Below are 57,671 nucleotides of genomic sequence, written 5' to 3'. Positions count from 1 at the left end.
CGCTGGCCGGCGGCAACGTGTGCGCGGTCGCCCAGCGCCGGGGCGTCGCGGCCTTCGTGGTCGACGGGGTCATCCGGGACCTCGGTGAGGTGCGCGAGGCCGGTTTCCCGGTCTTCGCGCGTGGCGTCATCCCGATTCCCGGCACCAAGAAGAAGCTCGGCTCGCTCGGTGAACCGGCCCGCGTCGGCGGTGTGCTGGTGCACCCCGGTGACATCGTGGTCGCCGACGAGGAGGGCGTCGTCGTCACCCCCGCCGCCCGCCAGGCGGAAATCCTCACCGCCGCCCAGGCCGAACTGGCCAAAGAGGCCGGCGAGACCCTCGACATGTGGGAGGAGGACCACCGCGCGCGGATCGACAAGGCGCTGAACGACGCGGGCTTCACCGGCTGACACCTGGCGCGGTGGCGCACCCCGGGACGGTTTCCCCGCTGGAACGGCTGCCGGAGGTCTCGGCCGGCGGCATCGCGTACCTGCTGTTCACGTCGGGCAGCACCGGCACCCCGAAGGGCGTCCCGGTCACCCACGGCAACGTACGGGCGTTCCTCGACGCCGACCAGGAGCGCTACCGGCTCACCCCGGACGACCGGCTCACCCAGACCTTCGACCAGACCTTCGACCTGTCGGTCTTCGCCCTGTCGGTCTTCGCCCTGTCGGTCTTCGACCTCTTCATGGCCTGGGAGAACGGCGCGCGCCTCTGCTCGGTGGAGCCCATCGAGCTGCTGCCCCCCAGCAAGTACCTGGAGCGCAACGGGATCAACGGTGTGGTTCTCGGTGCCCTCCGTGGCCGCCGTCCTGCGCAAGCGCGGTGGGCTCGGGCCGGGCAGCATGCCCACACTGCGCTGGAGCCTGTTCTGCGGCGAGGCGCTGCCCCGTCTCACCCGCCGGCCTCCCGGCGGAGGTGGTGGCGGAAAACGAAGCGTATGTGACGTCGGTACTGGACGTCCTGGGCGTCGAGTTCGGCCCCACGCACACCGAGACCGTCCTGACCGACGACGGCCCACGGCTCATGGAGACACCCGTCCGGATGGGCGTGCGTGAGGCTGCGCCGTACGGCGGACGGGCCGCCCCCCCCCCGCGGCCCGTCACCCCTGCTCACCAGCGATCGAGGAGCAGCGCCGCCAGCCGCAGATAGGCCCGGTACGTCTCCGGGGCCAGCCAGGACAGCTCCACCACGCTGCCGGTGGCCAGATGGCCGTCGCGCGGCACCATGACCACGTCACGGCAGCGGGAGCTGAGCCCGCGTACGGTCGCCGGGTTCAGCGTCCAGCCGGCTTCCGGGCGGCTGTGGTTGAGCACCACCACGGCGTCCGCCGCCAGGTGCGGCAGGCCCAGGGTGAGCAGCCGGTCCATGGAGCGCTCCGCGTGGGTCAGCCCGGCGGGGTCGGCGCGGGTCACGATCACGACCCGGTGGGTGCTGTCCAGCACGGCCTGCGGGAACCGGTCGGTGTCGGCGAGGGTGACGGTGCAGTACGGCTCGGCGAGCGCGGTCACCGTCGCGTAGTCGCGGTCGGTGAACTGGCCGGGCGGGCCCGTACGGTGCTGGACGGCGTCGTTGGCCAGCACCAGCAGCCCCGAACGGTGCTCGGAGACGAACAGCCGGAAGTCCTCGAAGTCACGCACCTGGCCGGCGGCGCGCGCCAGATCCGTCAGCCGGGCGTCGGTGTCGCGGTAGACGCGCCGCGCGATACGGATGTGGCTGCCGGCGTGCCGGTCCGCGTCGACGGCCAGCACCGGCTCGCGGCGCTGTTCGGCCAGCAGCGCGCCGAGCACGGCCGTCGTCGTGGTGCAGCCCACCCGGTCCTTGAGGGCGAGCAGGGCGATGCGCAGGGGGCGGGTCAGCGGGGCGCGGACCGTGGCGAGCAGCCGGTCGCGTTCGGCGTCGGCGTCGCTGCGGTCGGGCTCGGTCAGTTCCGCGCTCAGCGTGGGGGACGGGCCGGGCCGACCGTCGTCCGGCTCGGCCCGGGTGACCGACTCCGGCAGGTAGCCGGCGAACACCTCGGCCACCTCGGGAGCCGTCGGCCGGGCCTCCGGCTCGTCGTCGATGCAGCGCAGCAGGATGTCCCGGAGCCCGCCGTCCAGTTGCAGGAACTCCTCCTGGGTGAGCAGGACGTCGCGCCGGTACCAGCGCCAGGACCGGCCCGTCGCCGCGTCGACGAGGATCGTGCCGAGCGCGTACACGTCACCGGCGGCGATCCGCGACTCCCCCCAGGACGTGACCTCCGGCGCGCGGTGCGGGGAGCGGGTGGGCATGGCCAGCGGCGAGGCGCTGGACTCGCCGTCGATACGGGCCGAGGTCCACTCCAGGATCCGTACGGTCTCCTCGGTGACCAGCACCGTGCCGGGGGTCAGCGCGCCGTGCACGATGTTGTTGCGGTGACAGCGGCTCACCGCGCGCGCCAGGTGCCACCCGAGCCACGCGAACAGCGGCGAGCCGTGCAGGGGCCCCGCCGCGTGCAGCAGCGCGCGCAGCGTCGGCGCGGGCAGCTGCGTACTGAGCCGGTCGAGCCGCAGCGCGATCCACGGCACCGGGCCCTCCAGGTCACTGGCGACGACCTCCGGGGCGTACACCCCGCCCATGCGGTGCAGCGCCCGCCACTCGACGCCCAGCAGCTCCCTGGCCATCGGCCACTTGACGGACGCCGACACACGCAGCAGCACCTGCGCGCCCGCCTCGTCCTCCCCGATGTACACGTTGGGCACACCACCGGACTCGCCGCGCAGCCGCAAGGTGTACGGACCGAGGGCGTGCAGGTCCTGCAGCCGCAGCGGCAGCCAGGACGGCGCAGCCCCCGAGGTGTCCGGCAGCCGGGTCTCCTCGTACGTCTCCGGCGGCAGCGTCCGGACCGGCGCCATCGGGCGCGCCCCGAGGTGCGTCAGCAGCCGGTCCTCCAGCCACGCGAACGGCCGGGTGCCCGGCAGGAGTTCGCCCGTACCGGACGGGTGCGCCAGCCACGCCGGGAAGTCCGGCGACCGGCCCACCAGGCGCGCCAGCCGCTCGGTCACCGCGCGCGTGGTGCGCAGCAGCTCGATCGGGGAGGCGGTGTCCAGCAGGATCTCCTGGGCGCCGGCGGTGAACTCGAAGCTCAGGTGCTGCGGCTGGGTGCCGTCGGCGGGCCCGGAACGGCGCATGAGCCCGCCGAGGAACACCTCCGCCAGGTGCGACGTCTCGGCGGGCCAGGGCACCGCCTCCAGCACGAGCCGCATCACCGGCACCGTGATCGGCGACACCGCGGCCAGGTGGGCGGCGAGCCGGTACGCCGGTGCGGAGGCGGCGTCCCGGAAGCGCAGCACGGCGTCCGCCGCGTCCGGGGTCCGGGTGCCCGCCACCGGTCGTACGCCGGGCGCGGCGGGCGGGGCCAGCAGCGGCAGCTCCGCGCTCGCCCCGGGCGAGGCCACCAGCCGGGCCCAGGCGGCGACGGCCGCCCGGCGCGGCTCCAGCACGGGCACCGGCACGCCGCGGAAGTCGTCGGCGAAGCCCGCCGGCAGCAGTGCGTCGGTCACGTCCCAGGTGTCGTTGGCCGCGCCCCGCCGCCGCGTGGTCACCCGCCACGGCTCGGCCCGCAGCCCCGAACCGCCCCACATGTGGGCGGGCAGTGCGTGCACGACGCCGGTGGGGCCGCGCCGCGCCCACCGGTCCAGGGTGGTGTGCAGGGTGCCGTCGCGCCAGCAGGAGCCGACGCCGTCGCTGACGACCAGGATGAGGCTGCGGCCGGACGGGTCGGCGACCGAGGCGGGCGACAGCAGCGCCGGGTCGGGGTCGAAGGGGCGCGCCCGCAGCCGGGGGCCGTCCGGCGAGCGGCTGTCCAGCCCGTGCACCCGTACGTCCCGGAAGGCGCCCAACTGCTCGAACAGGGTGCGCAGTTCGGCGGCCAGGCGGCGCCACAGCAGCATGGAGACGCCGTCGTCGATCAGCAGCGTCAGGTCCAGCCACCGCTCGCGGGCGGGCCGCGTCACCACGTCCGGCAGCCCGGTCTCGGCCATCGCCGCCACGGTCGCCGCGTCGTCCAGCTCCTGGCGGTCGCGGCGCGGCCGCCGCTGCTTGAGCGGGCGCAGGGCGCGGCTGAGCCGCAGTTCCTCGTGCCCCAGCGCCTTGGTCTCCGGTATGCGGACGGGCAGCGCCCCCGCGTCCTGGTGCCCGGAGTGCGCGGCGGGGCCGGAGAGTTCGGGGGCGCCGCCCGCCGAGGCGGCGGCGTGCAGCGCGCCGGCGAGCTGGGAGGGCGACCCCCGGCGCGCGGCCGGCCCGGGGCCGGACGGGGCGGGGGCGCGGCCCGAGGCGCCCGTGGCCGTACCGTCCGGGTGGCGGCCGGGCTCCCCGGGCGGGCCCGGGCCGCCGCCGGAGGCCGGGCCGGCCGGCTGCCCCAGCAGGGCGGCCAGCGGCGCGGATCCGTCGCGGGGCAGCCGTCCGGCCAGCCACAGGACGTCCAGCAGCTCCAGGGTGGAGAGCTCGTAGCCGGTGACCGCACCGACCTGCTCGAACCCGGAGCCGTCGCCCGGCACCGTCACACCGTTCCGCCGAGCCGGTGCAGCACCGCCCGCAGCAGCCCCTGGGCGTCCAGGTCCACCCCGCCCTTGCGCAGGAAGACCGCGTTGAGCAGCTGGTCCGTCGCCAGCTCGCCGTGTGCCCGCTCGTTGAGGAAGGTGTGCAGGAGGTCGTCCATCCCGGGCAGGGCCTCCTCGCCGAGGTGCGCGGCGACGATCCTGCGCAGCTGCTCCTCGTCCGGTTCGGGCAGCGCGAGCCGCACGCAGCGGCGCAGGAACGCCGGCGGGAAGTCCCGCTCGCCGTTGCTCGTGATCACCACCACCGGGAACTCCCGGCAGCGCACCAGGCCGCGGGTCACCCGCACCCGCCCGCTGTCCGTGCCGTGCAGCAGCACCTCCACCTCGCTGCGGTCCTCCGGCAGCCGGGACAGCTCCGGAATCTCGAACTCGCCCTCCTCGAACACCATCAGCAGGTCGTTGGGCAGGTCCACGTCACCCTTGTCCAGCTCGTCGACGAGCAGCACCCGCGGCACCTCGCGCGGCACCAGCGCGGTGCCCAGCGGCCCCAGCCGGATGTACGTGCCGATGTCCGGCTCCGGACCGGAGTGCTCCTGGCGCAGATGGGTCTCCCGCAGCCGGCCGATGGCGTCGTAGTCGTACAGCGCCTCCTTGAGCACCGAACGGCTGTTGACCGCCCACTGGAGCACCGGCCCCAGACTCAGCTCGTGCGCGATGGCGTGCGCCAGCGACGACTTGCCGGTGCCCGGATGGCCGGTCACCAGCAGCGGGCGCCGCAGATGCAGGGCGGCGCTCACCACGTCCGCCTGGGCCCGGCCGATCAGGTACGGGCGCTCCCGCCGCCGGCCGCCGGCCGCGCCGCCGTCCGCCGCGAACTGCCGCCACGGCGGCGCCGGGGGCAGCACCGCCTGCCGGGGGACACGGTCGCCCCGGAAGAGCCGCCACGCGTCGTTCTCCGTCATCGCCGATCCGCTCCCGCCGTCCGCCGTCGCTGCCCGCCGCGGCCCGCGCCCGCGCGCCCCGGCCCCGTACGCCCCGCTCCGTACGCCCCGCCCCTCACCCCAGCGGCCCCTCACCCGGCCCGGCCGGCCCGCCCGGATCGGCCAGCTGCAACTCGTCCGGCAGCGGCAGCCCGGCGTCCTCCCAGACGAGCGCCGGCCGCGCCGCCTGCGCCGGATCCATGTGGGCCCGGACCCGGAAATGCCGTATCCGCTCCGGCAGTTCCTCCAACGGACCGGACGGGCGCGAAGGTTCCAGGCGCGCCGCCTGCCGGTGGTCGACCGCCTCCCGGTCCCACAGCACGATCGGCACCCCCATGAACAAGCACACGTTCAGCAACTGCGCCCGGTGCTTGGGCGGCCCGTGCACCACGACGCTGCCCTGGTCCCGGTGCGTCGTCTTCAGCATCCCCATCAGCTCCCGGTCGCTGGTGACCTCCTCGCCCGCGATCAGCGGGCCGGTGCGCCGCCGCGCGTCCCAGCGCCGGCTCAGGTCGTGCCGCGCGGTACGGGAGTGCCGGCGCACCTGGGGACAGCGCAGCACGACGAGGAAGTCCTCGCCCAGCGGCGCCGGGTACAGCTCGCCGGGCTCCGCGCCGTCCCACTCGTCCACCGGCAGCTGCAGCCCGTCCGGGCCGACGGCCACCGCGACCATCGGCACGCCCCGCCCGGGGCCCTCCGCGCCGCTGGCCACGGTGCGCACCAGCCGGGCGATCTGCGCGCCGTCCAGCGGCCGGTCGTCGCCGGGCCCGGCCCGCGCGGCCGTCCCGTCGTCCCGCAGCCGCCACAGCGAGCAGCGGTAGCGGTCCGGCGGGTCGTCCGTGTGCCGGGTCAGCTCGACCAGGACACAGGTGCCCGCCGACGCGGTCCGCGCGGCCCAGCGCGCCGCGTCCGCCCGCCGCTCGTCCAGCGCGGAGGCGTGCACGCCCAGCCGCTGGGCGACCCGCACGCTCCACTCCCGCAGCACCTCGCCCACCAGCCCGCCGACCTCCGCCGCCACGTACTCCACCACCCGTACCAGCGCGGGCAGCCGGGGCGTCTCGTTCGGTACGGGCGTGCAGTCACCGGGCCAGGTCTCCAGCGCGTGCAGCGCGGCGGGCACGGCCGGGACGGACAGCCGCGCGCCGTGCAGCGGCGCGGGCAGCGCCATGTACTGCAGGGCCTCGGCGGCGGCCCGGGGGAGCAGCCCCGGGTCACGGGCCGTCAGGTCCGTCAGCTTCGCGAGCAGTTTGCGGTGCTCGCCCACCGACAGCAGACCGGCCGCTTCGACCAGCCGCCCCAGCCCCAGCAGCCGGTCCAGCTCGGCGCGGTCCCCGCTGTCGGTGACGGTGCGCGCGAGCGACTCGGTCAGGGTCGGCAGCGCCCGCCGCACCGTGTACAGGACGGTGGCCAGCTCCTCGACGGTCGGCGCCGAACCGTCCGAAGGGGTCCGCAGGCCCAGCTCGGCACCGAGGACCGTGGCGTGCGCGGCGCGGTCCGCCGGCGCCCCGAGCAGCGCCTGCACCGGGCCGGCCAGCATGTCGCGCAGCCCGCTGTCCTCGGGGTGCACCGCCGCACCGTGCCCGCCGTCCGGGGGCAGCAGCCCGCCCGCGCCGGCCCGTACCAGCTCGGCCTCGATCGCCTGCCGGGTGATGCCCCAGCTGCGCCGCACCGTGTGCTGGGCGGCGAACGCCCCGCCCGGCGCCGTGATCCGGCCCATCACCAGACCGACCGCGGCGGCGTCGTGCAGTGACCACAGCGGCCCGCCGCTGTAGCCCTCCTCGACGGCGGCGCCGGACAGCTGTCCGTCGAGGTAGCCCACCGAGCCGTCGCAGGCGCTCACCCGCACGTCCGCGTAGGTGAACGGCTGCCCGCCGCCGTACCAGGCCCGTACCTCCTGGCCGGTGGCCATGTCCGTCCAGGGCAGCGGGCGCACCGGGTCGGGCGGCGGCTCGTCCAGCTCCAGTACGGCCAGGTCACCGGCCCACTCCAGGGCTCCTTCAGGCGCCGGCCCGGGGCGGTCCGCCGCCCGCGGCGCCACCCACGCGACCAGCCGCGCGGAGACCGCCGCGACGTGCGGCACGGCGGGGAAAGCCACGTCCAGGCGGACCGGGCCCGGGTCACGGTGGGTCAGCGGCCGCAGCCCGAGCGCGGTGTTGACCACGTGGGCGCAGGTCAGCAGGTGCCGGGCGGCGAGGTGGACGCCCGCGCCCGCCGTACGGCCCGGCCCGCCGCCCACCACTTTGACCAGCGCCCCGCGGGCGTCCGCCGGCGGCTCGTCGGCGGGCACCGTGAACCAGCCCACGGCTCAGTCCCGTACCGGGAACTGCCAGCTCGCCGAGACGGTCATGCTCGCCTGCCCGGCGCTGCCCACGATGCCCAGCTTCAGGTCCTGGCCGATCTGCACGCCGAAGGTGACGGCCAGCTCCTGCGGCGGGTCGGGCGCCGTGCGCACCGCGTCGCGCACCTGCTGGAGGACCGGCCCCAGCGGACTGAGGACGGCCCGCAGCGCGTCGGACGCCAGGGCGGTGACCCGGGCACCGCTGCCCACCGGTGTGACGCCGCCGATCCCGCCGGGCAAGTCCGCGCCCCCGTGCCCGCCGGCCGGCTCACCGGCGGCCGCCAGCTCCACCCGGACCGTGGCGTCGTCGAACGGGAATTCCACATAGTCGTAATGCGGCACAGACACATTGTGCCGATCAACTCACCCTGGCGACAGGCCTGTTCACCGATCGGTACGGGTCCGGTACCGAAGCGGCGCCCGCTGGCGGAGGGGGCGCGGCGCGGGCCGTGGCCGGCGCGCCCTTCCGCTTCCCGGCCCGCGCTCCGGCCCTGGCCTGCGCCCAGGCCGGCCCCTGCCCTATGCCCAGGCCGGCCCCCGCCCTACGCCCCGGCCGGCCCCTGCCCCGGCGGGCCGGTGTCGTCACCCGTCCGCTTGGCGTCCGCCGCCCGCCGCAGCCGCGGATGCCGGACCGGGCCCTGCTCGGTGATCGTCTCGCCGACGATGGCGCGGACCGCGCTGCGCAGCCCGTGCATCGCCTGGTGCCGCGCCGGCCCGGCGCCCGGGTCGCCGCGCAGCTCCTTCAGCAGCGCCCAGCACAGCGCCAGCATCACGAACACGAACGGCAGCGCGACCAGGATCGTCGCCGTCTGGAGCGCGCCGAGCCCGCCGGCCACCAGCAGCACCGCGGCGACCGCGGCCATCAGGATGCCCCAGGTGACCACCAGCCACGTCCGCGGGTGCAGCGCGCCCCGGCTGGTCAGCGAGCCCATGACCAGCGACGCGGAATCGGCGCTGGTGATGAAGTACGTCATCACCAGGATCATCGCCACCCAGGAGGTGACCGTCCCGGCCGGCAGCGCGTCCAGCATCCCGAACAGCGACGCCTCCGCGTCCTGCGCGTTCTTCGTCAGGTCGGCCAGGCCGCCGGCGTCCAGCCGGATCGCGCTGCCGCCCATCACGCAGAACCAGACCATCGTCGCGCCGCTGGGCACCAGCAGGACGCCGATCAGGAACTCACGGACGGTGCGCCCGTGCGAGATGCGGGCGATGAACGTGCCGACGAACGGGGCCCAGGACAGCCACCACGCCCAGTAGAAGATCGTCCAGGCGCCGAGCCAGCCCGCGTCGGTGAACGCGCCGGTCCGGGAGGCCATCGGCAGCAGGTCGTGGAGGTAGCCGCCGACGCTCGCCGGGATGCTGTCCAGGACGTACACCGTCGGGCCGAGCACGAAGACGAACAGCATCAGCAGCGCGGCCAGCACGATGTTCAGGGTGGACAGCCACTTGACGCCCTTGTGCAGGCCGGAGAAGGCCGACGCCACGAAGGCGGCGGACAGGGCGGCGATGATGACCAACTGCACGGCCGTGCTGTCGGACGCGCCGGTGGTGAGGTTCAGGCCCCGGCTGACCTGGAGGGCGCCGAGGCCCAGGCTGGTGGCGGTGCCGAAGACGGTCGCGAAGACGGCCAGCAGGTCGATCAGGTGGCCCAGCCGCCCGCCGGCCCGCCGCTCGCCGACCAGCGGGACGAAGACGGAGCTGAGCCGGTTGCTGCGGCCCTTGCGGAAGCCCGCGTAGGCCAGGGCCAGGCCGACGATGCCGTAGATCGCCCAGGGGGTCAGCGTCCAGTGGAAGAACGCGTACTCCAGCGCGGTACGGGCGGCGGCGCCGGTGCGCGGGGTGACGCCGCCGGCGGGCGGCGGGGAGACGTAGTGCTGGAGCGGTTCCCCCACGCCGTAGAACATCAGGCCGATGCCCATTCCGGCGCTGAACATCATCGCGATCCACGCGAGATTGCCGAATTCCGGTTCCGCGTCGTCCTTGCCGAGCCGGATATGGCCGAAACGGCTGAAGGCGATGAGGACGCACAGGGCGAGAAAGACATCGGCGGCCACCACGAACAGCCAGCCGAAATTCCCCAGTACCCAATTCAGCGCGGCATCGGTGACCGATTCGAAATTCTTTTTGCCCAGCGCCGCCCAGGCCACCACCGCGAGTACCGCGGCGACGCCGATACCGACCAGGGTCAGGTCGGGCGGCGGATCGTGCTCCGCGCTCGGCGGTCCGGAATGCGGCGTCGGTTCCTCGGACGTCTGCACGCTCATGGCGTCCCACTATGGCCGGGAAAACAATGAATCGCCGGGTTGGCGCGCCGTCCGGCGTGGCCGCTCCCTGTTCGCCGGGGCCCGCGCCGGATAGGGTCGCAGCGGCGCGACTGCCAGTTCGAAAGCAAGGGGAAACAGTGGCGGACGCAGCAAGGACACCGGCGGCAGACCAGGACCGGGCACCACGGGTGCTGGTCGCCGCGGACAAATTCAAGGGTTCGCTCACGGCCGCCGAGGTCGCCCGGCACGTCACGGCCGGGCTGCGCCGGGCCGTCCCCGGCCTGGCGGTGGAGTCCGTCCCGGTCGCGGACGGCGGCGACGGCACGGTCGCGGCCGCCCTGGCGGCCGGCTTCGCCCGGCACGAGGTCCGGGTCACCGGCCCGGTCGGCGACCCGGTGACGGCCACCTTCGCACTCCACGAGGACGACACGGCCGTGGTGGAGATGGCCGAGGCGTCCGGCCTCCAGCACCTCCCGAAGGGCCGCTCCGCGCCGCTCACGGCCACCACGTACGGCACCGGCGAGCTGCTGCGCGCGGCCCTGGACGCGGGCGCCACCAGCATCGTCTTCGGCGTCGGCGGCAGCGCCACGACCGACGGCGGCGCGGGCATGCTCGCCGCCCTCGGCGCCCGCTTCCTGGACGCCGCGGGCACGCCCCTCGCCCCGGGCGGCGGTCCGCTGCGCGACCTGGTCACCGCCGACCTCGCGGGCCTGGACCCGCGGCTCGCCCGTACGCGGGTCATCCTCGCCGGCGATGTCGACAACCCGCTGACCGGCCCCAAGGGCGCACCCGCCGTGTACGGGCCGCAGAAGGGCGCGAGCCCGCAGGACGTCGAGGCGCTGGACGCGGCCCTGGCCCACTACGCCAAGGTCCTGGAGACCGCGGTGGGGCCGCGCGCCGCCGAGTACGCCGCCGCCCCGGGCGCGGGCGCGGCGGGCGGCATCGGCTACGGCGCCCTGGTCGGCCTGGGAGCCGCCTTCCGGCCCGGCATCGACGTCATGCTGGAGGTGCTGGGCTTCGGCCCGGCACTGGCCCGCGCCACCTTCGTCGTCACCGGCGAGGGCTCGCTGGACGAGCAGACCCTGCACGGCAAGGCCCCGGCCGGCGTCGCGGCGGCAGCCCGCGCCGCGGGCCTGGAGGTGGCGGCGGTCTGCGGCCGGCTGGCCCTGCCGCCGGCGGCCCTGGGCCGGGCCGGCATCCGCCGCGCCTACCCGCTGACCGACCTGGAGCCGGACCCGGCCCGCTGCATGGCCGAGGCGGGCCCGCTCCTGGAGCGGGCCGCGGAGGCCCTGGGGCGGGACTTCCTGCGGTGACAGCGCGCCGCTGAACCACGGGGCGCAGAGGCGCGCCCCGTGCGCTCCCTGCGCCGTTGTGCTTCCGGATACGACAGAAGGCCCCCGCCGCGCTCATGCGCCCGGCGGGGGCCTTCCTGGTCCGTGGACCGTGAACCGCTACGGAATCTGCTGCACCTGCGCGCTGCGCGCCTCGCGGCGGTTGTCGCGGAAGGCGTTGACCCGGCGGGCCGTCGCGAAGACCGGGATCATCGCGCCCAGCACGATCTGGAGGGAGCAGCCGGTCTGCAGGAGGGTCTGGCCGCCGGGGGCGTCCAGCGCCCAGGCCGCCAGCATGCCCATGCTCAGCACGATCCAGCTGAGCATCGCCACCGCGAGCCGTCCCCGCGGCTTCGGGTACTCGACCCGGCTCACCATCAGCCAGGCCACCCCGACGATCGCCAGCAGCGTCGGTACGAAGGGCAGCTCCAGCAGCACGATCGCGACGACGGTCAGCGCGCCGAACGGGCTCGGCATCCCCTGGAAGATGCCGTCACGCAGCGTCACACAGGAGAACCGGGCCAGGCGCAGGATCACCGCCAGCAGCACCACCACCGCCGCGACCACCGAGACCCGCTGGTGCGAGTCCGGGGTGACCATGCCCCAGGTGACCACGAAGTACGCCGGCGCCAGCCCGAAGCTGATCAGGTCGGAGAGGTTGTCGAGCTCGGCCCCCATCGCCGAGGCGCGCAGCTTGCGCGCGACGAGCCCGTCGAACAGGTCGAAGATGGAGGCCAGCAGCATCAGGATCACCGCCATGGCGGCGCTGTGCCGCGCCATCCCGCCGTCCTCGTTGCCCGTCAGGTGCGGGATCAGGACGCCGGTGGTGGTGAAGTACACGGCCATGAAGCCGCAGATCGCGTTGCCGAGAGTGAGCGTGTCCGCTATCGACAGCCGCGTCGACAGCGGCATGTCGTCGGCCACGTCCTCCTCGTCGACCTCCGCGACCCAGCCGGGCTGTGTGTCGGGATCAATCACGGTCAAGGCGTGTCACCCCCGCGGTGGTGGCCTGGCCGACCTCGACCGCGGCCTCGACACCCGCCGGGAGGTAGACGTCGACGCGCGACCCGAAGCGGATCAGGCCGATGCGCTCGCCCTGCTCCACCTTCGAGCCCTGGGGCACGTAGGGGACGATCCGGCGGGCCACGGCACCGGCGATCTGCACCATCTCGATGTCGCCGAGCTCGGTGTCGAAGTGCCAGACGACCCGCTCGTTGTTCTCGCTCTCCTTGTTGAACGCCGGAACGTACCCACCAGGGATGTGCTCCACGGACGTCACCGTGCCGGCCAGCGGCGCGCGGTTGACGTGGACGTTCAGCGGGCTCATGAAGATCGCGACGCGGGTGCGCCCGTCCTTCCACGGCATGATGCTCTGCACCACACCGTCGGCCGGGGAGATGACCCGGCCCTGAGCGATCTCCCGCTCAGGGTCGCGGAAGAACCACAGCATGCCCGCCGCCAGGGCGGTGGCGGGCACGGCAGCGGCGGCCCAGCGTCCCGAGCGACGGGAACGGGCCAGACTGACCGCTGCCGTCGCGACGGTCGGCAGAAGCCACGGCGACGCTCCGCGCGCGAGGCGGACACGACCGCGTTGTGCAGAGGATTGGCTGTGGGGCATGGATGACCTTCGTAGCGGAGGATGCCGCATATGCAATGGGGGACGGCGGCTTTCCCGGGATGGTATCGGTTGCGAGCGGCAACTGGCCAAGAGCCAGAGCCAATCCATGGCCGAACAACGATGACGGGGTGTGATCTTCGTCCTGAAGAAAACACCCCAAATCGGGCGTTCACCCCTGGATTCGGTACTCCTCCAGTAGCCGTCGGCCGATGATCATTTTCTGGATCTCGGCGGTACCCTCACCGATGAGGAGCATCGGTGCCTCCCGGTAGAGGCGCTCGATCTCGTACTCCTTGGAGAAGCCGTAGCCGCCGTGGATGCGGAACGCGTCCTCCACCACCTCCTTGCAGTACTCGGAGGCCAGGTACTTGGCCATGCCCGCTTCAAGGTCGTTTCGCTGGCCGGAGTCCTTTTTGCGAGCGGCGTTGACCATCATCGCATGGGCCGCTTCCACCTTTGTCGCCATTTCGGCAAGTTTGAACTGGATCGCCTGGTGCTGGGCGATCGGCTTGCCGAACGTGTGCCGCTGCTGCGCGTACGAAACACCCAGCTCGAAGGCGCGCTGCGCCACCCCGCAGCCCCGCGCCGCCACATTCACCCGGCCGACCTCGACGCCGTCCATCATGTGATAGAAGCCACGTCCGGTCTCGCCGCCGAGGACCCGGTCGGCGGGGACGCGCAGCCCGTCCATGATCAGCTCGGTGGTGTCGACCCCCTTGTAACCCATCTTGTCGATCTTGCCGGGAATGGTCAGCCCCGGCCGGACCTCACCGAAACCGGCCTCCTTCTCGACGAGGAAGGTGGTCATCGACTTGTGCGGCGCGGTGCCCTCCGGATGGCCCTCGTCCGTACGGCACAGGACGGCGACCAGAGTTGACGAACCGCCGTTGGTCAGCCACATCTTCTGACCGGTCAGTACATAATCTCCGCCGTCCCGAACGCCCTTCGACGTGATGGCCGAGACGTCCGAGCCGAGCGCCGGCTCCGACATCGAGAAGGCGCCCCGGATGTCACCGGCCGCCATCCTCGGCAGGAAATACTCCTTCTGCTCCTGCGTGCCGTGCTGCTTGAGCATGTACGCCACGATGAAGTGCGTGTTGATGATGCCCGACACGCTCATCCAGCCGCGGGCGATCTCCTCCACCGTCAGCGCGTACGTCAGCAGTGACTCGCCGAGGCCGCCGTACTCCTCGGGAATCATCAGCCCGAAGACGCCGAGTTCCTTCAGCCCCTCGACTATCTGCGTCGGGTACTCGTCGCGGTGCTCCAGCTCGGTGGCGACCGGCAGAATCTCTTTGTCGACGAAGTCCCGGACCGTCGAGAGGATTTCCCGCTGGATGTCCGTCAGGCCCTCGGTCTGTGCGAGGCGTCCGCTCATCTCACTTCTCCTTCCGGGCCGGTTCCCGCAGCTCGGGGCGGCCCGGCTGCTCCCCGCCGCGCTCCTTGACGTACGTGGCGGTGGGCACCATCACCTTGCGCCGGAAGACACACACCAGCGTGCCGTCCTGCTTGTAGCCCTTGGTCTCCACGTACACGATCCCGCGGTCGCTCTTGGACTTCGACGGCGTCTTGTCGAGCACCGTCGTCTCGCCGTACAGCGTGTCCCCGTGAAAAGTCGGCGCGACATGCTTCAGCGACTCGATTTCCAGATTCGCGATCGCCTTGCCCGACACGTCCGGGACCGACATCCCCAGCAGCAGCGAGTAGATGTAGTTCCCGACGACGACATTCTTCCCGAAGTCGGTGGTCCGCTCCGCATAGTTGCTGTCCATGTGCAGCGGGTGGTGATTCATCGTGAGCAGACAGAAGAGGTGGTCGTCGTATTCCGTGACCGTCTTTCCCGGCCAGTGCTTGTAGACGTCCCCGACGGTGAATTCCTCATAGGTACGGCCGAACTGCATCGCGCTCACGCCTCCGGGGCTTCGAACTTCGAGGTACGGGTCATGCCGGCGGCGCGGCCCTTTCCGCTGACGACGAGCGCCATCTTGCGGCTGGCCTCGTCGATCATCTCGTCCCCGAGCATCGCGGAACCCTTCTTGCCGCCCGCCTCCGAGGTGTGCCACTCGTACGCGTCGAGGATCAGCTCGGCACGGTCGTAGTCCTCCTGCGACGGCGAGAACACCTCGTTGGCCGCCTCGACCTGACCGGGGTGCAGCACCCACTTGCCGTCGAAGCCCAGCGCGGCGGCGCGCCCGGCGACCTCCTTGTAGCCGTCCACGTTCTTGATCTGGAGGTAGGGGCCGTCGATCGCCTGGAGGTCGTTGGCGCGGGCCGCCATCAGGATCCGCATCAGGATGTAGTGGTACGCGTCCGCGCCGTACCCGGGCGGCTGCTCGCCCACGACCAGCGTCTTCATGTTGATGGAGGCCATGAAGTCGGCCGGGCCGAAGATGATGGTCTCCAGGCGCGGCGAGGCGGTCGCGATGGCGTCCACGTTCACCAGGCCCTTGGCGTTCTCGATCTGCGCCTCGATGCCGATCCGGCCCACCTCGAAGCCCATGGTCTTCTCGATCTGGGTGAGCAGCAGGTCCAGCGCCACGATCTGCTGGGCGTCCTGCACCTTGGGCAGCATGATGCAGTCCAGGTTGGGCCCGGCGCCCTCGACGACGGTGATGACGTCCCGGTAGGTCCAGTGCGTGGTCCAGTCGTTGACCCGCACGACGCGGGTCTTGCCGGACCAGTCGCCGTTGTTCAGCGCGTCCACGATGGTGTGCCGGGCGCCTTCCTTGGCCAGCGGCGCGCAGGCGTCCTCCAGGTCCAGGAAGACCTGGTCGGCGGGGAGGCCCTGGGCCTTCTCCAGGAAGCGCGGGTTGCTGCCGGGGACGGCGAGGCAGGAACGGCGGGGACGAAGGCGGTTGACAGTCACGCGGGGACCTCCAGGGGGTCGAGCTTGTTCGCGGTACGGATCTCGTCGACGATACGGCCGATGATCTCCGTGATACCGAAGTCCTTCGGGGTGAACACGGCCGCCACTCCGGCTTCCCGGAGGGCCGCCGCGTCGGCGTTGGGGATGATGCCGCCGACGATGACGGGAATGTCGTGGCCGCCGCTCTCGCGCAGCCGCCGCAGCACGTCCGGCACCAGCTCGGCGTGCGAGCCGGACAGGATCGACAGGCCCACGCAGTGCACGTCCTCGGCGACGGCCGCCGTGACGATCTGCTCGGGCGTCAGCCGGATGCCCTGGTAGACGACCTCGAAGCCGGCGTCCCTGGCCCGTACGGCGATCTGCTCCGCGCCGTTGCTGTGCCCGTCCAGCCCCGGCTTGCCGACCAGCAGCCGCAGCCGGCCGGTGCCCAGGTCGGCGGCGGTCCGCTCGACCTTCGCGCGGACCGCGGCGAGCGGCGTGCCCGCCTCCGCGGTGACGGCGAGCGGCGCGCCCGAGACGCCCGTCGGCGCCCGGAACTCGCCGAACACGTCCCGCAGGGCCCAGGCCCACTCGCCGGTCGTCACGCCCGCGCGGGCGCATTCGAGGGTCGCCGCGAACAGGTTCGTGTCGCCCGCCGCGGCCTTCTTCAGCGCCGACAGGGACTCCTGCGCGCGCGCCTCGTCGCGGTTGTCCCGCCACTGGTGCAGCGCCCGCACCACGCCCGCCTCGTTGTCCGGGTCGACGGTCATGATGGCCGTGTCCAGGTCGGCGGTCAGGGGGTTCGGCTCCGTCGACTCGTAACAGTTGACGCCGACGATCTTCTCCTCGCCCGCCTCGATCCGGGCCCGCCGCTCGGCGTGCGAGGAGACCAGCTGCGACTTCAGATAGCCGGACTCGACGGCGGCCATCGCGCCGCCCATCTCCTCGATCCGCGCCATCTCCGCCAGGCAGTCCTCGACCAGCGCCGCGACCTTGGCCTCGATGACGTGCGACCCGGCGAAGATGTCGTCGTACTCCAGCAGGTCCGACTCGTGGGCCAGCACCTGCTGGATGCGCAGCGACCACTGCTGGTCCCACGGCCGGGGCAGGCCCAGCGCCTCGTTCCACGCCGGGAGCTGTACGGCGCGGGCGCGGGCGTCCTTGGAGAGGGTGACGGCCAGCATCTCCAGGACGATCCGCTGGACGTTGTTCTCCGGCTGCGCCTCGGTCAGCCCGAGGGAGTTGACCTGCACGCCGTAGCGGAAGCGGCGCTGCTTGGGGTTCTCCACCCCGTACCGCTCGCGGGTGACCTGTTCCCAGATGCGGCCGAAGGCGCGCATCTTGCACATCTCCTCGATGAACCGGACCCCGGCGTTGACGAAGAACGAGATCCGCGCGACCACGTCACCGAACTTCTCCGGCGGCACCTGCCCCGAGTCCCGCACCGCGTCCAGCACGGCGATCGCGGTGCTCATCGCGTACGCGATCTCCTGCACCGGTGTGGCGCCCGCCTCCTGCAGGTGGTAGCTGCAGATGTTGATCGGGTTCCACTTCGGGAGGTGCGCCACCGTGTACGTGATCATGTCGGTGGTCAGCCGCAGGCTCGGGCCCGGCGGGAAGACGTGCGTCCCGCGCGAGAGGTACTCCTTGACGATGTCGTTCTGCGTCGTACCCGACAGCTTCGTGATGTCGGCGCCCTGCTCCTCGGCGACCACCTCGTACAGCGCCAGCAGCCACATCGCGGTGGCGTTGATGGTCATCGAGGTGTTCATCTGCTCCAGCGGGATGTCCTGGAACAGCCGGCGCATGTCGCCGAGGTGCGAGACGGGAACCCCGACCCGGCCGACCTCGCCGCGGGCGAGGACGTGGTCCGGGTCGTAACCGGTCTGCGTCGGCAGGTCGAAGGCGACCGACAGGCCCGTCTGGCCCTTGGCGAGGTTGCGCCGGTAGAGCTCGTTGGACGCCTCCGCGGTGGAGTGCCCGGCGTAGGTCCGCATCAGCCACGGACGATCCTTGTGACGTTCGGTCATGTTGGTCCGTACTCTCGGGGTCCGTCCGTCCGGATCAGACGTTCCGGAACCGGTTGATGGCGTCGATGTGCCGGGCGCGCTTCTCGTGGTCGCGCACGCCCATGCCCTCCTCGGGTGCCAGCGCGAGCACGCCGACCTTGCCCTGGTGGAGGTTGCGGTGCACGTCGTACGCGGCCTGGCCGGTCTCCTCCAGGGTGTACGTCTTGGACAGCGTCGGGTGGATCTTGCCCTTGGCGATCAGGCGGTTGGCCTCCCACGCCTCGCGGTAGTTGGCGAAGTGCGAGCCCACGATGCGCTTGAGCGACATCCACAGGTAGCGGTTGTCGTACTCGTGGGTGTAGCCGGAGGTGGAGGCGCAGGTGACGATCGTGCCGCCCTTGCGCGTGACGTAGACGGAGGCGCCGAACGTCTCGCGGCCCGGGTGCTCGAAGACGATGTCCACGTCCTCGCCGCCGGTCAGCTCACGGATCCGCTTGCCGAACCGCTTCCACTCGCGGGGGTCCTGCTGGTGCTCGTCCTTCCAGAACCTGTACCCCTCGGCGTTGCGGTCGATGATCGCCTCGGCGCCCATCTTCCGGCAGATCTCCGCCTTCTGGTCGCTGGAGACCACACAGATCGGGTTGGCGCCGCCGGCCAGCGCGAACTGTGTGGCGTACGAGCCGAGTCCGCCGCTGGCGCCCCAGATCAGGACGTTGTCGCCCTGCTTCATCCCGGCGCCGTTACGGGACACCAGCTGCCGGTACGCGGTGGAGTTGACCAGCCCGGGAGCCGCCGCCTCCTCCCAGCTCAGGTGGTCCGGCTTGGGCATCAGCTGGTTGGACTTGACCAGCGCGATCTCGGCGAGGCCGCCGAAGTTGGTCTCGAAGCCCCAGATGCGCTGCTCGGGGTCGAGCATCGTGTCGTTGTGCCCGTCGGCGGACTCCAGCTCGACGGACAGGCAGTGGGCGACGACCTCGTCGCCGGGCTTCCAGGAGTTCACGCCGGGCCCGGTGCGCAGCACGACGCCCGCGAGGTCGGAGCCGATGACGTGGTACGGCAGGTCGTGGCGCTTGGTGAGCGGCGACAGCTTGCCGTACCGCTCCAGGAAGCCGAACGTGGACATCGGCTCGAAGATCGAGGTCCACACGCTGTTGTAGTTGACCGAGGAGGCCATGACGGCCACCAGGGCCTCGCCCGGGCCCAGTTCGGGCACCGGCACCTCTTCGACGTGCAGGGACTTGCGGGGGTCCTTCTCCTTGGTGGGCAGGCCGTCGAACATGTCGGCCTCGTCCTTGTGCACGGTCACCGCGCGGTAGGAGTCGGGCAGGGGCAGAGCGGCGAAGTCTTCGCGGGTGCTCTCTGGCGCGAGGATCGCGTCAAGTATCTGGTTCACGGTGTGCCTCCGGCGAAGCCTGTCGAGGGAAACGGCTTGAGGGAACGTCGGGGGTGGTGCAGAGGCGATGCCGTCGGTTCGGCTGAGGGTGTTCCGGCAGCGCTGGTGAGCGCGGTGAGGGTGCCTGTGACGCAGGCGTCCGGGCGGGCAGGCGCGAAGGGCCTGCTGGGACAGCCGGCGCGCGGTGATGTGCCGCTTGCCGGCCGCCCGGACAACATCAACGTATGACACCGCGTGCCAGTCGACAAGACACTGAGTGCCAACAATTTCTCTCAGATGTCATCCGGGTGACACGCATGAGCGGCCCGGCGGCCGGGCGAAATGGTGAAATGTCTCCCTATAGGGGGCGAGAAACAGTGCGGCCCCGACGCCGGACGTGGTGTACACCACCCCGGCACCAGGGCGTACGTCCCTCAGGACCGCTGCTTGAGCGCCTTCTCGATCGTGCGCATGACCTCGTCCAGCGGCGCGTCCGTACGCGCCACCGTGACCAGCACCTCACCCTGCTTCGCCGCCCGAGCCGGAGGCTCCTGGTGGCTGTCCCCGCCCAGGCCGCGGCCCGCCCCGATGCCCGTACCGAAGGTGGCGCGGACGATTCCGAAAGCGTGGTCGAGCTGCGCCTCCACGTCGCCCTCGGCGCCCGCCCGCAGCCAGCGGCGCAGTACGTGGTTGTGCGCGGTGACGACCGCGGACGCGGCGACCTCGGCCAGCAGCGGGTCGTCGTCGCCCTCGTGGTGCGCGCCCTCGTCGAAGTGGCCGAGGAGATAGCGGGTGAAGAGCCGTTCGTAGCGGGCCACCGAGGCGATCTCGGCCTCGCGGAGGGTGGGCACCTCCCGGGTCAGCCGGTAGCGCGCCACGGAGACCGCGGGGGACGCCGCGTACATCCGCATGACCTCCTTGATGCCGCGGCAGACCGTGTCGAGCGGGTGCTCGTGCGCGGGCGCCGCGTCCAGGACGGCCTCGGCCCGTACGAGGGTGTCGTCGTGGTCCGGGAAGATCGCCTCTTCCTTGGAGCGGAAGTGGCGGAAGAACGTACGGCGGGCGACGCCGGCCGCGGCCGCGATCTCGTCGACCGTCGTCGCCTCGTAGCCCTTGGCGGCGAACAGTTCCATCGCGGCGGCCGCCAGTTCGCGGCGCATCTTCAGGCGTTGGGCGGCGGCCCTTCGGGTGCCGGGAGTGGTGGCTTCTGATCCGTCGGACGACTGCGTACGGGCGGGCTGGGACATGTGGGGACGGTACTGCATATTCCCGCTGCCTGCGGCATCAGCCGTCGCACGGGCCCCGGTGCGCGGGCGCGGGCCGCCGGAGGGTTCCAGCAGCCCGCCCCATCCGCCGCCCGCCGGCCGGGCCGTCCGCCGCGCTTCAGCGCCGGGCGTACTCACGGAAGCCGCGGCCGGTCTTGCGGCCCAGGCAGCCCGCCGCGACGAGGTGCTCCAGCAGCGGCGCCGGCGCCAGGCCCGGGTCGCGGAACTCGGCGTGCAGCACCTTCTCGATGGCCAGCGACACGTCCAGGCCCACCACGTCCAGCAGTTCGAACGGGCCCATCGGGTAGCCGCCGCCCAGCTTCATCGCGGCGTCGATGTCGTCCGGGGTCGCGTAGTGCTCCTGGACCATCTTGACCGCGTTGTTCAGGTACGGGAACAGCAGCGCGTTGACGATGAAACCGGCCCGGTCGCCGCAGTCCACCGGGTGCTTGCGCACCTGGGCGCAGACCGCGCGCACGGTCGCGTGCACGTCGTCCGCGGTCAGCACCGTCCGCACGACCTCCACCAGCTTCATGGCCGGCGCCGGGTTGAAGAAGTGCATCCCGATCACGTCCTGCGGGCGCGCGGTGGCCCGCGCACAGGCCACCACGGGCAGCGAGGAGGTCGTGGTGGCCAGCACCGCGCCCGGCTTGCACACCTTGTCCAGCGTCGCGAACAGCTGCTGCTTGATCCCCAGGTCCTCGGCGACCGCCTCCACCGCCAGGTCCACGTCGGCGAACGCGTCCAGCGACCCGGCCGGGGTGACCGCCGCGAGGGCGGTGTCGCGGGCCTCGGCGGTCAGCCGCCCCTTGGCGACCGAGCGGTCCAGGGACCTGGTGATCCGCGCCTTGGCCGCCTCGGCCTTCTCCAGGCTGCGGGCCGCCAGCACCACCTGGAAACCGGCCTTGGCGAAGACCTCGGCGATCCCGCTCGCCATGGTCCCGGAACCGGCCACGCCGACGCTGCGCACCGTGCGCCCGGCGGCCAGGTCGTGGGTCTCGGTGGGCGTCCGGCCGTCCGGCACGACCACCGCGCTGTCCGGCGCCTCGTACGTGTAGAAGCCGCGGCCCGCCTTGCGGCCGGTCAGACCCGCCTCGGCGAGCTGGCCCAGGATCGGCGCCGGCGCGTGCAGCCGGTCGCGGGAGGCCGCGTACATGGCCTCCAGGACCGTACGGGCGGTGTCCACACCGATCAGGTCCAGCAGCGCCAGCGGTCCCATGGGCAGGCCGCAGCCCAGCTTCATCGCGGCGTCGATGTCCTCGCGGGTCGCGTACTTCGACTCGTACATCGCGGCGGCCTGGTTCAGGTAGCCGAACAGCAGCCCGTCGGCGACGAAGCCCGGCCGGTCGCCGACCGCGATCGGGTCCTTGCCCAGCTCACGGGCGAGCGCGGTGACCGCCGTGACGGCGTCCGGCGCGGTCAGCACGGAGGAGACCACCTCGACCAGCTTCATGGCGGGCGCCGGGTGGAAGAAGTGCAGGCCCAGGACGCGTTCGGGGCGCGCGGAGTCGGCGGCGAGCCGGGTCACGGACAGCGCGTTGGTGCCGGTGGCCAGGATCGCGTCGGGCCGCACGACGGCGTCCAGCGCGGCGAAGACCTGCCGCTTGAGCTCGTAGTCCTCCGGCACCACCTCGATGACGAGGTCCGCCTCGGCGGCGGCCTGGAGGTCGCGGAAGGTACGGAAGCGGGCCAGCACGTCCTGGCGCTCGCGCTCGGTGACGCGCTCCCGGCGCACGGCCCGCGCGGTGGACGCCTCCAGCACCGCGACGGCCCGGCGGGCGGCGGCGTCGTCGATGTCGATGCCGATCACCTCGCGGCCCGCGCGGGTGAGGAGCTCGGCGATGCCGGTGCCCATCGTGCCGAGGCCGACGACGGCCACGGTGGCAAGGGTCTGGGGTGCCCCGGCAGGCGAAGAGCCGGTGGAGGAGGTGGAGACCTTGGGGACAGTGGAGACATCGGTTGAGAGGTCAGGGGTGGACTTACGGTCCATCGCGAGACTCCAGAGAGTGGATCCCGTGCGACAGGGGTTCCCGTGGAGCGGGGCCCGCGTGCGCAGGCGGGAAGTGACGACTGAGGAGGGGCCGGGCACATGCGCGAACGGCACGTACGGGGCGGTGGTGCTGCGGCGGGCCCTGTCCCGGGGCCGCGCCGTGAGCGTCGTGCTGGACGCCGAACCGACTGCACGCTGTGGCGGCTGCGTCACCAGGCCGCCGGGGCAGGGGTGCTGCCCGTGCTCAGCAGATTAACTCGCCGGTAACCAGCAGCGCCAGGGGTGGCGCGGGGATTTAGGCTGTGGCCCGGGCCACGTCGGACGTACCGTGAGAAATCCGCGGGAGGGGAGTGGCAAATGGAAGACGAATTCCACGAGTTGACGGACCGGGTGCGGGCCGAACTCCGCTCCCCGCAGGACCTCGTCGCCTACGAACGGCTCCTCGGACTGGCCCGCAAGAACACCCCGGCCGGACGCGAGGAACTGGCCCAGGTGCTCACCGCCGTCGAGCGCCCCCTGTGGGCGCGCGAGATCGCCGCCTTCATCCTGGGCACCGCGGGCGACCGCCGCGCCTTCGAAACCCTCGTCCTGCTGCTCAACTACCGCGACCCGGTGCGCTGCGCCACCGCCGCCCACGCCCTCGGCCGCCTCGGCGATCCGCGCACCGCCCGCGCCGCCGCCGCCCTCGCCACCAACCCGCTGCGCACCGCCTACGCCCTGCACCCCGTCCGCCTGCTCGCCGAACTCCGCGCCCCCGAATCCGTACCGGCCCTGATCGCCACCCTGGAACGCCTGCTCACCCCGCACAACCCGTACTGGCGCGTGGCCCTGGCCTGCGTAGAGGGCCTAGGCGCCCTGGGCGACCCCCGCGCAGTCCCCGCCCTCACCACAGCCCGCACCCACCCCCGCCTGGCCGCCGCCGCAGCGGCCTCGTTGGCACGCCTGGGGGTTCAGGAGGAGCCGGGGGAGCGGGCGGGGCCGTGAACGAGGGCCCGGCGGTAGCGCACCTCGGGTACGGTGGCGCCCGCGACCTCGTACGCCGCTTCGGCGCCGTCGGCCCGGAAGCCGGCCCTCTCATAGAAGCGCCGGGCGCGCGCGTTGTCCTTGAGCACCCACAGGCACAGGGCGCGGAAACCGTTGTGCCGGGCGCGTGCCAGGCAGGCGTCCGTCAAGGCGCGTCCGATGCCCGTGCCGATGTGTTCGGGAGAGAGGTAGAGGGCGTACAGCTCGCCGTCGGATGACGGGGGTGACGTTGTGCCGTCGGTGGCGCGGACGGGTCCGAAAGCGGCCCAGCCGACGAGGCCGCAGTCCCGTTCCGCCACGAGGTTGACCACCTCGGGCGGTGCCGCGGCGAAGGCCGCGCGGCCCCTGGCGGCGTCCTCGGCGGGGCTCAGGCCGTCCAGGTACGCCTGCGGCATCAGGCCCGCGTAGGCGGTCTGCCAGCCGCGTATCCGGATCGCCGCCACCGCGTCGATGTCGTCCCGCGTCATGTTCCGTACCGACAAGTGCTCCGCCATGCGCGCGACGCTATGCGTTCGGACCTGCCGCCGGCGACCACGTTTCGAGCTGCGGGTGGGGGCCGGCGGGCGGGCCCTCAGAGCAGCGCCAGCTGGGTGGGGCCGGGGTCGGGAGCGGGCGCCGGTGCGGAGACGCGGCGGGACTCACCCGGCCTGGAGGGGCCGATGCCGTATGCGGTGGCCAGCTCGTGGACCTGGCGCGTGATCCGGCGCTGGTACCACTTGGGGGCGTACGCGCCGTCGGCGTACATCCGCTCGTAGCGCCGGACCAGGTGCGGGTGGCGCTGTGCCAGCCAGGCCATGAACCACTCCCGGGCACCCGGCCGCAGGTGCAGGACGAGCGGGGTGACGGAGGTGGCGCCGGCGGCGGCGACGGCGCGTACGGTCGCGCGCAGTTGGGCGGGGGAGTCGCCGAGGAAGGGGATCACGGGGGCCATCAGTACGCCGGCCGGGATGCCGTGCCGCGCCAGGGTGCGGACCACGTCCAGGCGGCGTTCGGGCGCGGGGGTGCCGGGCTCGACGGTGCGCCACAGCTCGCGGTCGACGAAGCCGACCGAGACGGAGACCCCGACGTCCGTGACCGCGGCGGCCTGCCGCAGCAGGTCCAGGTCGCGCAGGATCAGGGTGCCCTTGGTGAGGAGGGAGAACGGGTTGGCGCGGTCGCGCAGGGCCGCGATGATGCCGGGCATGAGCTGGTAGCGGCCCTCGGCCCGTTGATAACAGTCGACGTTCGTGCCCATGGCTATGTGCTCGCCGCGCCAGCGCGGCGCGGCCAGCTCGCGCCGCAGCAGGCCGGGTGCGTTGACCTTCACCACGATCTGGGAGTCGAAGCCCAGCCCGGTGTCGAGGTCGAGGTAGCCGTGGGTCTTGCGGGCGAAGCAGTACACACAGGCGTGCGAGCAGCCGCGGTACGGGTTCACCGTCCGTTCGAACGGCATCCGGGAGGCCCCGGGCACCTGGTTGATGATCGACCGGGCGTGTACCTCGTGGAAGGTGATCCCGCGGAATTCGGGGGTGTCGACCGTACGGCTGACGACCTCCGTGCCGAAGAGCGCGGCGGCCTGCTCGCCCAGATTCTCCCAGCGCATGGCGCTTCCTCCTGAGTCCCTCGGCCCCCCGGGTGATCTTCCTGCGGCTGTGCCCCCGGCTCCCCGCCGGTGCTGTCCGAGGGGCCTGCTGCTGCCCGCCGGTCCACGTTCGCTTGCGATAATAGAACATGCGTTCGCACAGTGCTTGTCAAACCGTCCCGGCGCGTCGCCGGGCCGGGCACCGTGGGTCCGGCTGGGGCATGCGCGGGGCCGGGCCGCGCCTAAGGTGGTGCCCCTGCGGCACGGCGCGGCGCCGGTACGGCCCGCGGGGCCGCGGGTACAGCAGACGAGCACCGGAGGAAGAGACACATGGGCCAGGTCGAGGCCACCACGCAGCGCGAGATCGCGGCGGACCCGGAGGACGTGTTCGACGCGCTCGCGGACTACAGCGGTACGCGTCAGAAGCTGCTGCCCGAGCACTTCAGCGAGTACGAGGTGCGCGAGGGCGGCGACGGCAAGGGCACCCTCGTCCACTGGAAGCTCCAGGCCACCAGCAAGCGGGTGCGCGACTGCCTGCTGGAGGTCGACGAGCCGACCGACGGCCAGCTGGTGGAGAAGGACCGCAACTCCTCCATGGTGACGACCTGGGTGGTCACCCCGGCCGGCGAGGGCCGCGCCAACGTCGTCGTCACCACGACCTGGCAGGGCGCGAGCGGCATCGGCGGCTTCTTCGAGCGCACCTTCGCCCCCAAGGGGCTGGGCCGCATCTACGACGAGGTGCTCGCCAACCTCGCCAAGGAGACGGAGAAGAAGTAGCGGCCGGTGGACCGGGCGGCGCCGCGCCTCCTGAAGGGGGCGCGGCACGCTCACCGGTTCGGGTGGTTTCCGTCGGCCCGCCGTCCGTGCCGGAACGTACCGCCACCTCCGGGAAACGCCTGATGGGCGCCCGACGGGCGTCCCCGGCACCGCAGTTGGCGCCCGCATCGCCCGGTCCGCCGCTCCCCGCCGCGCTTGAACGCCGTGGTCCCCGATGCGAGAAAGGGGCGGCGGCGCAGGCGTGATGAGGGGAGCACTACGTGGGCGGTACCACCCTGACCGAACAGGAGCGGTGGACGGCGGCACCGGACACCGGTCCGGCCTGGACGGACGACGGCGGGCCCCCGGCCCCCCGTGCGGCCCCGGCCCTCCTCTCCGGCCTGCTGGCCGCCCTGCTGCCCGGGGCGCTCGGCGCGACGGTCACCGTCACCGCGCTGCCGCGCATCGCGGCGGACCTGCGCGGCCCGGACACGGTGTCCTGGGTGGTGACCGCGTACCTGTTCGCCGCCGCGGCCGGACTGCCCCTGTACGGCAAGCTCGGTGACGCCTTCGGCCGCAAGGCCGCCCTGCTCCTCGCCGCCCTCCTGTTCACCACGGGCTCGGTCCTGGCCGGCCGCTCGCACTCCATGGGTGAGCTGACCGCCTTCCGCGCCCTCCAGGGCGCCGGGGCCGGGGGCCTGCTGATCGGCGTGCAGGCGGTCTTCGCGGACCTGGTGCCGCCGCGCCTGCGCGTCCGGATCATGGCGATGGCGGGCGCCGCCTGCGGACTCGCCTGCGCGGCCGGGCCGTTGCTCGGCGGCTTCCTCACCGGCCACGCCTCCTGGCGCTGGTGCTTCTTCTCCGCCGTGCCGTTCGGCGTCCTGGCGCTGGTCGTGGCCGCGTGCGTGCCGCGGCTGCCCAGGCCCGCCGTACGGCCCCGACTCGACCTGGCGGGCGCGGTGTTGCTCGCCGCCTGCGCCGGCTGCCTGACGCTGCTCGTCAGTTGGGGCGGTACGGAGTACGCCTGGACCTCGCGGGCCGTCGTCGGACTCGGGCTGGGCGCGCTCGGCACCGCCCTGATGTTCGTCGCCGTCGAGTACTTCGCCACCGACCCGCTGCTGCCGCTGCGGCTCTTCCGGGACACGGTGTTCGCCGTCCCCGGGCTGGTCGGCGCGGCCCTGGGCGCGGCCCTCTTCGGCGCCGCCGGATACCTGCCGACCTTCCTGCCGGTGGCGGACGGCGCGTCACCGGCCCGGTCGGGCCTGCTGATGCTGCCGGCGACGGCCGGCCTCGCGCTCGGCGCGGTGCTCTGCGGCCACCTCGGCCGCCGGACCGGCCGCCACCGCCTCTTCCCGGCCCTGGGCTGCGTGCTGTCGGGCGGGGCGGTCTGGCTGCTGTGCCGGGCGCCGCAGGACCCTGGGCGGCCCGTGCACACCCTCGCGACGGGCGTGCTGGGCCTGGGCGTCGGCTGCGTACTGCCGGTGCTCGTCCTGGCCGTACGCGACCGGGTACGGCGCGCCGGGCTCGCCACCGGCGCCGGCACCCACACCACGCTCCGGCAGCTCGGCGGCTGTACCGGCGCCGCCCTCTTCCTCACCTTCCTGGCCGACCGGCTCGCCGGGCACCTGGTACCCGGCCCGTCCGGACCCGCCCGGCACGCCACCGAGCCGGAGTCACTCGTTCCGGGGCTGCTGAGTGCGCTGCCCGCCGCCCTGCGGGACAACCCGGCCGCGGCGTCCGCGGAGTCCGTGCCGCGGGTCCTGCTCTACCTGCTGCCGGTGCTCCTCCTGAGCCTGCTGCTCGCCGTCTTCCTGAAAGAGAAACCGCTGGTGTCCCACACCTCGTCCCACGCCTCGCACTTCTCGTCCGCCCCGATCGTCCCGCCCACCGGGTCGCAGGGCGCGGCCGCCGTCCCACAGGCCCGTACCGAGGCGACCGTGCCCGCCCCGCCGGAGCCCCCGGAACCCCACCACCCGGAACCGCACCACCCCGCACCGAACCGTCCGGAACCGGACCACCCCGCACCGGACCGCCCGGAACCGCACCGCACCCCATGGCCCCCGGCCACCGACGACGCGTTCGTCGCCGCCGTCCCGATGGGCGGCACGGTCCGGCACCGCGACGGCAGCGCCGTGCCCAGCGCCGCCCTCACCCTCATCGGCACCGACGGCCGGCAGGTGGCGCGCGGCGCGACCGCGGCGGACGGCCGGTACGCGCTGAGCGCGCCGGGCCCCGGCGCGTACGTGCTGATCGCCGCCGCGGGCGGGCACCGGCCGCAGGCGGTCGCGGTCACGGTCGGCGAGCGGCCGGTCGGCCTGGACCTGCTGCTCGGCGGCGCCGGACGGCTGTCCGGCGCGGTCACCACCGCCGACGGCACGCCCGTACGCGACGCGGCGGTCACCCTCACGGACGTACGCGGCGAGGTCGTCGCCACCGGCCGCAGCGGCCGCGAAGGCGGTTACGTCCTGACGGACCTGGTGGCCGGCGAGTACACCCTCGCCGCGAGCTCCCCCGCGCACCGCCCCGCCGCCCTTCCCGTCACCGTCGGCTCGGGCCGTGAGACCCGGCAGGACATCGAGCTGGCGGGCGGCGCGGTGCTGCGCGGCACCGTACGGTCCGGTGGCGGGCGCCCCGTCGAGGACGCCCGGGTCACGCTGCTGGACGCGGCCGGCAACGTGGTGGACTCCGCGACCACCGGCCCGGACGGGCTGTTCCGCTTCGTCGACCTGTCGGCGGGCGAGTACACCGTCGTCGCGGCGGGCTACCCGCCGGTGGCGACGGTCCTCCAGGTCACGGGCGGCGGCCGTACCGAGCGCGACCTCCAGCTCGGGTACGGGGACTGACCGCCCGCCCGCCCGGCCGGTGCCGGCGGGTTGCGCGCCGGCACCGGCCTGCCCGGCCCGGGTACGCGGGCCGGATCACCGGACGCCCCGGATCAGGTGCGGCGCCACAGCGCCGGGACGGCCGGCGGCTCCCAGCCGGCGCGCGCCGTGTGCGGCTGCAGGCACGCGTAGGTGGCGCCGTCGTAGGTGACCTGGTCACCCGCGCGGTAATCGGTCCCGGCGGCCCAGCTGCCGCCGGGCGGCTCGGTCGGCTTGCCGGTGGGCGTCGGCGTGGACCCGCCGCGCACCCGCAGGACGAAGTCGAACGACGCCTCCTTGGCCGGACCGTTCTGCCGTACGTTCATCAGCAGCGCGGGGTTGAAGAGCGAGTCGGTGTTGTTGCGCGGCTCGCCCGGGAAGTAGAGCTGGGTGGTGAGGATCGGCTGGTTCGGGGCCTGCACCTTCACGTGCAGGTGCCGGGTGCGGCCCGGATAGAGGCCCGGCACGATCGTGGTGAGCTTGAACGCGCCGCGCTGGTCGGTGAACTGGTGCCCGCGGAAACGGAACCCCACGTTGTCGTACTCGCCGTTGGCGTCCGCCTGCCACCAGTCCAGCAGGACGTGGGACAGCGGCTGGCAGGTCAGCCCGAAGACGAAGCCGCTCACGGTGAGCCGGGTGCCCTGCGTACCGGGCTGGATCAGCGAGTCGCGCAGCGGCGAGTTCGGCTTGAAGTAGGGGCCTTCGATCTGGGACGGCGTCGGGTCGTCACCGTCGTCGCAGTACGGGGTCGGGGTGAGCGGGCCCGTCGAGGGCTCGGTGTCACGGGCCAGGGCGACACCGCCGAGCAGCATCGGCAACGGCACGGCCGCGACGGCGGCCTTGAGCACGTTCTTGCGGCTGATCCGTCTGCGCCCGCCGCCGTCCTGTGCGGGCTCGGTGCTGGCTGTGCGTTCGTCTTCCATCGCGCGCTCCTGTGAGCAGGGGGGAAGGGCGGGGCGGCCCCGGGCACGGGGTCGGCAGGAGCCGGGGCGGTCCTCGCCTCAGGGGCCGGCTGACGGCGACAGACGCTATGCGGGCCGGTGCCGCGCTGCGATGGACTCGGCACCGGGGTCATGGTGAATTCCTCCGGTGCCGCCCGTGGCGCGGCGGAAGTCACCGGGACTCAGCCCCGTCTCCCGGCGGAAGAAGCGGCAGAAGTACGCCGGGTCGCCGAATCCCACCCGGCGGGACACCTGGGCCACCGTCAGGCCGGAACCCGACAGCAGCCGCTTGGCCTCCACCGTCTGCGCGTGCCGGATCAGCCGGCCCGGGGTACGGCCGGTGCTGCGCTTGACGAGTTCGGTCAGATGCCCTACGGAGACGCCCAGTTCGTCGGCGTAGGACCGCACGGTCCGGCCCAGGGAGCCCGGTTGCGCCAGCAGCCGGGTGAACTCACGGGAGACCACGGCGGCCCGCCCGGACACGAAGTCCGTGCGCCGGGCGCTCGCGCCGCCGGGACCGGGTGCTCCGTCCGCGCCCGGCGCGGACCGCGGCGCCGACATCCGCAGCGCGCGGGTGATCAGGATGTGCAGCTGTGCCTGGAGCACCGACGTGAACGACGGGGCCCGCTCGCCGTACTCCCGCAGCATCTCGCCGACCAGGCCGGACAGCCGCGCCGCGTCCTCGGCCCCGGGCCGCATCCACGGGCGCTCGCCCAGCTCCGCCAGCGCGTCCCGGTCGCCGGGATGGGCCAGCAGGAAGTCGTCGGTGAACAGGATCACCCAGCCGCGCAGCCCGCGCACCCGGTCCCAGTAGTGCACCTGGCCCGGCGTGATGACGCACAGGTGGGGCGGGCACAGCGGCCGCCGGTCCTCGTCGAGGACGTGGGCGCCGGTGCCGCCCGTCACGTACACGATCTCGTGGAAGGAGTGCCGGTGCGGGAAGCCGGCCCGGGACAGCGGGCCGATGGTGTCGAAGGAGCCGATGGCGAAGGGCAGCAGGTGGGGGGCGGGCACGTCGAGGCGGTGCAGGGGTACGGGGCCGTCGGCCCGGTCGTTGCCGCCGCGCGGGGCGAAGACGTCCGGTGCCGGGCCCGCCCGTCGCCCGGCCCGGGGGGCGGCGGAACGGCGGGCTCCCGCGGTCACCTGTTCGGTCCGTCTGGGCACCTCCTCACCATACGGGCGCCCGCAAGACCACGACCGGTACGGCGGGTTCCGCCGCACGGCGGCCGGCCCCGTAGGCCGCCCGCCGCCGGGCGCCAGTGACGGCAGCGGCGCCCGGGACGACCGGTCGTCTTGCGCCATGGTCGTTCGCGCGGGGCGCACCACCTATTCGGTGAATGCGGCCCACGCTGTCACCCCACGGTCGTACCGTGGTAGCGGTGGTGCAAGATCGGTGTACGAAGGAGCAACCGCCCATGGAGCGTGGCCCGTCGCGCGGCGACGACAGGGTGGGCGCGGCGCCTCAGGTGCCGGCGCCGCGGGACACCGTGCCCGGGCGGATTCCGCTCGCCGTGGTGGTGGTCGACGCCGCCGGACTGGTCTCCCACTGGAGTACGGGCGCCCGCAAGCTCTTCGGACCCTCCCGCGAGGACGCGGTCGGCACGCCCGCCGTCGACCTGATGCCGGTCTCCGGCGCGCTCGGCGAGGAGGAGTGGTCCGCGCGCGGCTGGGAGGACGCGGCGGACGGCCCGGGCAACGGGCCCGACCTGGAGGCGTCGTTGGGCGGCCGGGCCGCCTACCCCACCGCAGGCCGCGCCCGGATGGCGGACGTGGAGCGCGGCACGGTCGACCTGCTGTGGTGGGCGTATCCGCTGGTGGGCCCGGGTGCCGAGCGGCTGCTCGTCCTCGCGGCGGACGCGGCCCGGCTGCACGGCCACGACGGCCCGGACGACGCGGAGAACGAGCGCTTCGCCCCCGGCTTCGCACTGCACACGGACTTCGAGGGCTCCGAGGTGCTGGCCGCCCAACTGCCGCAGATACTCCCGAGCATGAGCCCCCAGGAGAGCGCCCGGATCGTCTCCCAGGTGCTGGAACTGGGCTACCCGGTGCTGGAGATCAGCCAGCAGGAGCGCTTCCCGGTCACCCCGGACTGGGGCGTGCCGCGCCGGGTGGAGCGGCGGACCCGGCTGCTGCGGGCCGCGAGCGGCGCCCAGGACGCGCAGACCGCCGCCGAGGCCGCGGCGGAGCTGGAGTCCGACCTCGAATACGCCGCCGTACGCGAGCGGTTGGAGTTCCTGAACGAGGTCAGTGGCCGGATCGGCTCGTCCCTGGACCTCTCCCACACGATCCAGGAGGTCAGCGAGGCCGTCGTACCGCGCTTCACCGACGTGGCCGGCACCTACCTGCGCGAGCAGGTCGTCGCGGGCGAGGGCTTCCCCGACGGCCCGCCGGACGCCACGACCATGTGGCACCGCGTCGCCGTCGAGCACAACGACGAGCCCGGCCGGTGGGACGACGTCGTCCCGGTCGGCGAGTCGATGCCCTTTCCGGTGCACACGCCGTTCTTCCAGTGCATGACGACCGGCGAGCCGGTGCTGATCCCGCGCATCAGCGAGGAGCTGGGCAACGCGATCGCCGCCCAGTTCGAGAAGCGCGACATCAGCCCGCTGATCAACCGACGGTCCCTGCTGGTGGTCCCGCTCAAGGCCCGCAACGTGGTGCTGGGCTTCATGATCCTGCTGCGCCACCCGGAGCGGATGGAGTTCAACGACATGGACCGGGTGACGGGCGCCGAACTCGCCGCCCGCGCCGGCCTCGTCCTGGACAACGCCCGCATGTACACCTATCAGGAGAACGTCGCCGAGACGCTCCAGGACAGCATGCTGCCGCACATCGCACCGCGGATGGCCGGCTGCGACACGGCCACCCGCTACCTGCCGGGCACCCGCCTCGGCCGGGTCGGCGGCGACTGGTTCGACACCATCAAACTGCCCGGGTCACGCACCGCCTTCGTGGTGGGCGACGTGATGGGCCACGGCCTGAACTCCGCCGCGATGATGGGCCAGCTGCGTACGGCGGTGCAGACCATGGCCGGCATCGACATGCACCCCGCCCAGCTGCTGCGCAGCCTCGACGACCTCGCCCAGCGGCTCGGCGACAACTACCTCGCCACCTGCCTGTACGCGGTCTACGACCCGATCGGCCAGCAGCTGGTGATCGCCAACGCCGGGCACATCCCGCCCGTCCTGGTGCGGGCCGTGGACGGCCGCAGCGAGCTGCTGGACCTGCCGACGGGCGCGCCCATCGGCGTCGGCGGGGTGCCGTTCGAGGCGGTCACGGTCCCCGTCGCGGGGGGCGACCGGCTGGTGCTGTGCACCGACGGGCTGGTCGAGGTGCGGGGCGAGGACATAGGAGTGGGCCTGGCGGCGCTCGCCGAGTCCGCCGCCCACCCGGCCGCGTCCATGGACGACGCCTGTGACGCCATCATCCGCGCGCTGAACGTGACCGGTGGCCGCAAGGACGACGTGGCGCTGCTGATGGCCCGGCTCAACGGCATCGCCCCCGAGGACGTCGCCGAGTGGCGGCTGGCCATCGACGCGCGCGAGGCGGGCCGGGCCCGCCGGCTGGTCCGCGCCCAGTTGGCGAGCTGGGCCCTGGAGACGGCCTCCGAGACCGCCGAGCTGCTGGTCAGCGAGGTCGTCACCAACGCCGTACGCCATGCGCACACCCAGCACGTGGTGCTGCGGCTGGTGCGGACGGACGCCCTGCTGTGCGAGGTGTCGGACGACGACCACGCCCTGCCGCAGCTGCTCAGCGCGGCGGACGACGACGAGTTCGGGCGCGGGCTGCGGGTGGTCAGCAGACTCGCCCGGGAATGGGGTACGAGCCGGACGGCGACCGGCAAAACGGTGTGGTTCGAACAGAATCTGCCCCGTGACGGGGGCGCCTGGCCGCGCGACGGGCGTACGCCGGTCCGCGACAGCGCGTGAAAGAACGGTCGGCGGGCTTGCGGGGGCCTCACCTCCAGCAGTAGCAATTGGCCATGAGCGCTTCGAGCCAGTATCTGCGGGCATGGGAAGGCTTCTGGCGGGACGCGCCGGCCAGTGAGGGCGAGGTCTTCTGGGACTCCGACCCGTCCCTGACGGCCGAGCTGCACCTGCCGCTCTTCGCGGACCACTTCGACGCCGCGCTGCCGGTCGTCGACCTGGGCTGCGGCAACGGCACCCAGACCCGCTTCCTGGCGGGGCGCTACCCGCGCGCGGTCGGCGTCGACCTGTCGGAGGCGGCCGTCGCCCACGCCCGCGCGGACGATCCGTCGGGGGTGGCCGAATACCGCTGCCTGGACGCCGCCGACCCGGCGGCGGTCCGCGCCCTGCACGGCGAGCTGGGCGACGCCAACGTGTATCTGCGCGGGGTCCTGCACCAGTGCGCCCCCGAGGACCGGCCCCGGATCGTGGAGAACGTCGCGACGCTGCTGGGCCGGCACGGCCGGATCTTCGCCGTCGAACCGGCCGAGGCGTCCAAGGACGTGTTCGCCTCGCTCGCCCGGAGCCCCGAGGGCCCGCCCGGCAAACTGCGGGCCGTCCTCGCACACGGCATCGCACCCGGCGAGATGGCCGACTCGGTCGTCCCCGAACTCCTGGCCGCCTACCGGCTACAGGTGATCGCCACCGGCCGGCTGCCCCTCATGACGACCGAGTACCGCGCGGACGGCTCCCGCATCGAAATCCCCACGAACTGGCTGGTCGCGGGGGCGGCGGGCTGACCGCGGAGCAGCGGTCAGGCCTCGGGGGCGCAGGGCGGCGGGGGCTCAGGGCTTCGGGGGCCTCAGGGCTCCGGAACTCGGGGGCCCTACGGGGCGAATCGAACGCGCGCGTTCCCCCAACGGGGGGATACCCGGAGGCGGCGGCTGGGAACCCCACCCCACCGCACCCCACCCCCGCATCGGCCTCCGGTACCGCCATGCTTCCCCCGTACGGCGGAGACGTCCCGGCCTGTAGTGCGATGCGGTGTGTGCGCCGCGGGCGGCACGGTGGTGTACGGCCGGGCCCGCACGGGGGTGGGGCCCGGCCCGGCCGTACGGACGCAACTGCGCCGAGGCCGGGGGAGCGGTGGCCGGTCCTGGTTATGGTGGGAAGCCTGCCCGGTGGCGCGCGCGACGGCGCGGTCCGCCGGGCCGGTGCCGGAGCGGTCCGCCTGCTAGCTGTGACGGGACGGGTGCATGGTGAAGATCCTCATTTCCGCGGACATGGAGGGCGCCACCGGGGTGACGTGGCCGGACGACGTGCTGCCGGGCCACGCCCAGTGGCAGCGGTTCCGGCCGGTGTTCACCGGTGACGTCAACGCGGCGATCGCCGGGTTCTTCGCCGGCGGCGTGGACGAGGTGCTGGTCAACGAGGCCCACTGGTCCATGCGCAACCTGCTGCTGGAGCAGCTCGACGAGCGCGCTCAGCTGCTCACCGGCAAGCACAAGGCGCTGAGCATGGTGGAGGGCGTCCAGTACGGCGACGTGGACGGCGTCGCCTTCGTGGGCTACCACGCGGGCGCCGGCACGGAAGGCGTGCTGGCCCACACGTACCTCGCCAACTCCCTGACCGGCGTGTGGGTGAACGGCACGCGGGCCAGCGAGGGGTATCTCAACTCCCTGGTGGTGGCCGAATACGGTGTGCCCGTGGTGCTGGTGACCGGCGACGACCGGACCTGTGAGGACGCCGTCGGGTACGCGCCCGACGCGCGGGCCGTGGCCGTCAAGGACTACGTCTCGCGGTACGCGGCCGTGTGCCGGCCACCGGCCCGTACAGCGGCCGACATCGAAGCCGCCGCGCGCGAGGCGGCGGCCCTCGCGGTGCGCACCGAGCCGGTGCGCGGCGGCCCGTTCACCGTCGAGATCGAGTACGACGCCGAGCACCTGGTGGGCCAGGCGACCTGCGTCCCCGGCGTCGAACGCACCGGCGAGCGCCGCACCGCGTACACCAGCGAGACCATGTACGAAGCGATCCGCTGCTTCAAGACGGTCACCACCGTCGTGTCGTCGGCGGTGGAGGAGCAATATGGCTGACAGCGCCGACGACCCGGCGGAGCGTCCCGGCGACGCGGTGGACGCACGGGCCCTCGACGAGGTGGTGCGGTTCACGTCCGACCTGATCCGCATCGACACCACCAACCGCGGCGGCGGTGACTGCCGGGAGCGCCCGGCCGCCGAGTACGTCGCGGAACGGCTCGCCGAGGCCGGTCTGGAGCCGGTGCTGCTGGAGCGCACCCCGGGCCGTACGAACGTGGTCGCGCGCGTCGAGGGCGCGGACCCCGGCGCGGCGGCCCTGCTGGTGCACGGGCATCTGGACGTGGTGCCCGCCGAGCCCGCCGACTGGAGCCGGCACCCGTTTTCCGGCGAGGTCGAGGACGGCGTCGTGTGGGGCCGGGGCGCCGTGGACATGAAGAACATGGACGCGATGGTGCTCGCGGCCGTCCGGCAGTGGGCCCGTACCGGCGTCCGGCCGCGGCGCGACCTCGTGCTGGCCTTCACGGCCGACGAGGAGGCCAGCGCCATCGACGGCTCCGGCTTCCTCGCCGACCACCACCCGGACCTGTTCGAGGGCTGCACGGAAGGCATCAGCGAGTCCGGCGCCTTCACCTTCCACGCCGGCGGCGGGATGCGGCTGTACCCGGTCGCGGCGGGGGAGCGGGGCACCGCCTGGCTGAAACTGACCGCCGAGGGCAAGGCCGGACACGGCTCCAAGGTCAACCGCGCCAACGCGGTCAGCCGGCTCGCGGCGGCCGTGGCCCGCATCGGCGAGCACCGCTGGCCGGTGCGCCTGACCGACACGGTGCGCGCGGCGCTCACCGAACTGGCCGCCCTGCACGGCATCGAGGCCCGCCTGGACGCCCCCGACTTCGACGTGGACACGCTGCTCAGCAAGCTCGGCCCGTCGGCCGCGCTGGTCGAGCCGACGGTACGCAACAGTGCCAACCCGACGATGCTGGAGGCCGGCTACAAGGTCAACGTCATCCCGGGCAACGCCGTCGGCTACGTGGACGGGCGGGTGGTGCCCGGCGGCGAGGCGGAGTTCCGCACCACCATGGACCGGCTGACCGGCCCCGAGGTGTCCTGGGCGTACGACCACGGCGAGGTGGCCCTCCAGGCGCCGGTGGACTCGCCGACGTACGCCGCGATGCGGGCCGCGATCGAGCGCTTCGACCCGGCCGGGTACGTCGTGCCGTACTGCATGTCGGGCGGTACGGACGCCAAGCAGTTCTCCCGGCTGGGCATCGCCGGATACGGCTTCTCACCGCTCAAGCTGCCCGAAGGCTTCGACTACCAGGCGCTGTTCCACGGGGTGGACGAGCGCGTCCCGGTGGAGGCGCTGCACTTCGGCGTGCGGGTCCTGGACCACTTCCTGAGGACGGCGACGGGGCGGCCGCAGCCCGGCTGAGCGCCCAGGAGGAACGTTGGAGCCGGCGGCCCGCCGACGGGGCGCCGCGCCGCCGGGCCCTTCCCGCCCGGACCCGCCGTAATCGGCCAGGACCGGACCATCGGGCGAAACCGTACGGGTTGATGCCCGGCCCCGCGTACGACAGGCTTGGCGGCTCCAACGTCTGAGGAGGAACGCCGCCATGGTCACCACGGCCCCCTACGGAGCCTGGCCGTCCCCGATCGACGCCCGGCTGGTCGCCGAGCACGACGGCCGCCCCGAGTACGTCGGCGTGGTGGGGGACGAGGTGTGGTGGACCGAAGCCCGCCCGGCGGAGGGCGGCCGGCGCGCGCTCGTGCGCAGGCGGACCGACGGCACGGAACAGGTCCTGCTGCCGGCGCCCTGGAACGTCCGCAGCCGCGTCATGGAGTACGGCGGCCGGCCGTGGGACGGCGCGGTGGCCGCGGACGGCCGCCCGGTGGTGGTGTTCTGCGACTTCGCCGACCAGCGGCTGTACGCGTACGAGCCGGACGGCGACGCCGCGCCCCGCCCGCTCACCCCCGTCTCGGCCGTCGGCGGCGGGCTGCGCTGGGTCGATCCCGTCCTGCGCCTGGACCGGGGCGAGGTGTGGTGCGTCCTGGAGGAGTTCACCGGCCCACGGCCCACCGACCTGCGCCGGGTGATCGCCGCGGTGCCGCTGGACGGCTCGGCGGCCCAGGACCGTACGGCCGTGCGCGAACTGAGCGACGACCGGCACCGCTTCGTCACCGGCCCGCGGATCTCGCCGGACGGGCGCCGCGCCGCGTGGATCGCCTGGGACCACCCGCGGATGCCGTGGGACGGCACGGCCGTCCTGCTCGCCGACCTCACCGACGACGGCGGCTTCACCGGCGTACGGACTCTCGTCGGCGGCCCCGAGGAGTCCGTACCGCAGATCGAGTGGGACGCGGACGGCACGCTGCTGTACGTCTCCGACGCCGACGGCTGGTGGGAACTGCGCCGTGCCGACCCGGACGCGGCCGGCACCCCGGGCACCCGCCTGTGCCGCCCCCGGCAGGAGGAGTTCGGCGGACCGCTGTGGCAGCTCGGGGCGCGCTGGTTCCTGCCGCTGGACGGCGGCACGATCGCGGTGGTGCACGGCCGCGGCGCCATGACGCTCGGCATCCTCGACCCGGTCAGCGGCGAACTGGTGGACGCGGCCGGGCCGTGGACGGAGTGGGCCGCCACGCTGGCCGTGCACGGCAGCCGGGTGGTCGGCGTCGCCGCCAGCCCGCGCAGCGCGTACGAGGTCGTGGAACTGGACATCTGCACGGGCCGGGCCCGGGTGATCGCGGCCCGGCACGCCGACGCGGTGGACCCGGTGTTCTACCCCGAGCCGCAGATCCGCACCTTCACCGGCCCGGACGGCCGCGACATCCACGCCCACATCTACCCGCCGCACAGCCCGGGACACCGCGCCCCCGACGGCGAACTGCCGCCCTACGTCGTGTGGGCGCACGGCGGCCCCACCAGCCGCACCCCGCTCGTACTGGACCTGGAGATCGCCTACTTCACCTCCCGCGGCATCGGCGTCGCCGAGGTCGATTACGGCGGCTCCACCGGCTACGGGCGCGCCTACCGCGAGCGGCTGCGCGAGCAGTGGGGCGTGGTGGACGTCGAGGACTGCGCCGCCGTCGCCGAGGCGCTGGCCGACGAGGGCACCGCCGACCGGCACCGGCTGGCGATCCGCGGCGGCAGCGCGGGCGGCTGGACCGCCGCGGCCTCGCTGGTGACGACCGACCTGTACGCCTGCGCCACGATCAGCTACCCCGTCCTCGACCTGGTGGGCTGGGCCGAGGACGGCACCCACGACTTCGAGTCGCAGTACCTGGAGAGCCTGATCGGCCCGCGCGCCGAGGTGCCCGACCGCTACCGCGACCGTTCCCCGCTGCGGCACGCGGACCGGATCACCGCGCCCTTCCTGCTGCTCCAGGGCCTCGACGACGCCGTCTGCCCGCCCGACCAGTGCGCCCCCTTCCTCGCCGAGGCCGGCCGGCACGGCGTCGCCCACGCCTACCTGGCGTTCGAGGGCGAGGGCCACGGCTTCCGCCGCGCGGAGACCATCGTCCGGGCCGTGGAGGCGGAACTGTCCCTGTACGCCCAGGTGTTCGGTATCGACCGTACGGACGTGCCCGTGCTGGAACTGACCAAGTGACGGCCGGCCCTCCCGTTCCGCGGCCGGCGGACCGCCCCCGGTGCCTGGCCGCCGGCGACCGGGTCCGCCTGGTCGCACCGAGCGGCCCGATCGCCCCGGAACGGCTGGACGCCGGAGCCGACCTGCTGCGCGGCTGGGGCCTCGACCCGGTCGAGGCGCCCCACGTACGCGGACGGCACGCCACCCTGCCGTACCTGGCGGCCACGGACGGGGAACGCGCCCGCGACCTCCAAAATGCGCTGTGCGACCCGGACGTCGCGGCGGTCTTCGCGGCGCGCGGCGGCTACGGCGCGCAGCGCATGGCCGACCTCGTGGACTGGGCGGCCGTGCGGACGGCCTTCCGTACGCACGGGCCCAAGCCGCTGGTCGGGTTCAGCGACGTGACCGCGCTGCACGAGGCGTGCGCGGTACGCGCCGGAGTGGCGACGCTGCACGGCCCGGCCGTCGCGGGCGAGGTGTTCCTCAAGGACGAGCCGACCCGCGAACACCTGCGGCGCACGCTCTTCGAGCCCGCGTCGGTACGGGTCGTCACCTCGGAGACGGCCCGGCCGCTGGTACCGGGGCGGGCGAGCGGCGTCACGCTGGGCGGCTGCCTGTCCCTGCTCGCCGCCGACCTGGGCACGCGGCACGCCCGCCCCGGCGCGGCCGGCGGGCTGCTCCTGCTGGAGGACGTGGGCGAGCCCGCGTACCGCGTCGACCGCGCGCTGACCCAGCTGCTGCGCGCCGGATGGCTGGACGGCGTCGCGGGCGTCGTCCTCGGCTCGTGGGCCCGCTGCGGCCCGTACGAGGAGATCCGCGCGGTGCTGCTGGACCGCCTCGGGCCGCTCGGTGTCCCGGTGGCGGAGGAGTTCGGCTTCGGGCACGGCGACTCGGCGCTCACCCTGCCGCTGGGCGTACGGGCCGAGCTGGACGCGGCGGCCGGGACGCTCACGTACGAGGTTCCGGCGCTGCGCGAGCGCCGCTGACGGCAGCACCACCCGGACGGGCGACACCGCCGCGCACCGCGTCCTCGGCGACGGTCTCGTACGGGTGGTCCGCCAGGGCCCGGTGCGGGTGTTCGTGCAGCCCATCGGGTGGTGCGGGCGGAGCCTTTCGGATGGACCTGGTGAGGCACGGGAGACAATCCCCGGTGCGAGCGTTGGCACCCTGTTAGAGCCTGTGTCAGATCTCCGGTCGGGCGCCCGGCCGGGGACATGACACAGGCTCCGACCCGTGTCACGACATGAGCCGGCCGTCACCGACCGCTTGGTGCGGCGTGCCTTTGTGGAGGTCTGCGTGCCCAGCGTGTCCAGAGCCCTGCCCGGTGCCGCGGTCCGGTCCGTCCGGCGCGCCGCGCGGACCCGGCACGTCCGGCTGCCGGTCTCCGCCTCGGTGTGCCTCGCGGCGTGCGCGGCGCTCATCGGGCCGGTGACCGCCGCCGGGACGGCCGGGGCGGCGGGGGCCCGGCAGCCCGGCTACTCCGTCACCGCCCTGAAGCTCCCGGTACGGGCCGGCGGCCGCGACTGCACGCTCGACGCCGACCTCTACCGCCCCGCGGGCGTGGACGCCGCGCACCCGGCGCCCGCCGTCCTGACCACCAACGGGTTCGGCGGCAGCAAGTCGGACGGCTCCACCGACGCCATCGCCCGCGCCTTCGCCGCCCGCGGCTATGTCGCGCTGGCCTACTCCGGCCTCGGGTTCGGCCGCACCGGCTGCCCGATCTCCCTCGACGACCCGGACATCGACGGCCGGGCGGCGAGCGGAATCCTCGACTTCCTCGCCGGGCAGCGCACGGCGCGGGACGGCACACGGGTCGACTTCGTCACCAAGGACGGCCCCCGCGACCCGCGGGTGGGCATGTTCGGCGGCTCGTACGGCGGTGCGATCCAGCTGGCCACCGCCTCCGTCGACGGGCGGCTGGACGCCCTGGTCCCGCTCATCACGTGGCACGACCTCGCGTACGCCATGGCACCGAACAACGCCGACCGGACCTTCGGCGTGACGGGGCCGCAGCCCGGCGCGTACAAGTACCAGTGGACCAACGGCTTCTACCTCATCGGGGAGGCACAGGGCCTGCTCCACCCGCGGCTGGACGCCTCGCGGGCCGGCGGCGCGGGCTGCGTGCACTTCGTCGCGCAGGCGTGCGAGACCAAGAAGCTGCTGAACTCCGGCCGCTACCCGGCCGCCCGCACGGAGGCCGTGCTCGGCTACGCCCGCAGCGTCTCACCGGTCTCCTACCTCGCCTCGGTCCGCACGCCGACCCTGCTCGTACAGGGCCAGGCGGACACCCTCTTCAACCTCAACGAGGCCGCCGCGACCTTCGAGACCCTGCGGGCCCAGGGCACCGAGACCGCGATGATCTGGCAGTCCTGGGGCCACAGCGGCGGTATGACCGACCCGGCGGAGGGCGAACTCGACCTGGCGAAGGGCAACTTCGAGAGCAGTTACGTCGGGCGGCGGGTCCTCGCGTGGTTCGGCCGCCACCTGCGCCACGAGTGGGGCACCGACACCGGGCCCGCCTTCGCGTACTACCGGGACTGGGTGCGCCGCGGACCGGTCTACGGCACCTCGGAGGTCTTCCCCGGGGGCGTCCCGCGCCAGCTGTACCTCTCCGGCGACGGCCGGCTGGTGGACAGCCGTGCCGACGTGGTCAGCGGCGACCGCTCATACCGCAACTGGCGGATGGCGAGCAATCACTCGGAGAGTTCGCTGGCGGAACTGCTGCGGCTGCCGAACCGCACGCCGTACGACTCCCGGGGCACCTACCTGGACTGGACGTCCGACCCGGTGCGGGGGCGTCCCGTGGACGTGGTCGGCGCGCCCCGGGCCACCCTCCGGGTGCATTCCCCCGAGGCCGAGCGGACGCAGCGCTCCGGTGACGCGGCCGACCGGCTGCTGCTGTTCATCAAGCTCTACGACGTGGCGCCGAACGGGGGCAAGACACTCATCCACCGCCTGGTGGCACCGGTCCGGGTGCCGGACGTGACCAGGGAGTTCACCGTCGACCTGCCCGCGATCGTGCACCGCTTCGACCGCGGGCACCGGCTGCGCTTCGTGATCGCCGCCAGTGACACCGCCTACTTCGGCAACCGCGGCACCAAGCCGGTGACCGTCCGCAGCTCCCGCGAACACACCGGCACACTGGAACTGCCGGTGGTCACGGAAGCGTTGGACGGGGTGGGCGAGGTGACGGACGCGGTGGCCGACGGGGTGACGGACGGGGTGACCGGCGGGACGTCCTAGGCGGGGCTCCGGGTCAGGGCTCGGTGACCGTGATGGCCTGGACCGGGCAGGCGCGGGCGGCCTCCCGGGCCATCGGGTCGCCCGCGCCGTCCTCGCGGCCCGGCAGCAGGACGCTGAACCCGTCGTCGTCCTGGGTGAACACCTCCGGCGCGGTCAGCGCGCACTGACCGGAGCCGATGCACACGGACGTATCGATGTCGATCTTCATGGCGGCTCTCTTCCGTTCGTCGGCGGGCTCGGCGGGCACGGGCGGGCGTCCGCTCACCAGGTGACGGGCAGTTCGACCAGCCCCTGCAGCGTATGGCCGGGCTTGTGGGGGACCTCCGCGGCGGGCACGGCCGGGCGCAGGCCGGGGAAGCGGGCGAAGAGCGCCCCGAAGGCGATCTCCATCTCGGCGCGGGCCAGGTTCTGGCCCAGGCACTGGTGGACGCCGAACCCGAAGGCGATGTGGTGGCGGGCGGAGCGCTGCCAGTCCAGGGTGTCCGGCGAGGCGTAGGCCGTACCGTCCCGGTTGACGACCGAGGTGGCGAAGATGACGCCGTCGTCCGCCCGGATCGTCTCGCCGCCGACCTCGATGTCCGCGGTCGCCACCCGTACCATCCCGTCGGCGATCGACAGGAACCGCAGCAGCTCCTCCACCGCCTCCGGGATCAGCGAGAGGTCGGCGCGCAGCGCGGCGAACTGCTCCGGGTGCTCCAGCAGCGTGAAGGTGCCCAGCGAGAGCATGTTGGAGGTCGTCTCGTGGCCGGCCACCAGCAGCAGCATGGCCATCCGCACCAGATCGCCGTGGCCCATCTCGCCGCTGTCCAGACGCTCGGCGATCAGTTCGTCCAGCAGGCCGTCGCCCGGCTGTTCGCGCTTGCGGGCCACCAGACCGGTGAAGTACTCCTCCAGCCGGTCACGGGCCACGGTGACCTCCTGCGGATCGGTGCTCTGCAGGAGGGTGCGGGACAGCTCCTCGAAGAGCTCGTGGTCGGCGTACGGGACGCCGAGCAGCGAGCAGATCACCATGGACGGCACCGGCAGCGCGAAGGCGGACACCAGCTCCGCCGGCGGGCCCTGCTTCTCCATGGCGTCCAGCAGCCCGTCGACGATCTCCTGGATACGCGGGCGGAGCGCGGCGATCCGCTTGAGGCTGAAGCTCGGTATCAGCATCCGGCGCTGCGTGTGGTGTTCGGGATCGTCGACCCCCAGCAGCGGGGTCCGTACGGCGCGCAGCGACTCGAAGCGCGGCGCGGGGGCGGGGAACGCCGGATGCTGCCGGTCGGCGGACAGCCGAGGGTCGGTGAGCAGCGCCCGCGCCTCGGCGTGACCGGTCACCACCCAGACGGGGCGGCCGTCGTAGAGCGTCGCGCGGGACAGCGGCCGGGCGTCGCGTAACGGCTGGTAGCCGGTGGGCGGGTGGTAGGGGCAGGTGCGGTCCTGCGGGAAGGGCAGAGCCTCGGGCATGAGACCTCCTGGCGGAAGGCTTCGGGGCTTGCGGGGCTGTGGGGTTTGCGGGGCTGTGGGGTTTGCGGGGCTCGCGCGGCTGTGGGGCTCGGAGAGTTGCGGGGCTTGCGCGGCTGTGGGGCTGTGGGACTCGGAGAGTTGTGGGGTGGTGGGGCTGTGGGACTTGGAGAGTTGTGGGGTGGTGGGGTTCGCGGGGCTTGGTGAGCTGTGGGGCTGCGGGGCAGTGGGGTCGGTGGGCTTCTGGGACAAGGCTGTCGGATGGCGGGTCGGGAGGAGATAAGGGCCGGGGAGGAGGGGCGGGCCGGGCGCGGGCCGGGCGCGGAGGGCTGGGGAAGGCGGGGGAGGGGTGGGCGTCGGCTCGTACGTCGGGGCCCGGCCACCCGCCACCGTCACCCCCGGCAGAGCAGGGTGTCGAGCACCGAGTCCAGGTACCGGTCGCGGTCCGCCCCGCCCGGCAGGCTCTCCGGGACGGCGTGCCCCAGCTGGGTGTGGCCGAGGAACGCCGTGTACGCGAGCAGGCCGCGCCGGTGCGCCTCGGCCGCCGGGAAGCCCAGCGCGGCGAACAGCCCGGCGACGTAACCGACGCGACGGTCCGTCACCCGGCGCAGCACCGCCGCGACGCGCGGCTCCGCCGCCGTCGCCAGCAGTGAGACCTCCAGCGGGTCCTCGGCGGACGCGGCGGTCGCGTGCGCGAACAGGGCGCGCAGCCGGCGTTCCGGGTCGGGTTCCGCCTCGACGGTGGTGATGACGGCTTCGGTGTGCAGCTGCTCCCAGCGCTCCAGGGCGGCGTCGACCAGCGCGTCCCGGTTGGCGAAGTGCCAGTAGAAGCTGCCCTTGGTGGTGCCGAGGCGGGCGGCGATCGGCTCGACGGCCACCGCCGCCAGCCCACCGTCGCCGATGGCCGCGAGGGCGGCGTCGGCCCAGTCGTCGGCGCTCAGACGGCGCCGGGCGCCGCTCCGCCGCCTGCCGCGGCCCGCGCTGGAGGGGGAGGAGTCCGTGGTCGGGTCGGAGGAGGTGTCCGCCCGGCCGTCCGTGGCCTGGGCTGAAAAGCCGTTTCTCCGGCCGTCCGTGGCCTGGTCGGACGAGCTGTCCCTCCGGCCGTCCGTGGCCTGGTCGCAGGAGTTGCCCCGCAGGCCGTCCCCGGCCTGGTCCGAGGACCTGTCCCCCGAGTCGTCCGTTCGCCGTCGCGCCATGAACCATACGCTACCGTACGGTCAAACATACGCAATCGTATGGAGGTGCCCCATGCGCACGGTCCGCGATGTCCACGCACGCACCGTCCAGGCCCCCGCCGCGACGGTCGGCGCCCTGCTCGACCGGCTGGCCGGCGACGACGACCCGCTCTTCCCGGTCCCCGTCTGGCCCGCCATGCGCTTCGACCGCCCGCTGGGCGTCGGCGCGACCGGCGGCCACGGCTTCGTCCGCTACCGCGTCACCGCCTACGAGCCGGGCCGCCGCCTCCGTTTCGGCTTCCCCGGGGGCGGCCACCACGCCATCGAGGTGGCCCCGCTCGACGCGGGCAGCTGCCGGGTGACCCACGTCCTGGAGCACCGGCTCACTGGCGCGCGGCAGGCCGCCTGGCCGCTCGCGGTCCGGTGGCTGCACGCCACCGTCGTCGAGGAGATCCTCGACAACGTCGAACGCGCCGCCACCGGCACCGTCCGCACCCCGGCCCGCCGTTCGCGGTGGGTACGGCTGCTGAACCGGGTGCTGTGGGATCGCCCCACGGCCGTCGCCGTCCCGTCCGGCGCCCGGCTGGCCCGTACCGCCTTCGCGCGTACGGACTTCCAGGACGCCTGGCAACTGCCGCTCCCGCCCGGCATGCCGCGCGACCCGGACGCCTGGAAGGGCGTGTTGCGCGGCGCGTTCCCCGAGAAGGGCCGCGCCACGACCGCGGACGGCGGTGAGATCCTGCTCGGCCAGGACGCCCGGCACCTCGACTTCCGTGCGTCGATCCTGGTCGAGAGCCCGGCCGCGGGGCCGGACGGGCGGACCGCGGGGCACGGCGGCCGGGTCACGCTCAGTACGGTCGTACGGACCCGCACCACGGGCGGGCGGCTGTACTTCGCGGCCGTCCGGCGCGTTCACCCGGTCCTCGCCCGGGCGATGCTCCGCCGTACCCACCGCAGGCTCGCGCTGGCCGCACCGAGCGCGGGGGAGCGCGAGTGGGCGGCGCGCGCCCCGCGAGCCGGGTACCGTCACCGGACACGGCCGTAACGGCTCCCGGCACCCGCACCGCGCCGGACCGCCCGCACGCGCCGCCGAGGCACGACCGGACCGGATGACTCCGGGCGGACGGACGCGCAGGAAGAGACGAGGGAGTGCGACCGATGACCACGGGCGATACCTGGGCCCCGAGCGAACGGAGCGGCGCCGCGCGGCCCGCCCTGACCCCCGAGGTGTACGACGCGTCCGCGCTGCCGGGCCCGTTGCCGGCGGACGGCGCCTGGGAGGTGTCGCTGTGGCTGGTGCGCACGGTGCCCGAGGCCGGCCTGCACGACACGGCGGTGCTGGACGCGTCCGAACGCAAGCGGACCGCCGCGTTCGTCCGGCCTGGCGACCGCGACACCTACGCCACCTCGCACAGCGCGCTGCGCCGCCTGCTCGGCGCGTACCTGGACCGCGATCCGGCCGGCATCCGGTTCGTACGCGAAGCGTGCCCCTGCTGCGACGAGCCGCACGGCCGCCCGGCGCTGGCCGGCGCCGGCGTGCCGCTGCACTTCTCGCTCTCGCACACCGGCGACATGGCGCTGATCGGCTTCGCCGGTACCCCTGTCGGCGTGGACATCGAGAGGCCGGCCTCGCCCCGCACCGTGGCGGAGGTGTCCGGCATGCTGCACCCACAGGAGCGCGCGACGCTGGACGCCCTGCCCGAGGCGGACCGCCCGGCCGCCTTCGCACGCTGCTGGACCCGTAAGGAGGCCTACCTGAAGGGCACCGGAAGCGGCCTGGCGGGCGACCTGATGACCACCACGCTGGTCGGCGCCGGCCCGGAGCCGGTCGCGATGCCGGGGTGGCGGATGGCGGACGTGGCGGTGCCGGAGGGATACGCGGCGGCCTGCGCGATACGTACGGCGGCCGCCACTTTTTGACCGGTCTTGATCGATACCGTACGGCACCGGGTGCGACGCTTGCCGCATGGACCAACCACACGGGGGCGGGACGGCGGACGGCGCGGCACGCGGTGCGGACGGCCGGGGGACCGGCGGTGACACCCGGCCCAGGGCGCGGTCGCAGGAGCCGCGACCCAGGGCGCGGTCGCAGGAGCCGCGACCCGGGGCACGGGCGCAGGAGTCGCGCCCCGAAGCACAGTCGCAGGAGTCGCGCCCCGAAGCACAGTCGCAGGAGCCGCGCCCCGAAGCACGACTCGGGACGCCGCAGGGGACGCCGTCCGCGGCGCGATCCGGGACGGACGCCGCCTGGGCGGCTCTCGGCGGCGACCCGGCCCTGACCCGCCACGTCACGTACGGCGGCCCGGCAGGCGTGGCGGACGGCCCGTTCGCCGCCCGGCTCCCCGTCCTGCCCCTGGCCCGCTCCACCGTCGCCGTGTGCGCGCTCGCCGCCGCCGAGCTGGCCGCCCGCCGCACCGGGAACGCCGTGCCGGACGTACGCGTCGACGACGGCGCGGTCGCCACCGCCTTCGTCAGCGAACGCCACCTCCGCGTCGACGGCCGCGCACCGTCGTCCTTCGCGCCGCTCTCGCGCTTTTGGCGGACCGCCGACGGCTGGGTCCGCACCCACGCGAACTACCCGCACCACCGCGCCCGGTTGCTCGCCGCGCTCGGCCTGCCGGACACGGCCGAGACGGCCGCTGTCGCGGCGGAGCTGGCGGGCCGGAGCGCCGAGGAGGTCGAGCGGACCGTGTACGCGGCGGGCGGACTGGCCGTCGCCGTCCGTACGCCCGGCCGGTGGGCCGGCCACGAGCAGGGCACGGCGGTGGCCGCCCGGCCGCTGCTGACCCTGGAGCACCTCGGCGCCGGAGCCCCGCCGCGCCGCCTCACCGCACCCGGCGGCAGTACGGACCCGCTGCTCCCGGCCGCCGGGGTGCGGGTGCTGGACCTGACCCGGGTGATCGCCGGGCCGGTCGCCACCCGGACGCTCGCGCTCCTCGGCGCCGACGTCCTGCGCATCGACGCGCCACAGCTGCCGGAGAGCCAGGACGCGCACAGCGACACCGGGTTCGGCAAGCGCTCGGCCACGCTCGACCTCGGTTCGCGGTCCGGCCGCGCCACCTTCGACGCCCTGCTGGCCACCGCCGACGTGCTCGTCACCGGTTACCGGCCGGGCGCCCTGGACCGGTACGGACTGGCGCCGGAAGACCTCGCGGAACGCCGTCCCGGCCTGGTCGTCGCCCGGCTGTCCGCCTGGGGCGGCTACGGGCCGTGGGGCGGACGGCGCGGCTTCGACAGCCTCGTCCAGGCGGCCTGCGGCATCGCCGTCGTCGAGGCCGGGCCGGACGGCACACCAGGAGCGCTGCCCGCACAGGCGCTGGACCACGGCACGGGCTACCTGCTGGCCGCCGCGGTCCTGCGCGCGCTGACCGAACAGTCCCGTACAGGCGGCACACGGCTGGCGACCCTCGCCCTGGCCCAGACCGCAGCCTGGCTGCTCCACGACCTCCCCGGAACCCCACACCCACCGGCGCCCCCGGCCCACCCGTCCGATCCGGCCTCACCTCCACCGGCGTCCCCGGCCCGCCCGTACGACCCGGCCTCGCACCCACCGGCGTCCCCGGCCCGCCTGTCCGACCCGGCCTCGCATCCACCGGCGTCCCCGGTTCGCCCGTACGACCCGGCCCTGTACCTCGCCGAAAGCGCCGGTCCCGTCGGTCACCTCCGCCACGCGCTCCCGCCCGTCTCCTTCGCCGGCGGCCCGGCCAACTGGTCCCGCCCGCCGGGTCACTGGGGCGGCGACGCCCCCGTCTGGCGCGGACACTGACGGCCGCAGCCCGCGCCTCCGCCGGGCCGCCGGGCGGCACCTCGCTCGTACGATCGATATGCCTGGCGCCCCGGCCCGCCGCTTCGTACGATCGGACGATGGCTGACGATCATTATCTCGCCACCGGCCCGCGGGTGGGTATCCGGCACTTCACGGCGGGGGACCGGGCGGAGTTCACGGCGCGGGCGCGGGAGAGCGTACGGCTGCACCGGCCGTGGCTCGCGCCGCCGGCCACCGACGCGGCCTACGACGGCTACCTCGCCAAACTCCAGGAGCCCTCGCGCGAAGGATTCCTGATCTGCGAGCTGGAGACCGGCCGGATCGCCGGCTTCCTGACCGTCAACAACATCGTCTACGCCGCGTTCCGCTGCGGAGCGGTGGGGTACGGCGCCTTCGCGCACGCCGCCGGGCGCGGTCTGATGAGCGAGGGGCTGCGGCTCGCCATGGGCCACGCCTTCGGCGAGCTGGGGCTGCACCGCCTGGAGATCAACATCCAGCCGGCCAACGAACGCTCGATCGCCCTGGTCAAGCGCGCGGGCTGCCGCCTGGAGGGCTACTCACCCGACTTCCTGTTCATCGACGGCGCCTGGCGGGACCACGAACGCTGGGCCATCACCTGCGACATGTTCGAGAGGACCTGATGTCCGAGATCACCTTCCGGCACCCCGTTCCGGTGCTGCGCGTCTTCGACGCGGCCAAGGCGCGCGAGTTCTACCTCGGGTACCTCGGCTGCACCGTCGACTGGGAGCACCGCTTCGCGCCGGAACTGCCGCTGTACACCCAGGTGTCGCGCGGCGGCCTGGTCCTGCACCTGTCCGAACATCACGGGGACGGTACGCCCGGCTCGGTGGTGTACGCCGAACTGAGCGGCGTACGGGCACTGCACGCCGAACTGTCGGCCAAGAACTACCCGTTCCAGCGCCCCGCCCTGGAGGAGGACGCCGAAATCGGCCTGACACTGACCCTCACCGACCCGTTCGGCAACCAACTGCGGTGCAACGAACCGCCGACGGGGTGAGCCGCCGGAGAACCGTCGACGGACCCACTGGCGGCCGCCGGCGCCCCTTCCGGCTGACCTCCATGGTGTCCATGCCGGTGACGGAGGAGCGCCGGACCCGATAGCCGTACCCGGCCGCCGTCAGCGCCGCCTCCGCCTGCCCCGCAGCGGGTGGTCAGGGCCGGCGGAACCAAGAACCCGGCGCCGGGCTCAGACTTGATGCGGCTGCCCCGTTGAGAGTCGCAGCGAAGCCGACCAGGGCGGTGACGTCCTCGCGCTGCAGGCCGCTGCGTGGGTTGACGTGGTGGGGCAAGGACGGGGCGGGAGGCCGGGGACGGGGCCCGTGTCGAGCACATCTTCGTCCGCGTGACGGCTCGGAAGCCCCTTCGCGACTGCCGCCCCAGAGGCAACGGCGCCCGCTGTTCTGCCGGGCCGCTTCCATGGGGCAGATGGCCGAGGCACCCCATATGCGCGGCGGTAACCGCGATGCGGGCGAACTGGCGAGAACGCGCCTCAGTGGGGCCGTCCTGCCCCTGCCCCTGCCCCTGCCCCCCAGGTTGGCCGCCCGTATGGCGGTCGCGCGGCATGGAGGAAGTGGATCCTGTGGAGCGGCCAAGGACACGGTGGTCGCCCCCCTCCGCCGGCGAACCACCCTCATGGACAGCCGTCGCACGGCCCAGGTCCGGGAAGCCTGTAGCTCAACCCTTAACCATTTTCCGAGCCGCTGATGGCTTCTTCAGCCCGCATGGGTGGACTCACGCCTCATATGCCCTTATTGAGGGTCAAAACACCCATGGCGGTATAACACCTAGCCAGGAAGGTGGGCCGCTTAAGGACTCTTTAAAGGGTGTTGAGCGCGACTTGACCGTTCAAGTTGATCAAGCTTCTCGTGAATGTGAAGATGATTTGGCGCCGTTTCCGGCGGGCGCTTACGAATTCGCGCATACCGGCATGATCCGCGCTGAATAATTGGAGGGGAAATGGGGAAGATAAAGCGCATGAGCCGGTTCGCCGCTCCGGCTATCGCCGTGTCCGGACTGCTTCTGGGGGGGGCGGGGGCTTTCCGCGTGGACGTCACCCAGGTAAATCAGACATCGCTGGAGATGTAGTTTGCCCTGCCCAAGGGGGATTACCCGGCAGTAAATGGCAAGGGGGTCTCGCCGTCAAGGATGCAGGCGGAAAGGAAATGGAGCACCCTTGGAGCGTCACGACTCATCGGGAGGAAATATGCGCAAGCCCTGGTTTGCCCTGGCGACGTTCCTCATAGGCGCGTTCCTCGCTGCTGCTGCCGTCGTATCTTTCACGCAAGGTGACGCGCAAGGTGGAGCGGTGTCAACAGCAGGTGCCATCCTCGCCGCAGTCGGAGGGGTGTACACGGTACGGCGCGGCGTCCCTGCCCTGCCTGCGAAGCTGACGATGCCGGTGTTGCTGGCGGTCATCATCAGCGTGAATCTGCCTCATTTCGCCGATCACAAACTCGGCCCTCTCGTTGGGGTTGCAGCGGCAGCGGCCGTCGGACTGGTTTTTGGCCTCTTCGCTCGATTCCGCCCCTCCGGAAGGGAATCGTAAGCCGCTCCTCGCATCCTCATTCTCCGGGTAGCCCGTATCGCAGGGAGAGGCGGAGGCGATAAGGGGGAATCAGGCTGGGTCAGGGGTCGAACGCGGTGTGAACTCAACCGCGTTCGGCCCCCCGGCGGGAGCGCGAGCCGCATCGGAAAGGCTCGCTCGCCACTGATCCACGTTGCGCTGCGAACCTGTCAGAGTGACGCCGGGCTGAACTCGTCAGGCGAACGATGGCGGAGCAGACGCCCGGATCTTCCTGACCGCTCCTGCGCCGGTCGCCGAACAACTTCAGCCGGCGTCTCCCCGTCGACCGGCTCCGAGAGCGCCTCGCCGCGGAGGCGACGCACTGAGCCTTTTCCAGCCTCACGTCCTGATGTGTGATCACCATCAGGCGCTGGCAGTGGAGAGGGCAGAGAAGCGGCGGTGAGGCGGAGGGTGAGACGTCTGGCGGAGCCCCCACCGACACGGGTCTGCCGAGGAGCTGTCACTTCGAGGACGCTCCTCGGCAGGCTGTAGTCCTACTCTTCGACGAGGTCGGTGTAGCGGATGGTCACTGTCTCGAGGGCGCTGCCCGCGCCGTCGGCATCCAAATCGGAGCCGGTCCACGATGAAGCCCAGGCATTGGAGAGATTGAAGCGACGGACGGGGTTGCGCGCAGCGTCGAGGCACACGATGGCGATGTTGGTGCCTGCGTGGTCGTGGTCCTGCAAGGACGCGTTGATCCAGTCCGTGAACACCTTGCTCTTACCTGTGCCTCGGGTGACGGTTACCTCGCCGTCTCGGACGGGGGCAGGCTGCTTGATGATCACCATCTTTCCGGTAACCGGATCCTGCTGCTTAACGTCGATGACCTCTTGGCCGAACATCACTCCGGAGACACTCTGGAGTGTCTCCACCCGGATGTTGCCAAGCTCTACCGCGAACGTATTTGTCGTCAGGCCGGTCACGATGCCCCCTTAGATGCACTGACCACCACGGTCAAACAGAGTGTAATTCGGCGACTGCGCTGCGTGAGGACTGAGGGCTGAGTCGTGGCTGAGAGTCGCTGTCTTATGGCCGACCTCCACCCAGGCGCGCCTGAGAGTCACGGCATTTGGGCTAGGGCGCGAGGCCCTGCTCGCGCTCGCGCTGGGTCAGCTGCTGGTGGATCGCGGCTAGCTCGTCGTAGGGCGAAGCCTTGTGCAGGGCTGCGCTGGTCTTGCCGTCTTCGACGCGCTGAGCCACTTCACCGGCACCAAGCAGTGCTGCTGCGACTGCGGCGAGGCGTACCGGCCGATCCCCGGCCAGTGGGCTACAGCAGGGGCACGAGGGCTGCGAGTGTAGTGACGATGCGAACAGAGTGAGTGCTTTCCCTCCTCACTCTGAGCTCGTCAGATGGAGGGTGAGGAGTGCCTGGACGAGTTTGCCGATCCGGGTGGTCGAGCACCGTAGTTTGTGAAGGAGTCGCCAGGACTTGAGGGTGGCGATGGCCTGTTCGACGAGTGCTCGGATCTTCGCATGGGACCGGTTCACCGCCTCCTGGCCTGTGGAAAGGGTCTCCCATCGACCCCAGCACGGGGTGCGGACCGTGCCGCCCGCGCCCCGGTAGCCTTTGTCCGCCAGCACCGGATCCCGGCTTCGGTCAGGGCGCCGATGATGCCGTGTTCACGGGCTGGGCGGACATCGTGGACGGCGCCGGGCGGCGCCGGTGAGGCCCACAGCAGCCGGCCGAACGGGTCGGCGATGACCTGCACGTTCATGCCGTGTTTCTTGTGTTTGCCGGAGTAGAACGGGCGTCCGCGGCAATGCGGTCGATCGGCAGGAGCGTGCCGTCCAGGATCAGATACGCCTTCACTGATGTGGGCCACGGGTCGTGGGGCGGAATTCGCCGCGGTGCGGTGGTCGTACGGTTCGACGGTGGGCGTTGCCGGGCGCTGGCCAACCTGGTCGTGGCCTGGGCCGTCGCTCTTCCTCTGCCGGCCGGCGAATCCCTGGAGGAACTCTCGGCGACACTCCTGATCCGCGTTCATACAGGCCAACAAGTGCTGCTCACCGTGGGGTGGCTTTTGTCGGGCGTAGCGCTGGGGGCAGTCATCCGTTCTCAGACCGCGGCATTGGCCGTCCTGCTGGCCTTGCCCTTCGTCGTGGAGCCGATGCTGCGGGCGGTTGTGGCCAACTCCGGGCAGTCGGTACTTGAGCACGCAGCGATGCTCCTGCCCATTACCGCGGCCGGCGCGATGACCAGTGCTGCCGACGCGGGCACCACTCTCCTGGACAGCAGCACACCATTGGGCCCGGATACGGCGACATCCAACCGGTACCACGCATGTCCTGTTGGCATTCCTCATTCCTCGCGTTCCTCTCCGGCCGGTACCCCAGTTGAAGATCTCCCTTTCGCTGGTCAGGGGCCGCGTCATGGGGCTGCCTGTCGCCGGCTTCCGCACGCTGGCCGACGCCGTCGGCTGTCAGCTCCCGCCCCTTGGGGCCACCGGCTGCCGTGGAGATGGACCGCCGCGACGGGCGCCCACGCCTTTGCCGCCGACTGGCAAGACCGCTGTGGCGGCCTCGTCCACGACCAGCGCTTGATTTCCTGGTGCCTCGTCGCCTGCCCGTGCCGGCCCGGTCCGGAGGGGAGCAGGCGGCCCTTCGCGACGGGGGATACGCGAAGGGCCGCAAGGGCGGTCTGTCACCTGCCGTCGAAGGTCCAAGGGACGTGGCCGGCCGGGCGATGGCCGCTCACCGTGGGTTCGACCGCGGCACGCGGGCCGGGGCAGCGCGGATCAGGGTGCCGCCACCCCACCGCTGTCCGTCTCGTCGCTCCTGAGAAACTGATGCCGCTTGTCTGACTGATCACTCGGGGGGAATAGCGATGCGTTGGAAAGCCGTGGTCGTGGCTTGTTCGCTGGTTGTGGCTACGTCGGCGACTTCGGCCGGGTGCGCCCGGTACTTTGCCTGCGGGCCCGAGGGAGCCTGGCCGAAAGGGTTGACCGAGGATGACCTGGTCGGCCAGTACACCGGCTCACCCTACGGGAAACTGGAGTTGAAGGCCGACGGGACGATGAGGGCCACCGACTGGCCGAAGTACGACGCCTTCGGCGACAAGGGTAAGCCTGTCCGTCAGGAGATACGGGGCACTTGGCGCATTCGACCTGGCTCGCACAAGACGCCGCATGGAAATCTCGCTGAAGATGATCTGATTCTGACGGGGATGGGTGGGGATTTCGCCGTCTCAGGCAGTCGCGAGAACCCCCACCTGTACAGGGGGGTCGGCGACCCCGACGTCTGCCAGTTCCACGAGTTCAAGCGCGTCGAGTAGCAGCGCCCCGTTGCCCGCGCGCAAATGACTGCCGGATCCGGGTGGCGGCCGTATGGGGGCGGTGATGGTGCTGACGGCGGGAATGGCGCGGCCGGCGAGGGCGGCACCGCTGGCGGTGCGGCAGCGGGGACCGATGGCGACGCCAGGGCTGAGGTTGATGGTGTGGCCGGTCTGGCAGTCGTTGCTGAGGGTGCCGCCGAGACGTGCGGTGTTCGAGGAAGCCGGGATCGACGACCGGGTGACGTTCGAGGAGGGCGCCCGGCACCTTCAGCTGCCTCACCCGCTGGAACGACCGAAATGCAGCGATCTCCTCACGTACGCGCGGCCGGACGACACCGCGCACATCTCCTACGCAAGGACAACGCACGCGCACAAGGCGAGCTGCTCAACTGGGTTCCTGGGCCGTCCTTGCCCGGTCGCCGGAACGCAGGGGCGAGGCGGAGGGTGCAGGCCAGTGTGCCTCGGAGTGCTGGGGGATTCTTTCGTGGTTCCGGCCGTTCCGCCGGGGCACTTTCATCGGGGCAGACGCCTGGAGCACCGTATACGCGCGGCGGTAACCGCGATGCGGGCGAACTGGCGAGAACGCGCCTCAGTCCGGACGCCTTGCCGCACTAGGGTCTTGGTCACGGGTTCCCTTCTCCACTGCTCGCGCACGATCTCACCCTTCGAATTATTCGAACTGTTTGAGTGAAGAAAGCGAGAGAACATGCCCGACATCTCGGCGCAGGGGATCAACGGTCCCTTCATGCTGATCCACGAAGTCACCGGCACGTACCTGGAGACGGACAACTACCACGACGCCCTCGGGCAGGGCATCCAGACCTGGAACCTCGACCCGCTGCTGACCAACAAGGGGCAGCTGGGGCACCTCTGGTACATCGAGCCCGTCGGGGACGGCACCCACCTGATCAAGAGTTACGAGAACAGCCACTGTCTGGCGGCATCGGCTGCCAGGGCCGGGGGGCTGCCCGTTCTGGAGACTCCCGACAAGGGGGTCCGGCAGAAGTGGGAGTTCCGGAAGGTGCTGGACTTCCCCGGCCACGAGGACAGCTACGCGATCGTCTCGAAGGCGTACGAGGACTACGCGCTGGGGCTGCTGGGCCACGCCGCCCAGAACAACGTGTACGTCGTACCGACGCGTATGTACGACGCGCCACCCTCCCTCTCGCAGACCTGGAAGATCATCGACCCGCCGGCCGGCGCCGGCGTATGACCAGCGACGGCAGCTGACCGGCAGCGGACCGGCAGCTGACCGCACCAGGGAACGGCCCCTGTCGGGGGCCGTTTCCTGGCCTGTCGGGCGTCAGCAGCCGATGGCGCGGTTGCTCCGGTCGACCAGGTTCCCTGGGTGGCGACGCATGCCCATCTCCGTCGTGACCGCCGCGGGCCCCGCCGAGAGCCGCCCCCGCCCGTCGCGGAACCCGCCCGCACGCCTCGGTACACATGGTCTCAACAGGCCCTTTTCAGGCAGGCCACGACAGGGTTCCATGGTCAACAGGCGGCCGCCGCACCCGAGGTGGCCCGGTACAACCCTGCGAGGCAGCCGTGGCCACTGGCGTACGACGCACCACCCTGACCCTCCCCGCGGCGCCCGTCGGCCCGGCCGACCCGCTGCCCGCCGTCCGCGCGCCGGCCGATGTCCACCGCGTCGACCTGCCCGCTGACCTGGACCTGCCGCCCGACATGGCCCGCCAGCTGCGGTACGCCCCGCTGGACTCCCTGCTGCCCGTCGGTATCCGCGACGGTTACGGCCGCACCCGTGCCGAGACCACCCTCGACGCGCTCGTCATCGAGAACGACCGGCTGCGCGCCACCGTCCTGCCCGGCCTCGGCGGTCGCGTGCACTCCCTCCACCACAAGCCCACCGGCCGCGAACTGCTCTACCGCAACCCGGTGCTCCAGCCCGCCAACTTCGCTCTCAACGGCGCCTGGTGCTCCGGCGGCATCGAATGGAACATCGGCGCCACCGGACACACCACCCTGTCCTGCGCCCCGGTGCACGCCGCGACCGTACCGGCGCCCGACGGCGGTGAGATGCTGCGCCTGTGGGAGTGGGAACGGCTGCGCGACCTCCCGTTCCAGGTGGACCTCTGGCTCCCGGACGGCTCCGACTTCCTCCTCGTCGGCGTCCGCGTCCGCAACCCGCACCTGAACGCCGCCCCGGCCTACTGGTGGTCCAACATCGCCGTACCCGAGGACGAGCACACCCGCGTCCTCGTCCCGGCGGACGCCGCCTGGCACTTCGGGTACGAACACCGGCTGCGCCGGGTCGCCGTCCCCGAGTCCGACGGCGTCGACCGCACCTACCCGCTGCGCAGCGAGCACCCCGCCGATTACTTCTACGACATCCCCGACGGCGACCGCCGCTGGATCGCCTCGCTCGACGCCACCGGCCACGGCCTCGTACACACCTCCACCGGCACTCTGCGCGGCCGCAAGCTGTTCCTGTGGGGCGCCGGCCGTGCCGGACGCCGCTGGCAGCAGTGGCTCACCGAGCCCGGCACCGGCGGCTACGCGGAGATCCAGGCGGGTCTGGCCCGTACGCAGCTGGAGCACGTACGCCTCGAAGGCGGCGCGGAGTTCGCCTGGCTGGAGGCGTACGGGCCGCTGGCCGCCGACCCGGCCGTGGTGCACGGCACGGACTGGGCCGCGGCCCGCCGCGAGACCGGTGACCGGCTCGAAGCCGCCCTGCCGCACGCGGAGGTCGAGGCCGCCTTCGCCGCCTGGCGGCCGTACGCCGACGCCGAACCGAAGGAGACGCTGGCCACCGGTTCCGGCTGGGGCGCTCTGGAACGGGCCCGCACCGGCCATGACCTGCCCGGCACCCCCTTCGCCGAATCCACCATCGGCCCCGACCAGCGCCCCTGGCTGACGCTGCTGCACACCGGCGACTTCCCGCGCGACGGCGGCGTGCCCGCCGCGCCGCTGGTCGCCGCGCCGTGGCGCGACCTGCTGGAGTCCGCGCCGCCCGGCCCGGGCACCGATTACCACCTGGGCATCGCCCAGTGGCACGC

Annotated in this window: 44 protein-coding genes and 2 pseudogenes (2 of these 46 only partly in view); 22 read left to right on the top strand and 24 right to left on the bottom strand. The window is 73.0% G+C overall.

The genetic code is table 11. The features are described from left to right. Both AB0L45_RS12520 and AB0L45_RS12515 read left to right on the top strand, forming a co-directional pair. Positions 1–389, top strand: the 3' portion of a protein-coding gene (locus tag AB0L45_RS12520; protein WP_365838883.1) for an RraA family protein. 226 nt of this gene lie to the left of the window's left edge; only the last 389 of its 615 coding nucleotides appear in the window; its start codon lies off the left edge, out of view; it ends in the stop codon at positions 387–389. 11 nt (positions 390–400) lie between these two features. After that, positions 401–925: an AMP-binding protein gene (locus AB0L45_RS12515; protein ID WP_365838881.1), complete on the top strand. Its 525-nt coding sequence runs from the start codon at positions 401–403 to the stop codon at positions 923–925. A 166-nt stretch (positions 926–1,091) separates the two neighbouring features. Here AB0L45_RS12515 and AB0L45_RS12510 read toward each other — a convergent pair whose 3' ends face one another. The 5 genes from AB0L45_RS12510 to AB0L45_RS12490 all read right to left on the bottom strand — a co-directional run bounded on the left by AB0L45_RS12510 (position 1,092) and on the right by AB0L45_RS12490 (position 10,078). Next, positions 1,092–4,496, bottom strand: coding sequence for an SAV_2336 N-terminal domain-related protein (locus AB0L45_RS12510; RefSeq protein WP_365838879.1), 3,405 nt, complete (start codon positions 4,494–4,496; stop codon positions 1,092–1,094). A 2-nt stretch (positions 4,497–4,498) separates the two neighbouring features. Then, a complete protein-coding gene (locus AB0L45_RS12505) occupies positions 4,499–5,458 on the bottom strand; it encodes an AAA family ATPase (RefSeq protein ID WP_365838877.1) in 960 nt (319 codons plus the stop codon). Between the two features lie 94 nt (positions 5,459–5,552). Further along, positions 5,553–7,778: a trypsin-like peptidase domain-containing protein gene (locus AB0L45_RS12500; RefSeq protein WP_365838875.1), complete on the bottom strand. Its 2,226-nt coding sequence runs from the start codon at positions 7,776–7,778 to the stop codon at positions 5,553–5,555. A 3-nt stretch (positions 7,779–7,781) separates the two neighbouring features. Continuing rightward, positions 7,782–8,156 carry a CU044_2847 family protein gene (locus AB0L45_RS12495; protein ID WP_365838873.1) on the bottom strand — a complete coding sequence of 125 codons (375 nt, stop codon included), beginning with the start codon at positions 8,154–8,156 and terminating at the stop codon, positions 7,782–7,784. A 200-nt stretch (positions 8,157–8,356) separates the two neighbouring features. After that, positions 8,357–10,078 (bottom strand): BCCT family transporter, encoded by a 1,722-nt coding sequence (locus tag AB0L45_RS12490; RefSeq protein ID WP_365838871.1) that lies wholly within the window; start codon positions 10,076–10,078, stop codon positions 8,357–8,359. Between the two features lie 188 nt (positions 10,079–10,266). Between AB0L45_RS12490 and AB0L45_RS12485 the strand changes: the two genes are divergently transcribed. Continuing rightward, positions 10,267–11,391 (top strand): glycerate kinase, encoded by a 1,125-nt coding sequence (locus tag AB0L45_RS12485; protein WP_365839050.1) that lies wholly within the window; start codon positions 10,267–10,269, stop codon positions 11,389–11,391. A 138-nt stretch (positions 11,392–11,529) separates the two neighbouring features. Here AB0L45_RS12485 and pssA read toward each other — a convergent pair whose 3' ends face one another. From pssA to AB0L45_RS12440, 9 genes and pseudogenes are all read right to left on the bottom strand, one after another. After that, positions 11,530–12,393, bottom strand: a complete 864-nt coding sequence (gene pssA / locus AB0L45_RS12480; protein ID WP_365838869.1) for a CDP-diacylglycerol--serine O-phosphatidyltransferase — start codon at positions 12,391–12,393, stop codon at positions 11,530–11,532. Next, entirely contained in the window at positions 12,380–13,027 is a 648-nt protein-coding gene (locus AB0L45_RS12475) for a phosphatidylserine decarboxylase (RefSeq protein ID WP_030020415.1), read from the bottom strand. The genes pssA and AB0L45_RS12475 overlap by 14 nt, the downstream gene beginning before the upstream one ends. Before the next feature lie 169 nt (positions 13,028–13,196). Further along, positions 13,197–14,405 (bottom strand): acyl-CoA dehydrogenase family protein, encoded by a 1,209-nt coding sequence (locus tag AB0L45_RS12470; RefSeq protein ID WP_365838867.1) that lies wholly within the window; start codon positions 14,403–14,405, stop codon positions 13,197–13,199. 1 nt (position 14,406) lies between these two features. Next, positions 14,407–14,928 (bottom strand): MaoC family dehydratase, encoded by a 522-nt coding sequence (locus AB0L45_RS12465; RefSeq protein WP_003981811.1) that lies wholly within the window; start codon positions 14,926–14,928, stop codon positions 14,407–14,409. A 5-nt stretch (positions 14,929–14,933) separates the two neighbouring features. Next, positions 14,934–15,893: a CoA ester lyase gene (locus AB0L45_RS12460; RefSeq protein WP_365838865.1), complete on the bottom strand. Its 960-nt coding sequence runs from the start codon at positions 15,891–15,893 to the stop codon at positions 14,934–14,936. After that, a pseudogene (locus AB0L45_RS12455) lies at positions 15,890–17,920 on the bottom strand (protein meaA); the annotation flags it as partial. The pseudogene AB0L45_RS12455 and the gene AB0L45_RS12460, both read right to left, overlap by 4 nt. Positions 17,921–17,936: 16 nt before the next feature. Next, positions 17,937–19,274: a crotonyl-CoA carboxylase/reductase gene (gene ccrA, locus AB0L45_RS12450; RefSeq protein WP_365838863.1), complete on the bottom strand. Its 1,338-nt coding sequence runs from the start codon at positions 19,272–19,274 to the stop codon at positions 17,937–17,939. A gap of 413 nt (positions 19,275–19,687) precedes the next feature. Then, a complete protein-coding gene (locus AB0L45_RS12445) occupies positions 19,688–20,500 on the bottom strand; it encodes a TetR family transcriptional regulator (protein ID WP_365838861.1) in 813 nt (270 codons plus the stop codon). Positions 20,501–20,636: 136 nt separating this feature from the next. Further along, positions 20,637–22,508: a 3-hydroxybutyryl-CoA dehydrogenase gene (locus AB0L45_RS12440; RefSeq protein WP_365838859.1), complete on the bottom strand. Its 1,872-nt coding sequence runs from the start codon at positions 22,506–22,508 to the stop codon at positions 20,637–20,639. 357 nt (positions 22,509–22,865) lie between these two features. Between AB0L45_RS12440 and AB0L45_RS12435 the strand changes: the two genes are divergently transcribed. After that, complete coding sequence (locus tag AB0L45_RS12435; RefSeq protein ID WP_365838857.1) at positions 22,866–23,492, top strand: HEAT repeat domain-containing protein; 627 nt, start codon at positions 22,866–22,868, stop codon at positions 23,490–23,492. Here AB0L45_RS12435 and AB0L45_RS12430 read toward each other — a convergent pair. Further along, positions 23,459–24,025: a GNAT family N-acetyltransferase gene (locus AB0L45_RS12430; protein ID WP_365838855.1), complete on the bottom strand. Its 567-nt coding sequence runs from the start codon at positions 24,023–24,025 to the stop codon at positions 23,459–23,461. The two genes, AB0L45_RS12435 and AB0L45_RS12430, sit on opposite strands and share 34 nt — an antisense overlap. Before the next feature lie 77 nt (positions 24,026–24,102). Further along, positions 24,103–25,113 carry an Rv2578c family radical SAM protein gene (locus AB0L45_RS12425; protein ID WP_365838853.1) on the bottom strand — a complete coding sequence of 337 codons (1,011 nt, stop codon included), beginning with the start codon at positions 25,111–25,113 and terminating at the stop codon, positions 24,103–24,105. Positions 25,114–25,422: 309 nt separating this feature from the next. On the opposite strand from AB0L45_RS12425, the gene AB0L45_RS12420 reads away from it, so the two are divergent. Both AB0L45_RS12420 and AB0L45_RS12415 read left to right on the top strand, forming a co-directional pair. Next, the gene (locus AB0L45_RS12420; protein ID WP_365838851.1) at positions 25,423–25,869 is read left to right on the top strand and encodes an SRPBCC family protein; all 447 of its coding nucleotides are present in this window, start codon (positions 25,423–25,425) and stop codon (positions 25,867–25,869) included. A 260-nt stretch (positions 25,870–26,129) separates the two neighbouring features. Further along, the gene (locus tag AB0L45_RS12415; protein WP_365838849.1) at positions 26,130–28,691 is read left to right on the top strand and encodes an MFS transporter; all 2,562 of its coding nucleotides are present in this window, start codon (positions 26,130–26,132) and stop codon (positions 28,689–28,691) included. A gap of 92 nt (positions 28,692–28,783) precedes the next feature. Here AB0L45_RS12415 and AB0L45_RS12410 read toward each other — a convergent pair whose 3' ends face one another. Next, positions 28,784–29,632: a carbohydrate-binding protein gene (locus tag AB0L45_RS12410; protein ID WP_365838847.1), complete on the bottom strand. Its 849-nt coding sequence runs from the start codon at positions 29,630–29,632 to the stop codon at positions 28,784–28,786. Positions 29,633–29,737: 105 nt separating this feature from the next. After that, positions 29,738–30,679 carry a helix-turn-helix domain-containing protein gene (locus AB0L45_RS12405; protein WP_365839047.1) on the bottom strand — a complete coding sequence of 314 codons (942 nt, stop codon included), beginning with the start codon at positions 30,677–30,679 and terminating at the stop codon, positions 29,738–29,740. A 386-nt stretch (positions 30,680–31,065) separates the two neighbouring features. On the opposite strand from AB0L45_RS12405, the gene AB0L45_RS12400 reads away from it, so the two are divergent. From AB0L45_RS12400 to AB0L45_RS12370, 7 genes are all read left to right on the top strand, one after another. Next, a complete protein-coding gene (locus AB0L45_RS12400) occupies positions 31,066–33,579 on the top strand; it encodes a SpoIIE family protein phosphatase (RefSeq protein WP_365838845.1) in 2,514 nt (837 codons plus the stop codon). Between the two features lie 53 nt (positions 33,580–33,632). Beyond that, positions 33,633–34,355, top strand: a complete 723-nt coding sequence (locus tag AB0L45_RS12395; protein WP_365838843.1) for a class I SAM-dependent methyltransferase — start codon at positions 33,633–33,635, stop codon at positions 34,353–34,355. 459 nt (positions 34,356–34,814) lie between these two features. Continuing rightward, positions 34,815–35,648: a M55 family metallopeptidase gene (locus AB0L45_RS12390; protein ID WP_365839045.1), complete on the top strand. Its 834-nt coding sequence runs from the start codon at positions 34,815–34,817 to the stop codon at positions 35,646–35,648. Continuing rightward, positions 35,641–37,020 (top strand): M20/M25/M40 family metallo-hydrolase, encoded by a 1,380-nt coding sequence (locus tag AB0L45_RS12385; RefSeq protein ID WP_365838841.1) that lies wholly within the window; start codon positions 35,641–35,643, stop codon positions 37,018–37,020. Before AB0L45_RS12390 ends, AB0L45_RS12385 begins: the two co-directional genes overlap by 8 nt. 181 nt (positions 37,021–37,201) lie before the next feature. Continuing rightward, the gene (locus AB0L45_RS12380) at positions 37,202–39,193 is read left to right on the top strand and encodes a prolyl oligopeptidase family serine peptidase (protein ID WP_365838839.1); all 1,992 of its coding nucleotides are present in this window, start codon (positions 37,202–37,204) and stop codon (positions 39,191–39,193) included. Next, positions 39,190–40,158 (top strand): LD-carboxypeptidase, encoded by a 969-nt coding sequence (locus AB0L45_RS12375; RefSeq protein ID WP_365838837.1) that lies wholly within the window; start codon positions 39,190–39,192, stop codon positions 40,156–40,158. The genes AB0L45_RS12380 and AB0L45_RS12375 overlap by 4 nt, the downstream gene beginning before the upstream one ends. Positions 40,159–40,468: 310 nt before the next feature. After that, positions 40,469–42,415 (top strand): CocE/NonD family hydrolase, encoded by a 1,947-nt coding sequence (locus tag AB0L45_RS12370; protein WP_365838835.1) that lies wholly within the window; start codon positions 40,469–40,471, stop codon positions 42,413–42,415. Between the two features lie 13 nt (positions 42,416–42,428). On the opposite strand, the gene AB0L45_RS12365 is transcribed toward AB0L45_RS12370, so the two are convergent. The 3 genes from AB0L45_RS12365 to AB0L45_RS12355 all read right to left on the bottom strand — a co-directional run bounded on the left by AB0L45_RS12365 (position 42,429) and on the right by AB0L45_RS12355 (position 44,802). After that, a complete protein-coding gene (locus AB0L45_RS12365; RefSeq protein ID WP_365838833.1) occupies positions 42,429–42,623 on the bottom strand; it encodes a ferredoxin in 195 nt (64 codons plus the stop codon). A 53-nt stretch (positions 42,624–42,676) separates the two neighbouring features. Further along, complete coding sequence (locus AB0L45_RS12360; protein ID WP_365838831.1) at positions 42,677–43,864, bottom strand: cytochrome P450; 1,188 nt, start codon at positions 43,862–43,864, stop codon at positions 42,677–42,679. Between the two features lie 389 nt (positions 43,865–44,253). Beyond that, entirely contained in the window at positions 44,254–44,802 is a 549-nt protein-coding gene (locus AB0L45_RS12355; protein ID WP_365839043.1) for a TetR/AcrR family transcriptional regulator, read from the bottom strand. Between the two features lie 307 nt (positions 44,803–45,109). On the opposite strand from AB0L45_RS12355, the gene AB0L45_RS12350 reads away from it, so the two are divergent. The 6 genes from AB0L45_RS12350 (at position 45,110) to AB0L45_RS12325 (ending at position 51,368) form a co-directional block, all read left to right on the top strand. Then, positions 45,110–46,081, top strand: coding sequence for a DUF2867 domain-containing protein (locus AB0L45_RS12350; RefSeq protein WP_365838829.1), 972 nt, complete (start codon positions 45,110–45,112; stop codon positions 46,079–46,081). A gap of 113 nt (positions 46,082–46,194) precedes the next feature. Continuing rightward, positions 46,195–46,956 carry a 4'-phosphopantetheinyl transferase superfamily protein gene (locus AB0L45_RS12345; RefSeq protein WP_365838827.1) on the top strand — a complete coding sequence of 254 codons (762 nt, stop codon included), beginning with the start codon at positions 46,195–46,197 and terminating at the stop codon, positions 46,954–46,956. A gap of 46 nt (positions 46,957–47,002) precedes the next feature. Next, on the top strand, positions 47,003–48,802 hold the full coding sequence (locus AB0L45_RS12340; RefSeq protein WP_365838825.1) for a CoA transferase: 1,800 nt from the start codon (positions 47,003–47,005) through the stop codon (positions 48,800–48,802). A gap of 98 nt (positions 48,803–48,900) precedes the next feature. Then, positions 48,901–49,443, top strand: coding sequence for a GNAT family protein (locus AB0L45_RS12335; RefSeq protein ID WP_365838823.1), 543 nt, complete (start codon positions 48,901–48,903; stop codon positions 49,441–49,443). Beyond that, entirely contained in the window at positions 49,443–49,820 is a 378-nt protein-coding gene (locus tag AB0L45_RS12330; RefSeq protein WP_365838821.1) for a glyoxalase superfamily protein, read from the top strand. The genes AB0L45_RS12335 and AB0L45_RS12330 overlap by 1 nt, the downstream gene beginning before the upstream one ends. A gap of 1,206 nt (positions 49,821–51,026) precedes the next feature. Further along, positions 51,027–51,368: a hypothetical protein gene (locus AB0L45_RS12325; protein ID WP_365838819.1), complete on the top strand. Its 342-nt coding sequence runs from the start codon at positions 51,027–51,029 to the stop codon at positions 51,366–51,368. 512 nt (positions 51,369–51,880) lie between these two features. On the opposite strand, the gene AB0L45_RS12320 is transcribed toward AB0L45_RS12325, so the two are convergent. The 3 genes and pseudogenes from AB0L45_RS12320 to AB0L45_RS12310 form a co-directional block, all read right to left on the bottom strand. Further along, the gene (locus tag AB0L45_RS12320) at positions 51,881–52,309 is read right to left on the bottom strand and encodes a phage tail protein (RefSeq protein WP_365838817.1); all 429 of its coding nucleotides are present in this window, start codon (positions 52,307–52,309) and stop codon (positions 51,881–51,883) included. Positions 52,310–52,460: 151 nt separating this feature from the next. After that, positions 52,461–52,586 carry a hypothetical protein gene (locus AB0L45_RS12315; RefSeq protein ID WP_365838815.1) on the bottom strand — a complete coding sequence of 42 codons (126 nt, stop codon included), beginning with the start codon at positions 52,584–52,586 and terminating at the stop codon, positions 52,461–52,463. Between the two features lie 132 nt (positions 52,587–52,718). Further along, positions 52,719–53,193, bottom strand: a pseudogene (locus AB0L45_RS12310) (transposase family protein); the annotation flags it as partial. A 1,131-nt stretch (positions 53,194–54,324) separates the two neighbouring features. Here AB0L45_RS12310 and AB0L45_RS12305 point away from each other — a divergent pair. The 3 genes from AB0L45_RS12305 to AB0L45_RS12295 form a co-directional block, all read left to right on the top strand. Beyond that, on the top strand, positions 54,325–54,657 hold the full coding sequence (locus tag AB0L45_RS12305; protein ID WP_365838813.1) for a hypothetical protein: 333 nt from the start codon (positions 54,325–54,327) through the stop codon (positions 54,655–54,657). A 706-nt stretch (positions 54,658–55,363) separates the two neighbouring features. Next, complete coding sequence (locus tag AB0L45_RS12300) at positions 55,364–55,870, top strand: hypothetical protein (RefSeq protein ID WP_365838811.1); 507 nt, start codon at positions 55,364–55,366, stop codon at positions 55,868–55,870. 332 nt (positions 55,871–56,202) lie between these two features. Then, positions 56,203–57,671 carry the 5' portion of a DUF5107 domain-containing protein gene (locus AB0L45_RS12295; RefSeq protein ID WP_365838809.1) on the top strand. 571 nt of this gene lie beyond the right edge of the window, so the window shows 1,469 of its 2,040 coding nt (coding positions 1–1,469); it begins with the start codon at positions 56,203–56,205; its stop codon lies beyond the right edge, outside the window.

The sequence above is a fragment of the Streptomyces sp. NPDC052496 genome, assembly GCF_040679095.1.
In the GTDB taxonomy this organism is placed as follows: domain Bacteria; phylum Actinomycetota; class Actinomycetes; order Streptomycetales; family Streptomycetaceae; genus Streptomyces.
The sequence above is the reverse complement of the archived record's forward strand: the minus strand, read 5'-3'. Positions and strand labels throughout refer to the sequence as shown.

Coding starts and splice junctions, on each gene's coding strand:
- AB0L45_RS12420 (WP_365838851.1), top strand. CDS start 25,423: ATGGGCCAGGTCGAGGCCACCACGCAGCGCGAGATCGCGGCGGACCCG.
- AB0L45_RS12325 (WP_365838819.1), top strand. CDS start 51,027: ATGCGCAAGCCCTGGTTTGCCCTGGCGACGTTCCTCATAGGCGCGTTC.
- AB0L45_RS12400 (WP_365838845.1), top strand. CDS start 31,066: ATGGAGCGTGGCCCGTCGCGCGGCGACGACAGGGTGGGCGCGGCGCCT.
- AB0L45_RS12345 (WP_365838827.1), top strand. CDS start 46,195: ATGACCACGGGCGATACCTGGGCCCCGAGCGAACGGAGCGGCGCCGCG.
- AB0L45_RS12350 (WP_365838829.1), top strand. CDS start 45,110: ATGCGCACGGTCCGCGATGTCCACGCACGCACCGTCCAGGCCCCCGCC.
- AB0L45_RS12360 (WP_365838831.1), bottom strand. CDS start 43,864: ATGCCCGAGGCTCTGCCCTTCCCGCAGGACCGCACCTGCCCCTACCAC.
- AB0L45_RS12300 (WP_365838811.1), top strand. CDS start 55,364: ATGCCCGACATCTCGGCGCAGGGGATCAACGGTCCCTTCATGCTGATC.
- AB0L45_RS12395 (WP_365838843.1), top strand. CDS start 33,633: ATGAGCGCTTCGAGCCAGTATCTGCGGGCATGGGAAGGCTTCTGGCGG.
- AB0L45_RS12445 (WP_365838861.1), bottom strand. CDS start 20,500: ATGTCCCAGCCCGCCCGTACGCAGTCGTCCGACGGATCAGAAGCCACC.
- AB0L45_RS12465 (WP_003981811.1), bottom strand. CDS start 14,928: ATGCAGTTCGGCCGTACCTATGAGGAATTCACCGTCGGGGACGTCTAC.
- AB0L45_RS12505 (WP_365838877.1), bottom strand. CDS start 5,458: ATGACGGAGAACGACGCGTGGCGGCTCTTCCGGGGCGACCGTGTCCCC.
- AB0L45_RS12410 (WP_365838847.1), bottom strand. CDS start 29,632: ATGGAAGACGAACGCACAGCCAGCACCGAGCCCGCACAGGACGGCGGC.
- AB0L45_RS12335 (WP_365838823.1), top strand. CDS start 48,901: ATGGCTGACGATCATTATCTCGCCACCGGCCCGCGGGTGGGTATCCGG.
- AB0L45_RS12435 (WP_365838857.1), top strand. CDS start 22,866: ATGGAAGACGAATTCCACGAGTTGACGGACCGGGTGCGGGCCGAACTC.
- AB0L45_RS12490 (WP_365838871.1), bottom strand. CDS start 10,078: ATGAGCGTGCAGACGTCCGAGGAACCGACGCCGCATTCCGGACCGCCG.
- AB0L45_RS12385 (WP_365838841.1), top strand. CDS start 35,641: ATGGCTGACAGCGCCGACGACCCGGCGGAGCGTCCCGGCGACGCGGTG.
- AB0L45_RS12365 (WP_365838833.1), bottom strand. CDS start 42,623: ATGAAGATCGACATCGATACGTCCGTGTGCATCGGCTCCGGTCAGTGC.
- AB0L45_RS12380 (WP_365838839.1), top strand. CDS start 37,202: ATGGTCACCACGGCCCCCTACGGAGCCTGGCCGTCCCCGATCGACGCC.
- AB0L45_RS12425 (WP_365838853.1), bottom strand. CDS start 25,113: ATGCGCTGGGAGAATCTGGGCGAGCAGGCCGCCGCGCTCTTCGGCACG.
- AB0L45_RS12430 (WP_365838855.1), bottom strand. CDS start 24,025: ATGGCGGAGCACTTGTCGGTACGGAACATGACGCGGGACGACATCGAC.
- AB0L45_RS12340 (WP_365838825.1), top strand. CDS start 47,003: ATGGACCAACCACACGGGGGCGGGACGGCGGACGGCGCGGCACGCGGT.
- AB0L45_RS12440 (WP_365838859.1), bottom strand. CDS start 22,508: ATGGACCGTAAGTCCACCCCTGACCTCTCAACCGATGTCTCCACTGTC.
- AB0L45_RS12475 (WP_030020415.1), bottom strand. CDS start 13,027: ATGCCCCACAGCCAATCCTCTGCACAACGCGGTCGTGTCCGCCTCGCG.
- AB0L45_RS12470 (WP_365838867.1), bottom strand. CDS start 14,405: ATGAGCGGACGCCTCGCACAGACCGAGGGCCTGACGGACATCCAGCGG.
- AB0L45_RS12330 (WP_365838821.1), top strand. CDS start 49,443: ATGTCCGAGATCACCTTCCGGCACCCCGTTCCGGTGCTGCGCGTCTTC.